General features: G+C 58.9%; 51 protein-coding genes and 1 tRNA gene. 31 read left to right on the forward strand and 21 right to left on the reverse strand.

Translation table 11 applies throughout. From position 1 onward, the window contains the following. The first annotated feature begins 197 nt into the window (after positions 1-197). Complete coding sequence (locus tag ABJN75_RS07525; protein ID WP_348438325.1) at positions 198-1,925, forward strand: hybrid sensor histidine kinase/response regulator; 1,728 nt, start codon at positions 198-200, stop codon at positions 1,923-1,925. Positions 1,926-1,944: 19 nt separating this feature from the next. Here the strand turns inward: ABJN75_RS07525 and ABJN75_RS07530 are convergent, their stop codons facing one another. After that, on the reverse strand, positions 1,945-2,553 hold the full coding sequence (locus ABJN75_RS07530) for a response regulator transcription factor (RefSeq protein WP_348438327.1): 609 nt from the start codon (positions 2,551-2,553) through the stop codon (positions 1,945-1,947). Positions 2,554-2,718: 165 nt separating this feature from the next. Here ABJN75_RS07530 and ABJN75_RS07535 point away from each other — a divergent pair, with 165 nt between their 5' ends. Continuing rightward, complete coding sequence (locus ABJN75_RS07535) at positions 2,719-2,970, forward strand: hypothetical protein (protein WP_348438329.1); 252 nt, start codon at positions 2,719-2,721, stop codon at positions 2,968-2,970. A 91-nt stretch (positions 2,971-3,061) separates the two neighbouring features. Here ABJN75_RS07535 and ABJN75_RS07540 read toward each other — a convergent pair whose 3' ends face one another. From ABJN75_RS07540 to ABJN75_RS07555, 4 genes are all read right to left on the reverse strand, one after another. Further along, positions 3,062-3,562, reverse strand: a complete 501-nt coding sequence (locus ABJN75_RS07540) for a hypothetical protein (RefSeq protein WP_348438331.1) — start codon at positions 3,560-3,562, stop codon at positions 3,062-3,064. A gap of 719 nt (positions 3,563-4,281) precedes the next feature. After that, the gene (locus ABJN75_RS07545; protein ID WP_348438333.1) at positions 4,282-5,142 is read right to left on the reverse strand and encodes an SDR family oxidoreductase; all 861 of its coding nucleotides are present in this window, start codon (positions 5,140-5,142) and stop codon (positions 4,282-4,284) included. 23 nt (positions 5,143-5,165) lie between these two features. Next, positions 5,166-5,777: a ferric reductase-like transmembrane domain-containing protein gene (locus ABJN75_RS07550; protein WP_348438335.1), complete on the reverse strand. Its 612-nt coding sequence runs from the start codon at positions 5,775-5,777 to the stop codon at positions 5,166-5,168. 46 nt (positions 5,778-5,823) lie between these two features. Continuing rightward, the gene (locus ABJN75_RS07555; RefSeq protein WP_348438336.1) at positions 5,824-6,108 is read right to left on the reverse strand and encodes a DUF2218 domain-containing protein; all 285 of its coding nucleotides are present in this window, start codon (positions 6,106-6,108) and stop codon (positions 5,824-5,826) included. Between the two features lie 102 nt (positions 6,109-6,210). On the opposite strand from ABJN75_RS07555, the gene ABJN75_RS07560 reads away from it, so the two are divergent. Further along, positions 6,211-7,092 carry a LysR family transcriptional regulator gene (locus tag ABJN75_RS07560; protein ID WP_348438338.1) on the forward strand — a complete coding sequence of 294 codons (882 nt, stop codon included), beginning with the start codon at positions 6,211-6,213 and terminating at the stop codon, positions 7,090-7,092. A 658-nt stretch (positions 7,093-7,750) separates the two neighbouring features. Here the strand turns inward: ABJN75_RS07560 and ABJN75_RS07565 are convergent. From ABJN75_RS07565 to ABJN75_RS07575, 3 genes are all read right to left on the reverse strand, one after another. Further along, positions 7,751-7,827, reverse strand: a tRNA-Arg gene (locus tag ABJN75_RS07565). Between the two features lie 326 nt (positions 7,828-8,153). Beyond that, a complete protein-coding gene (locus ABJN75_RS07570; protein ID WP_348438340.1) occupies positions 8,154-10,820 on the reverse strand; it encodes an EAL domain-containing protein in 2,667 nt (888 codons plus the stop codon). Between the two features lie 221 nt (positions 10,821-11,041). Further along, entirely contained in the window at positions 11,042-11,740 is a 699-nt protein-coding gene (locus ABJN75_RS07575; RefSeq protein ID WP_348438342.1) for an SDR family NAD(P)-dependent oxidoreductase, read from the reverse strand. Positions 11,741-12,044: 304 nt separating this feature from the next. On the opposite strand from ABJN75_RS07575, the gene ABJN75_RS07580 reads away from it, so the two are divergent. From ABJN75_RS07580 to ABJN75_RS07590, 3 genes are all read left to right on the forward strand, one after another. Continuing rightward, a complete protein-coding gene (locus tag ABJN75_RS07580) occupies positions 12,045-13,001 on the forward strand; it encodes a tripartite tricarboxylate transporter substrate binding protein (protein WP_348438344.1) in 957 nt (318 codons plus the stop codon). Between the two features lie 134 nt (positions 13,002-13,135). Then, entirely contained in the window at positions 13,136-14,650 is a 1,515-nt protein-coding gene (locus ABJN75_RS07585; protein ID WP_348438346.1) for a tripartite tricarboxylate transporter permease, read from the forward strand. Further along, a complete protein-coding gene (locus tag ABJN75_RS07590) occupies positions 14,643-15,101 on the forward strand; it encodes a tripartite tricarboxylate transporter TctB family protein (RefSeq protein WP_348438348.1) in 459 nt (152 codons plus the stop codon). The genes ABJN75_RS07585 and ABJN75_RS07590 overlap by 8 nt, the downstream gene beginning before the upstream one ends. A gap of 51 nt (positions 15,102-15,152) precedes the next feature. Here ABJN75_RS07590 and ABJN75_RS07595 read toward each other — a convergent pair whose 3' ends face one another. Further along, positions 15,153-16,037 (reverse strand): NAD(P)-dependent oxidoreductase, encoded by an 885-nt coding sequence (locus ABJN75_RS07595; RefSeq protein WP_348438350.1) that lies wholly within the window; start codon positions 16,035-16,037, stop codon positions 15,153-15,155. 48 nt (positions 16,038-16,085) lie between these two features. Continuing rightward, complete coding sequence (locus tag ABJN75_RS07600) at positions 16,086-17,276, reverse strand: NAD(P)/FAD-dependent oxidoreductase (RefSeq protein ID WP_348438352.1); 1,191 nt, start codon at positions 17,274-17,276, stop codon at positions 16,086-16,088. 174 nt (positions 17,277-17,450) lie between these two features. Here ABJN75_RS07600 and ABJN75_RS07605 point away from each other — a divergent pair, with 174 nt between their 5' ends. Further along, a complete protein-coding gene (locus ABJN75_RS07605) occupies positions 17,451-18,605 on the forward strand; it encodes a hypothetical protein (protein WP_348438354.1) in 1,155 nt (384 codons plus the stop codon). 113 nt (positions 18,606-18,718) lie between these two features. Here ABJN75_RS07605 and ABJN75_RS07610 read toward each other — a convergent pair whose 3' ends face one another. After that, the gene (locus tag ABJN75_RS07610) at positions 18,719-18,988 is read right to left on the reverse strand and encodes a hypothetical protein (RefSeq protein WP_348438356.1); all 270 of its coding nucleotides are present in this window, start codon (positions 18,986-18,988) and stop codon (positions 18,719-18,721) included. Between the two features lie 469 nt (positions 18,989-19,457). Here ABJN75_RS07610 and ABJN75_RS07615 point away from each other — a divergent pair, with 469 nt between their 5' ends. The 13 genes from ABJN75_RS07615 to ureG all read left to right on the forward strand — a co-directional run bounded on the left by ABJN75_RS07615 (position 19,458) and on the right by ureG (position 27,391). Beyond that, positions 19,458-20,339, forward strand: a complete 882-nt coding sequence (locus ABJN75_RS07615; protein WP_348438358.1) for an urease accessory protein UreD — start codon at positions 19,458-19,460, stop codon at positions 20,337-20,339. Positions 20,340-20,349: 10 nt separating this feature from the next. Continuing rightward, positions 20,350-20,652 carry an urease subunit gamma gene (locus ABJN75_RS07620; protein ID WP_305330016.1) on the forward strand — a complete coding sequence of 101 codons (303 nt, stop codon included), beginning with the start codon at positions 20,350-20,352 and terminating at the stop codon, positions 20,650-20,652. 138 nt (positions 20,653-20,790) lie between these two features. Beyond that, entirely contained in the window at positions 20,791-21,381 is a 591-nt protein-coding gene (locus ABJN75_RS07625) for a HupE/UreJ family protein (RefSeq protein WP_348438360.1), read from the forward strand. Positions 21,382-21,408: 27 nt separating this feature from the next. Beyond that, positions 21,409-21,714 (forward strand): urease subunit beta, encoded by a 306-nt coding sequence (locus ABJN75_RS07630; RefSeq protein ID WP_348438362.1) that lies wholly within the window; start codon positions 21,409-21,411, stop codon positions 21,712-21,714. Further along, positions 21,714-22,025 carry a hypothetical protein gene (locus tag ABJN75_RS07635; protein ID WP_348438364.1) on the forward strand — a complete coding sequence of 104 codons (312 nt, stop codon included), beginning with the start codon at positions 21,714-21,716 and terminating at the stop codon, positions 22,023-22,025. Before ABJN75_RS07630 ends, ABJN75_RS07635 begins: the two co-directional genes overlap by 1 nt. Positions 22,026-22,036: 11 nt before the next feature. Further along, positions 22,037-22,459: a lysozyme inhibitor LprI family protein gene (locus ABJN75_RS07640; protein WP_348438366.1), complete on the forward strand. Its 423-nt coding sequence runs from the start codon at positions 22,037-22,039 to the stop codon at positions 22,457-22,459. Positions 22,460-22,515: 56 nt separating this feature from the next. After that, a complete protein-coding gene (ureC, locus tag ABJN75_RS07645; RefSeq protein ID WP_348438368.1) occupies positions 22,516-24,228 on the forward strand; it encodes an urease subunit alpha in 1,713 nt (570 codons plus the stop codon). 309 nt (positions 24,229-24,537) lie between these two features. After that, entirely contained in the window at positions 24,538-24,705 is a 168-nt protein-coding gene (locus tag ABJN75_RS07650; RefSeq protein WP_348438370.1) for a hypothetical protein, read from the forward strand. A gap of 167 nt (positions 24,706-24,872) precedes the next feature. Continuing rightward, positions 24,873-25,322 carry a host attachment family protein gene (locus ABJN75_RS07655; RefSeq protein ID WP_348438372.1) on the forward strand — a complete coding sequence of 150 codons (450 nt, stop codon included), beginning with the start codon at positions 24,873-24,875 and terminating at the stop codon, positions 25,320-25,322. 66 nt (positions 25,323-25,388) lie between these two features. Next, positions 25,389-25,895, forward strand: coding sequence for an urease accessory protein UreE (locus ABJN75_RS07660; RefSeq protein WP_348438374.1), 507 nt, complete (start codon positions 25,389-25,391; stop codon positions 25,893-25,895). Further along, positions 25,888-26,106, forward strand: coding sequence for a DUF6434 domain-containing protein (locus ABJN75_RS07665; RefSeq protein ID WP_348438376.1), 219 nt, complete (start codon positions 25,888-25,890; stop codon positions 26,104-26,106). The genes ABJN75_RS07660 and ABJN75_RS07665 overlap by 8 nt, the downstream gene beginning before the upstream one ends. Beyond that, positions 26,103-26,762: an urease accessory protein UreF gene (locus ABJN75_RS07670; protein WP_348438378.1), complete on the forward strand. Its 660-nt coding sequence runs from the start codon at positions 26,103-26,105 to the stop codon at positions 26,760-26,762. Before ABJN75_RS07665 ends, ABJN75_RS07670 begins: the two co-directional genes overlap by 4 nt. Beyond that, a complete protein-coding gene (gene ureG, locus ABJN75_RS07675) occupies positions 26,759-27,391 on the forward strand; it encodes an urease accessory protein UreG (protein ID WP_348438380.1) in 633 nt (210 codons plus the stop codon). The genes ABJN75_RS07670 and ureG overlap by 4 nt, the downstream gene beginning before the upstream one ends. Before the next feature lie 3 nt (positions 27,392-27,394). On the opposite strand, the gene ABJN75_RS07680 is transcribed toward ureG, so the two are convergent. Genes ABJN75_RS07680 through ABJN75_RS07695 form a run of 4 tightly spaced genes read right to left on the reverse strand, consistent with a single transcriptional unit; the run spans position 27,395 to position 31,307 of the window. Continuing rightward, the gene (locus tag ABJN75_RS07680; protein WP_348438382.1) at positions 27,395-28,129 is read right to left on the reverse strand and encodes a proteasome-type protease; all 735 of its coding nucleotides are present in this window, start codon (positions 28,127-28,129) and stop codon (positions 27,395-27,397) included. Between the two features lie 37 nt (positions 28,130-28,166). Beyond that, positions 28,167-28,961, reverse strand: a complete 795-nt coding sequence (locus tag ABJN75_RS07685; RefSeq protein ID WP_348438384.1) for a transglutaminase family protein — start codon at positions 28,959-28,961, stop codon at positions 28,167-28,169. 4 nt (positions 28,962-28,965) lie between these two features. Next, positions 28,966-29,910, reverse strand: a complete 945-nt coding sequence (locus ABJN75_RS07690) for an alpha-E domain-containing protein (protein WP_348438386.1) — start codon at positions 29,908-29,910, stop codon at positions 28,966-28,968. Positions 29,911-29,912: 2 nt separating this feature from the next. Then, the gene (locus ABJN75_RS07695; protein WP_348438419.1) at positions 29,913-31,307 is read right to left on the reverse strand and encodes a circularly permuted type 2 ATP-grasp protein; all 1,395 of its coding nucleotides are present in this window, start codon (positions 31,305-31,307) and stop codon (positions 29,913-29,915) included. Between the two features lie 280 nt (positions 31,308-31,587). Between ABJN75_RS07695 and ABJN75_RS07700 the strand changes: the two genes are divergently transcribed. Then, complete coding sequence (locus tag ABJN75_RS07700) at positions 31,588-32,475, forward strand: DMT family transporter (protein ID WP_348438387.1); 888 nt, start codon at positions 31,588-31,590, stop codon at positions 32,473-32,475. On the opposite strand, the gene ABJN75_RS07705 is transcribed toward ABJN75_RS07700, so the two are convergent. Next, on the reverse strand, positions 32,476-34,074 hold the full coding sequence (locus tag ABJN75_RS07705) for a trimethylamine methyltransferase family protein (protein ID WP_348438389.1): 1,599 nt from the start codon (positions 34,072-34,074) through the stop codon (positions 32,476-32,478). A 367-nt stretch (positions 34,075-34,441) separates the two neighbouring features. Then, positions 34,442-34,924: a hypothetical protein gene (locus ABJN75_RS07710; RefSeq protein ID WP_348438391.1), complete on the reverse strand. Its 483-nt coding sequence runs from the start codon at positions 34,922-34,924 to the stop codon at positions 34,442-34,444. On the opposite strand from ABJN75_RS07710, the gene ABJN75_RS07715 reads away from it, so the two are divergent. Next, complete coding sequence (locus ABJN75_RS07715) at positions 34,910-38,356, forward strand: PAS-domain containing protein (RefSeq protein ID WP_348438393.1); 3,447 nt, start codon at positions 34,910-34,912, stop codon at positions 38,354-38,356. The two genes, ABJN75_RS07710 and ABJN75_RS07715, sit on opposite strands and share 15 nt — an antisense overlap. On the opposite strand, the gene mnmD is transcribed toward ABJN75_RS07715, so the two are convergent. Then, positions 38,343-39,095, reverse strand: coding sequence for a tRNA (5-methylaminomethyl-2-thiouridine)(34)-methyltransferase MnmD (gene mnmD, locus ABJN75_RS07720; protein WP_348438395.1), 753 nt, complete (start codon positions 39,093-39,095; stop codon positions 38,343-38,345). The two genes, ABJN75_RS07715 and mnmD, sit on opposite strands and share 14 nt — an antisense overlap. Here mnmD and ABJN75_RS07725 point away from each other — a divergent pair. The 5 genes from ABJN75_RS07725 (at position 39,094) to uraH (ending at position 42,686) form a co-directional block, all read left to right on the forward strand. Continuing rightward, positions 39,094-40,278: an FAD-dependent oxidoreductase gene (locus ABJN75_RS07725; protein WP_348438397.1), complete on the forward strand. Its 1,185-nt coding sequence runs from the start codon at positions 39,094-39,096 to the stop codon at positions 40,276-40,278. The genes mnmD and ABJN75_RS07725 overlap by 2 nt on opposite strands. 97 nt (positions 40,279-40,375) lie before the next feature. Continuing rightward, positions 40,376-41,299, forward strand: a complete 924-nt coding sequence (puuE, locus tag ABJN75_RS07730; protein WP_348438399.1) for an allantoinase PuuE — start codon at positions 40,376-40,378, stop codon at positions 41,297-41,299. Further along, positions 41,296-41,793, forward strand: a complete 498-nt coding sequence (uraD, locus tag ABJN75_RS07735; protein ID WP_348438401.1) for a 2-oxo-4-hydroxy-4-carboxy-5-ureidoimidazoline decarboxylase — start codon at positions 41,296-41,298, stop codon at positions 41,791-41,793. The genes puuE and uraD overlap by 4 nt, the downstream gene beginning before the upstream one ends. A gap of 6 nt (positions 41,794-41,799) precedes the next feature. After that, the gene (locus tag ABJN75_RS07740) at positions 41,800-42,297 is read left to right on the forward strand and encodes an ureidoglycolate lyase (protein WP_348438403.1); all 498 of its coding nucleotides are present in this window, start codon (positions 41,800-41,802) and stop codon (positions 42,295-42,297) included. 14 nt (positions 42,298-42,311) lie between these two features. After that, positions 42,312-42,686, forward strand: coding sequence for a hydroxyisourate hydrolase (gene uraH, locus ABJN75_RS07745; protein ID WP_348438405.1), 375 nt, complete (start codon positions 42,312-42,314; stop codon positions 42,684-42,686). Positions 42,687-43,005: 319 nt separating this feature from the next. Here uraH and guaD read toward each other — a convergent pair whose 3' ends face one another. Together guaD and ABJN75_RS07755 are read right to left on the reverse strand one after the other, a co-directional pair. After that, entirely contained in the window at positions 43,006-44,304 is a 1,299-nt protein-coding gene (guaD, locus tag ABJN75_RS07750) for a guanine deaminase (protein WP_348438407.1), read from the reverse strand. Beyond that, positions 44,301-45,539, reverse strand: a complete 1,239-nt coding sequence (locus ABJN75_RS07755; protein WP_348438409.1) for a urate hydroxylase PuuD — start codon at positions 45,537-45,539, stop codon at positions 44,301-44,303. Before ABJN75_RS07755 ends, guaD begins: the two co-directional genes overlap by 4 nt. 284 nt (positions 45,540-45,823) lie before the next feature. Here ABJN75_RS07755 and ugpB point away from each other — a divergent pair, with 284 nt between their 5' ends. The 4 genes from ugpB to ABJN75_RS07775 all read left to right on the forward strand — a co-directional run bounded on the left by ugpB (position 45,824) and on the right by ABJN75_RS07775 (position 49,951). Further along, positions 45,824-47,134 carry a sn-glycerol-3-phosphate ABC transporter substrate-binding protein UgpB gene (gene ugpB, locus ABJN75_RS07760; protein ID WP_348438411.1) on the forward strand — a complete coding sequence of 437 codons (1,311 nt, stop codon included), beginning with the start codon at positions 45,824-45,826 and terminating at the stop codon, positions 47,132-47,134. A gap of 61 nt (positions 47,135-47,195) precedes the next feature. Further along, on the forward strand, positions 47,196-48,077 hold the full coding sequence (ugpA, locus tag ABJN75_RS07765; protein ID WP_348438413.1) for a sn-glycerol-3-phosphate ABC transporter permease UgpA: 882 nt from the start codon (positions 47,196-47,198) through the stop codon (positions 48,075-48,077). Positions 48,078-48,085: 8 nt separating this feature from the next. Further along, positions 48,086-48,922 carry a sn-glycerol-3-phosphate ABC transporter permease UgpE gene (gene ugpE / locus ABJN75_RS07770; protein WP_348438421.1) on the forward strand — a complete coding sequence of 279 codons (837 nt, stop codon included), beginning with the start codon at positions 48,086-48,088 and terminating at the stop codon, positions 48,920-48,922. Positions 48,923-48,928: 6 nt separating this feature from the next. Beyond that, complete coding sequence (locus ABJN75_RS07775) at positions 48,929-49,951, forward strand: sn-glycerol-3-phosphate import ATP-binding protein UgpC (RefSeq protein ID WP_348438415.1); 1,023 nt, start codon at positions 48,929-48,931, stop codon at positions 49,949-49,951. A gap of 51 nt (positions 49,952-50,002) precedes the next feature. Here the strand turns inward: ABJN75_RS07775 and ABJN75_RS07780 are convergent. Next, positions 50,003-50,657 (reverse strand): MFS transporter (locus ABJN75_RS07780; protein WP_348438417.1); only part of this gene is annotated, 655 nt, incomplete at its 5' end.

The raw sequence follows: 50,657 nt of genomic DNA on the forward strand, positions 1-50,657 counted from the left end.
TGCCAAGGCACTGGGGCTCCATCAAAACCCACATGCGATCGGTAATGACAGTGCGATCGACGTCCATGAAAGTCTCCTCAAAAGGAAGCTTGAATCATAAATCGCGTGATTTGGGAATCCTGATACTCAACAAACCCTAGTGCGCCAGCTCTTCTGTCGAGCTAGGTTGGAATGTGCTTTTTTGGGATGGACGCCGTATGAAAACGCTGTTTCCCGGTATCACTGACTTCCAGGCTGACCGTGCCCGCTTGTTTTCGCGCGCGCCTGCCAAGATATTTCTTGGACACATGGCAGCAGCGAGCGTGCTCATCTATCTCGCATGGGATGTATTGGCGCTGCACTGGTTGCTGCTTTGGGGCGTTTGGGAAATCCTGGTAACGCCAACTCTTCTTTACGTCCTCGGCAAGCAAGCACAGGACCCGCTGAACACTGGGCTCGATCTGGACGAATGGCAGAACAGGCTCCACACCCTTTTTGCCGCTGTCGGATTGAGCTGGGGAACGTTTGTCTGTCTTGGACTGGACATACAAAATCCCGCGCATTTTTCCATGCAGATGGCCATTGTGGCTGGAGCTGCAGCTTCAGCAGCCCGCTCCCTTGGCATTTTCAAGTTCTCGTATTTTTTCTATGTGGTGCCCTTTACCGGACTCCTCGCCATTCGAATTTTCATGATGGGCGGTGACTTTGTTCTTCTGGGGGTTCTCGTCGTCGTCTTCACGGTCATGATGTGCGGATTGGCCAACGATACCAGCGATGAATTATCTGAATATCTGGCCACCAAACTGGAAAACCTCGATCTGGCAGAAAAATATCGCGCTGCAGCGAAGAAGGCAGATATAGCCAATGCCGCCAAAACACAGTTTCTGGCCCAGGCAAATCACGACTTGCGTCAACCGATACACGCAATCGGGCTCCTCACCGAGTGCTTGCGCGATCAAGAACTTGATGCCGATGGGCAAGACGTTTTGGATACCATTGATCTGTCGATCGACAATCTTTCCAATTTGTTCAAATCGCTTCTGAATGTCACCTCCTTGGATTCCGGTCGCTTGAAACCCGATCTGACAGTTTTTTCTCTCGATGAGGTGCTGCGCCAAACCGCGCGGCAAGCACTGCCTGAAGCCGAACGACATGGTGGTTCCATAAATCTGGTCGGAACGTCGATCTGTGTAGAGACCGATAAGGCGCTGCTGTCTTCGATACTTCAGAACCTGGTTTTCAATGCTGTCAAGTACGCGCCAGGTGCGAAGATACTTCTTGGTGCGAGGGTAAGGAATGGCACGGCAAGTGTTCATGTTCTCGATCAGGGAATTGGCGTGCCTGATCATCTCCAGGAAGATATTTTTCAGGAGTTTGTTCGCGGCAATCCGCAGGGTCCGGGGCGCACGGATGGGCTGGGGCTGGGGTTGCCGATTGTATCCCGCACAGCGCGGCTTCTGGATTTGAGCGTTGATTTCAGGTCAACAGAAGGCGTTGGTACGCATGTTGCCATTGATGGACTTCACGTTTCATCCCGACCAGTCCAGGCGCAGGCTGAAATCAATTCCCGCAGGGAATGTATAAAGCCGAACAAGACGGTCCTGATCATCGACGACAATCCGCAGGTGACAAAGGCAATGAAAAACCTTCTGTTGAACTGGGGCTATGACGTTAAGACCAGTACGCCAATGTCGGATATTCCGAGACGCTTTGACATGCTTCTCATGGACTATCACCTCAACATTTCGAAAAACGGCATCGACCTTGCAAAAGAGATAAATCAGAGATCGTCGGTGCCTACCGCAATTATCAGCGGTACGATCACCGCTCAAATCGGGGAGTTGGCGAAACAGCAGGGATTTTGGACGCTCCACAAGCCTGTGTCGCCCATGCAGCTGCGTTCTGTCCTGTTGGCAATGACCGCCGGTTACGCCAACGCGAGCTGATGCCGCAGAATTGCACCGGCTAAATCAACCCGTACAAAACCGCCTTTGCCGATGCGGCCGAGCGGGTGGATACCCCCATTGACTTAAACACCGCGGAAATATGTGCGCGAACGGTAAAGGGAGAAATGCCCAGTTCGCGCGCAATCTCCTTGTTTGTTTTTCCCTGGCCGATTCCGACAAGGACATCGATGTGCCGTTGTGAGAGGTTCGGGACAATACTCTGCCCGATGGCATCATCACCATCCAGACAGACAACAATTTCGCCCTCCACGATCTTGTTGATGGAAAGCAATATTTCGTCGGGGGAGACGGATTTCGAGATGAATCCGTTTGCACCCGCCGCGATCATTTCTTTCGCAACCTTGTTGTCGTCAGTCATTGAAATAACAACCAGTGCTGACCCAGGGTATGCTTGGCGCAAATCAGCTACAGTTTCCGCTCCCTTGAAACCGGGAAACACCAGATCAAGCAGCATCATGATGGGAGCTTCGTTCTTTCGCGCCTCTGACAGCAAGGAATCCGTGTCGGTCACCTCCACAATCGACGCCGTCATGACGCGCTGAATGATGCGTCGCAGACCTTCACGGAACAGCGGGTGGTCGTCAGCGATAATTATCCTGCCAACCATGTCCCCCCCAAGGTCGCCAAACTCCATTATCCAGCAATACGTTATAAAGGAATAGCGCTCAAGGGACCGAAACTTTCATGCTTTCAATGATCCGTCTACATTGAGCCGAGAGTTTCGCTCAATCCGGGCACCACTTGAAACGAGATGACCTCCGAGGGCTCAAACATGCTTCAGATCCTTTGCAATCTGGTTGTGCCGGGGCTTGGCACCCTGTTCATGCGAAAGCCAGTTGTCGGAACCATTCAGCTGCTGATGCTGGTTTGCGCCCTCGTGCTAGCCGCCACGGTGTTTCTTGTATTTTTCGGAATTGTTGTCTGGTTTATTGATTTGATATGGGCACTGGGGGTCGGTATTTTCTGGTATCGACGGAGGCGCCAAAATTCGCGCAAAGTTACAGCAAGCTCCGAGAGCCATTGATTGGATGGCGTGTCATGACGGCTGTGAATTCGGTGGCCACTGCGAAGGAATTGGGGAAATAGCCCAGCGCGCTTGGCGATGTGGGGATAGCTCAAAAATAGGTGAAATTGACATAGCCAATCAGCGCTGCACCGCCCAAAACGCAAAGTACGAAAATGAGTGGCGCGATCAAGCCGGAGAGGAAGCCAAGGTTCTCTATCCAGAGAATTGGCTTTTTCGCGATATGGGCATCCGCAGGGTCAACCGGCATTTGAACCGGCTCACCGTCCTTCAGCAGCGGGTTTTTAAGATGCGCCGCGAGCGGAGTAAGCGCAAACCAGAAAAAGAGGAGGCCGGCTGCGCCATATATCGATAAAGTCAGTAAATCGACCGGACCGCTGCCTCTGAACAGAATCCATCCCCAAAACCCGAGCGCCAGAATTCCAACCGTCGTCGCGACGCCGATGCTGGCGACGGGCGTGATGTCGATTTCAGCGGCACAATTTCCGCATTTGTAGTGAATTGTCGAATTGTACACCTGCATCTTGCGCGAGACCGGTATCAGCCTGGGTTCGTGGCACTGTGCACATTGTCTGATTTTGGACATTTCCACTCCCTCCGCTCCAGGCTTGCAGTGTTTGCGGATTGCGACCACTTCAATAGTCGTGCCCTTAGAACCCGAAAGTGTAGGCAAGCTCGCCAACCTGATTCAGGATATCCAGACGCCGCGACGCCGCTAAAGTCCCAAATTCGCTCTCACCATGGGTTTCATCATGGTTCTTAGCAAACTGTGACCTATTCACATGGAGAAACGCAATTTGGACAGATGTACTAATGCTCCGCCAAACACATGTCAGCTACGCTGACTACCTGGCACGGAACGGCGGGCCCATGAGCCGGGCTCTTCAAGTTTGGGCTCTCCTAAACCGATCGCCGTTCCTCTGGTCGTGATGCTGATCATACAAACCCCCAAAGCCATGTAGCCTGTGATCCGTCAGCTGCAAGTTCCACAGTCCGAGGGCACAAAGGAACTTGGCAAATGGGAAGCCTGTTGGAGGTGGTTACTGGCTTTGGGTGTCACTCTCGTAGTTTCATTTTATTGCAATAGGCCGTTGCCCCATCAATTCTGGCTTCAGATACGATCAACCCCGCAGGGAGCATTCCTGCGGGGCGTCTTGCGTTCGCACCAACGAAGCAACAGGCGTTGGCATGATCAAAAGGATCAGCCACTGCCCGTCCATCAACCGTCTATTGAGGCAAGATTGATGCCGGAAACGCACGTAACGTTGGAAAAATGGGAGCACGTCGAGGGGTCATGCCGCAGGAGCATCATCAGACTTTCGCGTTTGCCTGGATCTCCGAGAAGTAATCATCCCAGGATTGATGGGGGCGTCCGGCTGCTTGGGCGTAGTTGCTGGCGTTGTCGAAAGCGCCATCACGGATGCCCGAATATATGCCTGCGATGACCGTGCCGATGAATTCGCCAAGTTCGACAATGCGATTCTGCTTGTAAGCCTCGACGCTCATGGCGCGATACACCACAGAGGTTCCAAGAATCTGGCTCAGGTAATCGGCCAGCGCCGCCTGGGTCAGGCTCTCGCCGTGCAAATTGTAGGTTTGAGCGTTGTGGATTTCGCTGACCAGCAATTGTGCATAGGCGTAGGCCAATTCGTCCCGGGTCGTGTAGCCGCACTTTCCGTCTCTGGCACAGTTGGCAATCTCACCGGCAGCCCTGTAGGACTCGATATAGTCGATGTCGGGCTCGATATAGATGCCGTTGCGGCCGATGACCCAATCCAGCCCACTCTCGCGCACATCCTGCTCGGTCTGGCGGTTGCTTTGTACCACCGCCGAGAAGCTGGAACCTTCATCCGGCCCCTGCACGCTGGTATAGACAATCTTGCGCACCCCGGCGGTTTTAGCGGCTTCAATAACATTGCGGTGCTGGCCAATACGTTTGCCGGGTTCATCCATGCCGGAGACCAGCAGCACGACATCCACGCCGCAAAGAGAACGCTCGAGACCGGTACGATCGTCATAATCTCCCTTGCGGATCTCGACCCCGAGATCACAAGCTTTCTCCGGATTTCGGGCAAGGCCGATGACGGTATCGGCGCCGGCGCGTGCCGTGAGTGCCTTGACGATGGCTCGGCCAAGCTGGCCGCTGGCGGCAGTAACAGCGATTGTGGTCATGGTGGATTTTCCTCTGTTTCGTGTCATGACGCGATCTTGGCAGCGACAGCCAGCGAACGCTTGGCGCCTGCGGTTTTCCAGATGCGGTAGATTTCCAGGGCCGCCAGCGGCACAAAATGCACCAGAGCCGGACCAATATTGTCGTTAATGAATACCCAGTGCAGCAGAGTGGCGACGGCTGCCGGATAGACAAAGCGTTGCAGCGTCTTCCAGGTGCGGCGAAGCCGGCGGACGGAAGCATCATTGGACGTCAGCGCCAGCGGCACGAAGATGACGAATGCCACCCAGCCGGTCCAGATACCAAGCGTGGCGATATCCGCCGCAACGGCTGAGAGCGATCCAAGGTCTATCACATAATAGAGCGTATGCAGGGTTGCATAGAAGAAGGCGGCGACACCAAGGTAGCGGCGCCGGCGCAGCAGCCAGAGCACCGCGACGGATTTCGGCAACAACATCCGCAACGGCGTGAGCATCATGGCGATGATCATGAATCGGGCAGAGAATTCCCCGGTGGGGTGCAGCAGCGGCTCCAGATCTCCGCCAGACAATGCACCGTCGATCAGGGCGATGGAGGGCAGGGCAAGCAGCACCCAGAAAGCGTAGGGTGAGTTGAAAAGAGTTTTCAGGGTTTTCATAGTCTCGTCTCCGGGTGTCGTGATCTTGCCCAAGCGCATCAGGCAGTCATGGCTGGTTGATTGCGTCCCAAGTCACAGTGAGGGATTCACGAAAGGCGAAACGCTCAAGATGATTTCCGATCACCTGTTCGAGCTTGCCGATATCGTCACCCGCAACCGTCAGGACCAGTTTCTCGTCCCGGGCGAGTAGAACGCAGGTACCGAAAGGCAGGGTGATGGAACCGTTCAGGGCATCGAACTCAACCGGCACCTTGTGGCCAAAATGCTTGCAGAGCTGTTGCAGATACTGGCTCGCCTTCGGCGTTTGAACATGGCTGATGGATTGGCTCATAGTGATGACCTTTCAATTTTTCATAGAATAGGGATGTTCTCATCGTTTGACTTGATGGGGTAAATTTGAATTATTATCTCATTCAATCGAAGGATGTGATCAATGATCGACGATCTGCGTGCACTTGCCATCTTCGCCAAGGTTGCCGAAGCGGGCAGTTTCAGCGCCGCAGGCCGCGCGCTTCGGCTGTCGACATCGGTGGTCAGCCACCATGTGAAAGTGCTTGAGACCCGTCACGGCGTTACCCTGTTGCACCGCTCGACCCGGGCGCTGTCGCTGACGGGCGAGGGGCGCCGACTGCTGGAAGCCGCCAGGCGGATGGTCGAGGCGGCCGAGGAAGGCCTCGACGCCATTGCCGATATCAGCGCCGGGCCTGCCGGCGCCTTACGCTTGACGATGCCCGCATTCCTGACCAACAGCCCGCAGGAAAACGCGATCTGGCGGTTCGCCCGACGCTATCCCAATGTGGCCATCACCCTCCACGGCAGCGATGAACAGATCAATCTGATCGCGGAAGGCTACGACATGGCTATTCGCCTGGGGGCGATGCCTGAAAGCACTTTGATGGGCCGCAAGATAGGAACGTTCGAGCGCTTGCTTGTTGCAGCCCCGTCTTACCTGGAGACGATCGAGAAACCGGTGGTTCCACAGGATCTTGCCCGATGTGATTTTGTGCTGCTGGACATGCTGCCCGACAAATTCGTGCTCACGCGCGGAAAGGAAGAGGTCACTGTGCTACCCGAACAATCACGGGTTCTGGTCAACTCGATCAGCGGTGCCCGGTCCGCGGTTCTGGCCGGGCTCGGCCTGCAGAAGTTGCCGCTGAGCGAAATCAGAGAGGATCTCGCGACCGGACTGCTGGTGCGGGTGTTGCCGGACTGGTCGATGCCGACGCTCAATATCCACGCCGTTTGGCCTGGATCAAGCCGCCGCAGCAGTTTGGCCAGGTTGTTGTTGGAGTATCTCCTTAAGGTGCAGGGCTAAGCTCGACTTTGTACGATTTCTGGTCACGTCCAGGCCCAAAAGATACCCTCGTTGGCAATGAACTCGGGCGCATCCTCGAGAGGCATGACGACGCCGCCCATGTCGTCGACATCCTCCCACTTGCGACGGTGTGTGCGAGGAAGAGCAAAAGGGCATGAGTGACCTCTTTTGCTCTTGCTTCAACAGAATTTACTTTTCGATGAACTTTAGTCATGGAACCTCCTGTGAGGGAGGAGCGCAAGAATTGTGAGGAAGAAAAGTTACGACCTCGCCAGCTCACGCTCCTCGTAATGATAACGAGTGGTGATGAGCTGTTCCGATAGAAAACGTGCGCGGTCACAGACGTTATTTCACTATCGGCGGACCCTAAGGTCCTGCTTCCCGTTATGGGAGGTCGGTTTGCTCGATATAAAACCGCTGGCTTTTTCAAAGCCAAGACGTTTCAGAACAAATCTAAGTTCCGAGCCGCATTGCTATTATCGGGATCATTTGTACCCAAATCAAGTGCTGAATTGTGATTTCTTCTGAGTCCAATTGCTGAAACGCTTGTGCCCGCAAAGTCATTTAAGGGGCAAGTTGTTCACTTCATAGCGATTGCTATTTGATTGCTAGACGAACAATCAAATTTCGAGTAAACTGGCTAAATCATTGGAAGTATTGGCGCACCCGACAGGATTCGAACCTGTGACCTCTGCCTTCGGAGGGCAGCACTCTATCCAGCTGAGCTACGGGTGCATCCGTTGCGCCTGGCGGGGAGGAGGTCCAATCAGGATTTTGGCCTGAATCCAGCCCCGCGAAGCAGCTGACAAGCGGTCTTCTAGCTCATCACGCACGGCGCATCAATGCAATAATCATGGTGTTGACGATGCTTGTCGAATTGAGTGGCGCGGGTTTGAATTCAGCCGGAGGCGGCCGGTCGGAGGTGGAAACATTATGGCGGCAGGCAGTGTGATCCCCGGGCCGCGGTGCGTCCTGCCCACACATGGGCAGCCTGGCATGTCGGTGATGTCCGCTGCGGGGTCCGCAGGTAACCGCATCGAGGGCTTGGCTGCAATCGCGCCTCACGCCACCTGCCGCCAGGTCTCATTGACAATGAACTTCATCAGTTGGTTCGAGGACATCGGGCGGGCCAGCGCGTAGCCCTGAAGCGTATCGCAACCGAGATCACGAAGAATGACGGCGTGTTCCATGGTCTCGACGCCTTCGGCAATCACCTTGATGCCGAGGGATTGACCGATTTCGATAATGGAGGCGACGAGACGACGCTGGCTGTCCGAACCGACGATGGGCGATATCAGTTGACGATCAATCTTCAGCCGGTCGGGCCGAACCTGGATCAGGCTCACGATCGAAGCAAAGCCGGTGCCGAAATCGTCGATCTCGATTTCAATGCCCAACGCCTTGAGACGCGCGATATTGGCGACGATGGTGTCGTTCTTGTCGTCGAGAAAGATGGATTCGAGCAGTTCGAACGAAAGCGTGCCCCGTTCGATGGCGATGCCATCGAGGCTGTCGATAAGATCGGTCTCATACAGCCGGCCGGCGGACACATTGACCGACATTTTCGGGATCGAGATGCCGGCGGCTTTCCAGCGGGTCGATTGCCACAACGTCTGCTTGAGGATCGAGCGATCGATCAACGGCACGACGTTAAGCTCGCTCGCGGTCTTGAGAAAGACGTCGGGCGTCAGCACGCCCTCGGTCGGGTGTTCCCAGCGCGCCAATGCCTCGACACCGACCACATCCAGCGTCCTGGCGTCGAATTGCGGCTGGAAATAGGGCAGGAATTCGGTCCGCTCAAGCCCGTTGAGAATGTCATCGGCAACGCGTTTGTTGCGGATGATCTCGGCCTTGAGGGAGGCGGTGAAGAACTCGAAGCGATTGCGTCCGTTGCTCTTGGCCCGGTACAGTGCGATATCGGCGTCGATCAGCAGCCGCTTGCCGCAATTGTCCTCATCCGGATCGGCAATGGCAATCCCGATGCTGACCCCGAACCGGCACTCGTGGCTCTCGTAGGGAACCGGCTGACGCATTTGCACGATGATCCGGTTGGCAAGGGCAGACAGCTGCTCTTCGCTGGTCTTCGATGTCGTTGCGATGACAAATTCATCACCGCCGATCCGGGCGATGAAGTCGCCGGCGCGCGTGCTGGTCTTCAACACTGTCGCGGCATGGGCGAGCATCGCGTCTCCCGCGGCGTGCCCCAGCGTGTCATTGATCTGCTTGAACCGGTCAAGGTCGATATGCAGCAGCGCGGTTACCGTCTTTCCGGCATGACCATTCAGCAGCCTCTCGTCGAGAAACCGCCGGTTGGGCAGACCGGTGAGACTGTCATGCAACGAGTTGCGTTCCATCTGGGCGCGCGCGTCTTCCAGCTCGCGGTTCCTCAACTCGGCATTCTGCTTGGATGCAAGCAGTCTTGTCTTGAGTTCAATATCGGCGGAGACATCCCAGTTGACGCCGACAATATATCGCTGGCCACGCAAATCATGATGCACCGCGCCTATCGCACGGATCCAGCGCGGTGTTCCGTCACCGGTAAGCACGCGGAATTCGGAATTGTAGGTGCCGCCGGTGATGATTGCGTGATTGAATTCGTCTTCCGCCTGGGCCCTGTCGTCCGGATGGACCGCTGACGACCAGATATCGATGCGGAGCTTTTCAACACCGCCTGCAACACCATAGAGTTCGCGCATCCGCTCGTCCCAGGTCAGCATGCCGGTATCCAGATTGTATTCCCAGACCCCAATTTTTGACGTGTTGAGCGCCAGTTTGAGCCGGTGCGAGAGTTTTTCCACTTCGCTTTTGCGGCGATTGATTTCGCGTATGTTGACCCGGCGCTGGTCGTAAAGATGACCTGCGATGGAAATTGGCAAGATCACCAGCAGACCGCCAAGCAGAATAAACAGCCGGATCTGCCAGACATTGCCCGGCGTGGCGGACCAGCCGCCTTTGGGCATGGCGGCAAGCTGCCAGCTGCCGCTGGGCAACGTCACTTCGGTGATCACCGGATCGTTGGCAAAGGTTGTTGGCGATCCGAAAAACACTTCGCCTTCAGCGCCGGTCCCGCCTTTTCCTGCGATGGCAAGTTCGATCGGCAGGCCGGCTGCGAGAAGCCCGCTTTCCGCGTAGAGGCGTTCCACATCGATGACCGCAGCGACAAGGCCCCACAAATGTCTGGCGCCTGTGCCGTCATCGATGAAGACAGGGAAGCGGCCGACAAAACCCTGTCCTCCCTGGACCAGGTTTACCGGCCCCGCCAGCACCATTTCCTGCGATTCAACGGCCCGCATGGCCGCTTCACGCTGCATTTCATTGATGCGGTAGTCGAGCCCGATGGCCTTTTCGTTGCCGCGCAACGGATACATCAGGCTGACCACCAGGTTCGGAGCCCCGGCAATGTTGCGCAATTGCGAATGCGTGCCGACCAGTCCGGAGGCAATTTTGCTGAAGCTGAGTTGATCGATGTCAGGTTGCGTCTCGATGACCGCCACCAGTCCCCGCACCAGTTGAATGTTGCTGTTGATGTTGCCTTCGAGCTTTGCCCGCACCAGCCCCAGCTGTTCACTGACCTTGGCGCGCGCATTCTGATAGGAGAGGACGCGGTTCTGGTTTTCAGCGAACAAGCCCGCAGCCAAGGTTACCACGAGCGCTATCCCGGCGGCAAAGACACTGGGCCGCAGCAGGATACTGCAGTGATTGATGAGGCGTTTCAACTTCAAAGGCATGGCGATTCCTGCGAAATCGCGTTGCCTCCGACATGATTCTGATCGAGGCCGCGATTCCAATTCGACCTCAGTTTAGGTTGTAAAAGCAAAAAAAGGCTAAAGCCGCTTTAAGGCCGCTGGTGATGGTCAGGTGCCTGTGCCCGGAGCTCAACCGGTGGGCCAGGCAAAGGCTCAGACAGCCGGCAACAGCCGTGACCCCCTTGTCTGTTATCACTGCGCTTTCAGAATCGTTCCACCCAGGGTCTTAGTGTCAGTTCGTCTGTCCATGCGCTTCGGTTCTGGCGGATGAGCGCCAGATAGTTTCGCGCAATTTCATCCGGATCGAGCATCGATTGCGGTTTTTCGTCCGGTTCGCTCCGGCCCGGATTGCGAATTGCTCCATCGATATTGACCCAGGCGACGTGAATTCCCTGCGGGTGCAATTCGCGCGCCATCGATTGCGCCAGTCCGCGCTGTGCGAATTTTCCCATTGCGAAGGGCGCCGATTGCGCAAACCCCTTCACCCCAGCGGACGCGCCGGTAAACAGGATGGCGCCGCGCCCGGTCCCTTCATCGTTCTGCTCCAACATTCTTCGCGCCGCCGCCTGACCGACAAGAAAGGAGCCGAAAGCCGTCACCCGGATCGATCGCTCCACCTCGGCCGGATCGAGATCCACGAGCGGTCCGCGCTGGCGGTAGGACGGATTGTAAACGCAGATCCCGAGCGACCCTTCGATACAATCCATCATTTTCTGGACCTGGGCCGGATTGGAAGCGTCGCAAGCCACCACTTGTGCGCCGGTCTCTTGTCTCAACGCGCTGATCTTGCCGATGTCGCGTGCTGACAGCACCACCTCGTAGCCCTCGGCGTGAAACAGACGCGCCAGTGATGCGGACAGTCCGTCGCCGACGCCAACCACGAGTGCTTTCGAGTGAACCATTTTTCACCTCCAGTCCGGGATTTGTGATGACCGTCCGGGTGGTAGCGGTGAAGTCAGCGGTGGCCAAGCCGAATGATGCGGAGGGCAGCCACATGAGCGGAGCTTTCGGGACCGGAAGCCAGCAATACCGGCGCCTTGAAATCGAATGAAAGGTCATGACAAACCGGCTGACAGGTGTTTATATGATCGTGCTGTGTCGGCCGTTCTCGGGGAGAGGATATGAGATCGGGCGAGACGGCTTTTTAGGTATTATTGCGAGTCGGCATGTAAGCGCTTGCATTTCAAGAGTTTCTGGGAGGAAAGCATGTTCAATCTGAAAACCGCCAAGACATTGGTGATTGCGTCAGCGGTCTCGATCGCCGCGGCGACCGGCGCCATGGCGTTTCCGGACAAATCGGTCGAGTACGTCATTCCATTTGGACCGGGAGGCGAATCCGATATTTCCGCTCGCTTCCAGCAGCCGTTTTTCAAGGACAAGTTCGGTCAGGATCTTGTGGTCTCCTACAAGCCCGGCGGCGGCGGCGCGGTCGGCTGGTCCCAGCTCAACTCGATGACAGCCGATGGCTACACGATCATGGGCACAAACCTGCCGCATATCGTCATTCAACCGGCGCAGAAGGATGTCGGCTACACCACCGATGACATCAAGACCTTCTACATGTTCCATTACACGCCCGATGCGATCGTGGTGACCGCCGACAGCCCTTATCAGACGCTGGCCGATCTCATTGCCGACGCCAAGGCCAATCCCGGTTCGCTGACCATGTCGGGTTCAGGCAAGGCAACGGCCAACCATCTCGCGCAGATCCGCTTTGACAAGATGGCCGGCATCAAGTCCACCTATGTGCCGTTCAAGGGTACAGGCGCATCAACAACGGCAATGCTCGGCAAACAGGTGAAGGCGCAATGGGGCTACACGACAGTGGGCGCGGCACAAGGTGACGCGGTCCGGTTGCTGGCGGTAGCCATGGAGGAGCGGCATCCGCTTTTCCCCGATGTTCCGACCTTCAAGGAACTCGGCTTCGAGATGGTCGGTGGCGCCTATCGCGGCATGGCGGTTCCCAAGGATACCCCGGCTGAAACGGTCAAGGCCCTGTCGGACATGTTTGGCGAAATCAATGCTGACGAGGCATTCCGCAAGCAGATGCTCGATGGCGGCTTCGCGCTGCTCGACGTCGGCATCGATGGCATGGATGACTTCATGAAGGCCCGCAAGGCCGAATATATCGAGGCGGCGACCGAGGCAGGTCTGCTCAACTGATCCGGCGTCTTGCGTCCAGGCCCTTATGGCCTGGACGCCCCTCCCATGAAGTGTGAAGCACCGCAAGCCGAAGGCAGCATTCTCTTGCGCCCGGTTGGCCCGGCGTCACCCTCCATCTGACTGGACAAGTCCACATGGATTTCGAACATCTGGCAAATGCGCTGACGCTGACCAATCTGGCATTCGCGTTGTTCGGCGTTGTCGCCGGCACCATTATCGGATCGATCCCGGGTCTGTCGGCGACCATGGCGGTGGCCGTGCTTGTACCGATCACTTTCAGCATGGAGCCGGCTTCCGCGCTGATCCTGCTTGGCGCAATCTATACCGGCGCCATTTACGGCGGCGCCTATTCGGCCATTCTGCTCAACACGCCCGGCACCCCCTCGGCGATCGGCACCACCTTTGACGGCTATCCGATGGCCAAGCGCGGAGACGGTGATCTTGCCGTGGCGATTGCCTGCTATGCCAGCGTTTTCGGCGGGATGGTTGGAGCTCTGGCGCTGTTGCTGCTGGCCCCGCCGCTATCGTCGGTAGCACTGGCCTTCGGGCCGGTGGAATATCTGTGGCTCTCGATCTTCGGCCTGTCGTTGATCGCTTCCCTGTCAACCGGCAATGTGCTCAAGGGCCTGGCCGGCGGCGCCTTTGGGATGCTTCTCTCCTGCGTCGGGGTCGCGGAAATCTCGGCCGATATCCGCCTGACCTTCGGCAGCCCCACCATGATCGGGGGCATCGAAGTGGTCGGCGCGCTGATCGGGCTTTACTGCATCCCGGTTCTCATAGATCTGGTGGCAACGCCTGAGCGTCATCTCAAGGTAGAGCAGGGCGGTCGCGCCGTGCGTTTCCGCGAGGGCGCGGCAATCGCCTGGAAATCCCGGTTCAATCTGCTGCGCTCCTCGATCATCGGCACGGTGATCGGCATCCTGCCGGGGGCCGGCGGGTCGGTGGCAGGTCTGGTGGCCTATTCCGAGGCCAAGCGCACGGCCAGGCCGGGACAAAAGTTCGGCGAGGGCGAACCCGATGGCGTCATGGCGACAGAAGCCGCCAACAACGCCACCGTTGGCGGCGGTTTCATCCCGACATTGGTGCTGGGCATTCCCGGCACACCGCCCGATGCTGTCATTCTTGGCGCGCTCCTGGTGCAGGGGGTGAGAACAGGTCCGACGCTGTTTGATGGTGGCGGATCGATTGTCTACACCTTCATTTTCGGCCTGTTTATCGCGACGATCCTGATGTTGCCGACCGGCCTGCTGATTGGGCGCTATGCCTACAAGACCATCGTCACCATCCCCAAGACCATTCTGGTGCCTTCCGTCGGCTTCATGACCATCATCGGCACATTTGCCATTCGCAATTCGATCTCCGATGTCATGATCATGATCGTGCTCGGGACTGTCGGATGGGTGTTGTCGCGCTTCGGTTTTGCCGCTTCACCCATTGTGCTGGGGCTCATTCTCGGTCCGATCGCCGAGCAGGGCTTTGTCCAGGCCTGGATCATCGGGGATGCCACCGGCAATCTCGCCGGCATGTTCTTCGGAAGACCGATTTCGCTGGCGATTATCGCCTTCACCATCCTGTCGCTGGTTTACCCGGCCATTCAAAGCCGCCGGGCAAAGCGGACCCTCCAGATGCAGGCCGGCGCCAATGACTGAGACACCCTCCAAAACCGGGTCGAAAGACATCGGCACACTGGTCATCGCGAGCCTCTTCATCGGCGCAGGGGTGCTCACGCTTTACGATGTGACCACCTATTCGGACACGGATTCGGTAGTATTTCCGACCTTTGTCGCCTACGCGCTGATTTTCTGCTCAGCGCTGGTGATCATCTATTCCTGGCTGCGGCCGAACCCGGACAACGGATTTGGCAACGGCGACTGGTGGCGGCGTTTGCTGCTGGTCGCCAGCATGATCGGTTGCGGTCTTCTCATGCCGCTCGCAGGCTTCCTGCCGGCGACCGCGATTGCCTTTGCCGGCAGTTTGATCGCCGCCCGCCATGAGGGCTGGGACCTCAAGAACGCGCTCGTCTTTGCGGTGTCTGGCATTTTTATCATGGCCGGGTTTTACAGCCTGTTCCGGTTTGCGCTTGGCGTTCCGCTGCCTTGAAACAGAGCCCTCGCAGCCAATGCATGATGGCAACTTGTAAACCGGAAATACCTATTTCACATATTTGCGCCAGTTGTGTCCTTCGGAAAATCCGAGCATCTCGCGGATCTTGAGGTTGGAATAAAGCGCTTCATGCTCGCCCATCTCGCGGGTAAAGGGAACGCCGGGGAAGAACCGTTCTGCGATCTCGGCTGTCGGCATATCAACCGAATTGGTGTCATTGCCGGCGTTGAAGATCTGGAAGCCGAGCCCGTCGGTTTTCAGGCACCGGTCTACGATCTGACCCAGGTCGCGGGCGTCGATATAGCAGAAGATGTTGCGGCGGCGGACTTCGGGATGGGCGAAGAAGCCGGGAAACCGGTCATATTCATGCGGTTCCATCACATTTCCGATGCGAAGCGCGTAAATGTCAAAGCCGGAACGGCGCTGGAAACCGCGCGCGGTCCGCTCGTTGACGACCTTCGACATGCCGTAGGAATCCATCGGATTGACATCCATGTCTTCATCCACCGGCAGTGAGGCCGGATTGACTTCGCCATCGGCGAAACACACGCCATAGGTGGTTTCCGATGAGGCGATGATGATCTTGTTGATGCCAAGCTTTACCGCCGCCTCAATCACATTGTAGGTGCCCACAGTGTTGATCCGGAAGGTCTCGTTGTCCGGGCGGATCAGAATCCGCGGCACGGCGGCGAAATGCACCACGGCGTCGAACCTCGGCACGCCGGTCCCTGGCTCCAGCTCATCGAAATCGGCATAGCTGGTCATGACGTTGAACATTTGCCCCGAATCGGTGATGTCCGCCGTCAGGTTGTCGACCCCCGGATGGTCAAGCGGCGTCAGGTCGACATTGACCACGCGATGGCCATGCTCGATGAGGTAGGGAATGACATGTTTGCCGGCCTTGCCGGATCCGCCTGTGAACAAAATTCGCATTTTTGTCTCCTCCTGTTCTGCGCAGGGTCGGGTCTTCTGCATTATCCGTCAGACCGACCGCCCTGCCGCGACGCCGGAGGACCAGGCCCATTGAAAATTATGACCGCCGAGATGGCCTGTCACATCCACGACCTCACCGATGAAATGCAGCCCCGGAACCCGCCGGCTTTCCATGGTTTTCTGGTGGAGTCCGCCGGTTTCGACGCCGCCAAGCGTTACTTCCGCCGTGCGGTAGCCTTCCGTTCCGCCCGGCACGACTTCAAAGGCATGAATACCAGCCACGATCTGGTCGATCGCTGCATTGCTCAAATCCGCCAGTTTCGACGTGGCCGCCCCGGCCTCGTTGCCAAGCTGTTGAGCCAGGCGCTTGGGCAGCACATCAGCCAGAACGGTCCAGACCGAGGACTTCGGGCGTGCCGAGCGTTCAGATCTCAAATGTGACGACAAATCGATCTTCGGTGCCAGATTGATCATGACCGTATCACCTTCACGCCAGTAGGACGAGACCTGCAACATTGCCGGGCCCGACAATCCCCGATGGGTAAACAGCATCGCCTCGTCGAAGGCCGCACCCTTGCAGGATGCCTGGACCTCAAGCGAAACGCCAGATAACGCCCCCCAGCTTTCATGCATGTTGGAGGCCCAGGTGAACGGCACCAGCCCGGCACGGGTGTCGGTGATGTCATGTGCGAATTGGCGGGCGATGTCATAGCCAAGCCCGGTGGCGCCCATCTTGGGGATCGATTTGCCGCCGGTGGCCACAACCAGCCGCTCCGATTGCCACGTGCCGCTGCTGGTCCGGGTCTCAAAGCCGGACTCCACCTTTTCGACAGCTGTGATCCCGGTTGCCAGTTCCAGCCGCACCCCCGCCTCAGCCATGTCATCGGTGAGCATGGTGATGATCTCGCGCGCCGATCCGTCACAAAACAGCTGACCCAGCGTCTTTTCATGCCAGGCGATGCCACGGGCTTTGACGCGATCGATAAAGTCATGCTGTGTGAAGGATTTCAGCGCCGATATGGCGAAATGCGGGTTGCTTGACAGAAAATTGGCCGGCTTGCAGTGCAAGTTGGTGAAATTGCAACGGCCGCCGCCCGAGATGCGGATTTTCTCCCCCGGAGCGCGCGCATGATCGATAACCGTGACCGAGCGGCCGCGACGGCCGGCTTCAATGGCGCACATCATGCCCGCCGCTCCTGCGCCAAGCACAACCACATCGGTTTTGTTCAGTGTTGGCATTCCAACTCCGTCTCAGGGATCGCCGGATCATACCCGCAGTCCGGCTGGCCCTGCACGCACTATCAGATCGGGCGAGTGTAACAACCCCCGTGGGTGATCACTCATATCGGCTGCCGTTGTTGCCAGCTGCATGAAACAGCCTGTAGGTGAAACCGAACTTGTCCGGATTCGACCATGACCATTTATTCGATCGACCTCGATCCCGTCTCCCTGAAGCTTGATGCAAGCGTCGGCCATATCGCTGATCTGACGATCCGCGATGGCGAGCGCCTGCTCTCGCCGTTGCATCGCGCGCCATGGGTGGATGATCCGGCAGCCGAATTTCCGGCCGGAACCGCGCCGAATGTCAAGCGTCTGTCCGGCGATTTTCTCTGCGCGCCGTTCGGCCGCAACGATATCGAGAATGCTCCCTCGCATGGCTGGTCCGCCAACAGCGTGTGGGATCATGTCGAAACTCTGCGGCAGGATGATCGCCTGACCGTCGCCTTCCGGCTCCAACGGCGCGTCATGGGCGCCACCGTGGAAAAGCGGATCATGCTGGTTGCCGGCCACCCGTTTGTCTATCAGCAACACAGTTTTACCGGCGGCGCCGGTGCCATCTCCGCAGCCCACCATGTCATGGTGCATATGGAAAATGGCGGCGATCTGACGTTTTCGCCCAAACATGGTGCCCGGACGCCATCCGAAGCGCTGGAGATGGATCCCTCGCGCGGCCGGTCGATCCTGGCTTACCCGGCACAATCGACCGATCTGACAGAATTTCCGCTGGCCAACGGAGGCTTTGCGGATCTCACCCGATATCCGCCTGGCCAGAATCATGAGGATTTCCTCACTCTGGTGGAAGCCGCTGAGGTGAAGGATGCTCGCGTGAAAGATGTTGGGGTGGAAGACACCAGGTCCGAAGCGCCCGTGCATTCGTTGGGCTGGACCGTCGTCAGCCGCAAGGCGGAACAGGACCATGTGATTGTGCTCAAGCAACCAGGTGTGCTGCCGGTGACCATGCTGTGGATGAGCAATGGCGGGCGCAATTATGCGCCCTGGTCCGGGCGTCATGCCGGTGTGCTCGGCATCGAAGATGCGCGGGCGTCACCGCTTGGTCATGCTGATTCCTGTGGCGAAAACGAATTTACCCGGTCAGGTGTGCCAACCTGTTTCGACCTCGGGTCGGAGCGAAAAATCATCATCCGTCAGGTAATAGGCGCGTGCGCGGCCAGTCCGCGCGCAGGCAAGCTCATCGATGTGAGTGAACAGGACGGTATGCTGATCAAGCGGTTTGACACCGGGGAAACCCGATCGCTCAACTACGCCGCGGATTATCTCACGGGATAGGTTAAGAATGGTTACGGGGCATTGCTCGAAAACTTCAGCATGAAAACCCTGTCCCCTGTCTTGAAGCCAGGGGACAGGGTTTGTTCAACGCTGCCTTTGACAGCAACTGTTGATTAGCAGCGGGCCTCATAGATGCGGCCAGAAGCATCGCGGTAACGGCACATGCCCGGGGTGGTGGCCGCGCCGATCAGCGCGCCGGCGGCTCCGCCGATCAGGGCGCCGGTTGCAATACCGCTGCCTCGGCTACCGGTTGCGGCGGCGACAAGCGCGCCTGTACCGGCGCCCACAACTGCACCCGTGCCGGCGCGTTGTTCGGTTGTTGAGCAACCTGCAACAGCCAACATGGCAATTGCCGAAAGGGTGGAAAGGACGAGTCTGGTCATCTAGAGGCTCCATTTTGGTGCGGCGAAAAACGGACGCAAGCTCACTCGAACGAGGTCGGGTGCTTCCGGGCCAAGGTTTCATTATAGAGTATGACGATGGCCGATGCCATCATGGCGATGCTCATCGCAAGTGCAAGCATAGAAATCAACATGTTTAGCCCTTTCCGGTGATTGTAGCGTTTGGGTCCAGTGCGAGCGTGTCTGACTTGATAACGCAGCTGAGCCGATTTGGTTTCACTGCAAGCGCCGGAAATCGACGAGTCGTCTGCCGATTTTCTCGTCTGTCGATTTTTCGGGGGCATTGTCGCTTGCGTTGACTGGACAATTTCGCTCAATCCTTGGGCATATTGCCTGCCGTTTGATCACAGCTTCCGGTCAGGGGGGAATTCAACGGGGGTAGTGTCCGAAACACCCTTGCGTACGGGCAAGGCTTTTCCGATGATCGGGCCGGACAAATTGACAGGCGCTGATGACCTCCTTGTTTCCCCTTCCCCCAACGCAACCGGGCCCTGCCTTGCAGCGCACACGTGGCAGCGGGCGTCTGAGGGTCAAGCAGTCTGCCGGAGAGAGCCGGATCGACCGGCTGTTTCAGGAAGGCTCTGCGCGTATTCGAATTCCGCGTGTTCCGCGCGGATCTCCGCTCGAGGCGGTGCTGATCAACACCGCCGGCGGACTGACCGGCGGCGACCGCATGGGCTGGGCTTTCGAAGCAGGAGAGGGCGCGTCGATGACGCTCGCCACCCAGGCTTGTGAGAAGACCTACAAGGCGCATGGGACCAGCCAAGCGCAGGTATCTGTGCGGCTGACCCTCAATCCCGCAAGTTCGCTGGCCTGGCTGCCGCAGGAAACCATCCTGTTCGACCGGGCGCGGCTGAGCCGCCACATCGAGGTGGATATGGCGGCGGGATCCAGGTTGCTGATGGTGGAACCTGTGGTGTTCGGCCGCCTCGCCATGAAGGAATCCGTCATCGAAGGCCATTTCCGCGATCGCTGGCGCGTCCGTCTCGACGGGCGACTGCTGCATGCCGAGGACATGCGGCTTGGCCCGGACATCGCGGATGCCTTGGATCGCTCAGCGGTCGCCAATGGCGGACTGGCGATGGCAACCGTGCTGTTGGTTGCGCCCGAGGCCGAGGCCGAGGCAAGGCTGGCTGCAACGCGGGCCCTGATCGGCTCGTCCGGCGGCGCCAGCCATGTGTCACAGCGCAGGTCCGGAACCTCAGGCAACGAAACTGGCAAGCTTCTTGCGAGGATTGTCGCCAAAGACAGTTATGAACTGCGCAAGCTGCTTGTACCGCTGATCCGGCTGCTCAATCCAGCCGGCGGCGTGCCGAAAGTCTGGTCGATATGAAAGAGACACCATGAACCTGACACCAAGGGAAAAAGACAAACTGCTCATCGCTATGGCAGCCATTGTGGCGCGCAAGCGGCTTGAGCGGGGCGTCAAGCTCAACCATCCCGAAGCCATCGCCCTGATCACCGATTTCGTGGTCGAGGGCGCCCGCGACGGTCGTGCTGTGGCCGATCTGATGGAGGCAGGCGCCCATGTGATCACCCGCGATCAGGTGATGGAGGGCATTGCCGAGATGATCCACGACATCCAGGTCGAGGCCACGTTCCCCGACGGAACCAAGCTGGTCACCGTCCATGAGCCGATACGGTAGAAAGTGCATTGTGACTACGCTTTATCCCCTCGACATCGCGCATCGGGAAGGAGCACTATCGGGCCGCACGCTTCGTGCATTCATCCTGACGGCGCGACCAATTGAGGGCGCCGTGTTGACCAAAGAAGGACTTTCAAGATGATCAAACGCTTTTTCATTGCAACAGCAGCACTTGCCGCCGCCACGGCTCCGGCTTTCGCCCATCTCAATCCGGCGGAACATGGTTCGTTCGCAGCAGGGTTCTCTCATCCATTCTTCGGACTTGACCATGTTCTGGTAATGCTGGCGGTTGGTCTCTGGGCGGCGTCGCTTGGTGGACGCGCCATGCTGACAGTCCCGGCAGCCTTTGTCGGCGCCATGGGGTTTGGATTCGCCGCCGCTGTTGCAGGCATACCGCTTCCGTTCGTCGAGCCGGTGATTCTGGCCTCGATCATCTTCATCGGTCTGATGGTGGCATTGGCGTTTCCGTTCTCCGTTTCCGGCATGGCCGTCACGGTGGCATTTTTCGCCGTCTTCCATGGCCACGCCCATGGTGGCGAACTGGGTCAGGCCGGCGCTGCATACTTCGCCATCGGTTTCATGCTCGCCACCGCCGCACTGCATGCCACCGGCATCGCGCTTGGGCTGGGGTTGGCTCGCCGTCATGAGCCGCATGGAAAATCACGTTTGACCCGCTCTGCAGGTTGGGCTACCGCGGCAGCCGGGTTGGCGCTGGCATTTGCAGGCTGATTGAAACCGGACACGGAGAATACGCAGATGATCCCAGGTGAAATTCTTACGCCCGAAGGCGATATCGAACTCAACTCCGGCTCTGCGACGGTGACGCTGAAGGTGGCCAACACCGGCGACCGGCCGGTGCAGGTCGGCAGCCATTACCATTTCTTCGAAACCAATCCGTCTCTCTGCTTTGACCGCGACAGGGCGCGCGGTCAAAGGCTGGATATCGCTGCCGGCACCGCGGTGCGGTTCGAGCCCGGTCAGGAACGCGATGTAACCCTCGTGCCGCTGTCCGGCGGCCGGGAAGTCTATGGCTTTCGCCAGCAGATCATGGGCAAACTCTGATGGCGCGGCGCAAGCCGACCGCGTTCGATCTTTGGCGGACGAGCATCGATCTGGGAACCTTGGCGCTCGAGACCCAGGCGGTGGTCACCATGCGCATGATGGGCATGGCGGGCCTGTGGCCGGTGGCAAAATCCGAGAACAAGAAAATGGTGAAGGAAAAGCTGCCGGCTTTCGCCAAGGCGGCAACCTCTGCCGCCGGCACCGCAATGCGCGGTGGGCGTCCTGATGAAGCCGTCTCTGTTGCGGCAAAGTCGCTGACCAGAAAAGCCCGCGCCAATCGCAAGCGCCTCGTCCGCCGCGTGACCTCGTGAAGGAAAAGACCATGACCAAAGTCCGCCTCAGGTGGCTGCTGTGTTTGCTGTTGACGGGTGCCGGCCCGGCGCTCGCCGATGATCTGCCCGATTGCATTGATCCGCAGGACCAGTATTCGATGACCTATTGTGCAGGCGTCGACTATGACAACGCCGACGCGGATCTCAACGCGCTGTGGCCGGAGGCAGTGGCGGCGGCGAAGAGACAGGACGAATATATTGCCGAGGACGCCAGATCGAGAGGCGTGCCAACCGCATTTGAAGCACTGCGCACGGCCCAGCGCGCCTGGCTGAAGTTCCGCGACGCCGAGTGCGAGTATCAGTCCTATGCGTTTTTTGGCGGCACCGGCCAGTCCATGGTTGGCAGCGCCTGTCTGGCACAACTCACCCGTGACCGGATTGATCAACTGCGCGAAGGGCTCACTGATCGCTAATGGCCCGTTATTTGCATTCTGAATTTCTGAATGTTTGAACGAACCGAGGATCGCCCATGCCCGCCAGGATTTCCCGCGCCGCCTATGCCGCCATGTATGGCCCGACCGTGGGCGACAGGATACGGCTTGCCGACACCGAACTCTTTATCGAGGTCGAGAAGGACTTCACCACCTATGGCGAGGAGGTAAAGTTCGGGGGCGGCAAGGTGATCCGCGACGGCATGGGCCAGAGCCAGGTCACCCGCGCCGATGGCGCTGTCGATACTGTCATCACCAATGCGCTGGTGGTTGATCACACCGGCATCTTCAAGGCCGATATCGGACTGAAGGATGGCCGCATCGCCGCCATCGGCAAGGCCGGCAATCCGGATACCCAGCCCGGCGTCGACATCATTGTTGGGCCCGGCACCGAGGTGATCGCCGGCGAAGGCAAGATTCTCACCGCAGGCGGCTTTGACAGCCATATCCATTTCATCTGTCCGCAGCAGATCGAGGAAGCGCTGATGAGCGGGCTGACCACCATGCTTGGCGGAGGCACCGGCCCGGCGCACGGCACGCTGGCCACCACCTGCACGCCGGGACCATGGCACATCGGCCGCATGATCCAGGCCATGGATGCGTTTCCGATGAACATCGGCCTGTCAGGCAAGGGCAACGCCTCGATGCCTGCAGCGCTCGAGGAAATGATCCTCGGCGGGGCCTGCGCGCTCAAACTGCACGAGGACTGGGGCACCACGCCCGCGGCCATCGACAATTGCCTCTCCGTTGCCGACCGGTATGACGTCCAGGTGATGATCCACACCGACACGCTCAACGAGAGCGGCTTTGTCGAAAGCACCGTCGACGCCATCAACGGCCGAACTATTCACGCCTTCCACACCGAAGGCGCCGGCGGCGGCCATGCGCCCGACATCATCAAGGTCTGCGGCCTGAAGAACGTCATCCCGTCCTCGACCAATCCGACCCGTCCCTACACCGTCAACACCATCGCCGAGCATCTTGATATGCTGATGGTCTGCCATCATCTCGACAGTGCCATCCCCGAGGATATCGCTTTCGCTGAAAGCCGCATCCGCAAGGAAACCATTGCCGCCGAAGACATCCTGCACGACATCGGCGCTTTCTCGATCATCGCGTCCGACAGCCAGGCCATGGGCCGTGTCGGCGAAGTCATCATCCGCACATGGCAGACTGCCGACAAGATGAAGCGCCAGCGCGGGCGCCTGCCGCAGGAGACCGGCGAGAACGACAATTTCCGCGTCCGCCGCTACATCGCCAAATACACCATCAATCCGGCCATCGCGCAGGGGATATCGAGCCATATCGGCTCCATCGAAGTGGGCAAGCGCGCCGATCTGGTGATGTGGAATCCGGCCTTTTTTGGCGTCAAACCCGATATGGTGCTGCTCGGAGGCATGATCGCGGCCGCACCGATGGGCGACCCCAATGCCTCGATCCCGACGCCGCAACCGGTGCACTACCGGATGATGTTCGGCGCTTATGGCAAGGCCCGCACCGAATCCTCCGTCACCTTCGTCAGCCAGGCGGCGATCGAGGACGGCCTGGCGCACAAGCTTGGAACCGGTAAGCAGATGTGCGCTGTGGAGAACACCCGCGGCGGCATTTCCAAGACCTCCATGGTGCTCAACGACGCGCTGCCGCATATCGAGGTCGATCCCGAGACCTACGAGGTTCGCGCCGATGGCGAACTGCTGACTTGCGAGCCAGCCACGGTGCTGCCGATGGCGCAGCGGTATTTCATGTTCTAGTGGTGCGATCCTGACAGATGGTTCCCATCTGCCAGGACAAATCGCCCCACCAGACCACTAGATCCGGCGAATGGCATTTTCGGCTTGAATCCACCCGATTCCCTGGTGGATCGCGGGAGTGCTTCCACTCATCGTCACAATGACGCCGAACGGATGTCGGGCAGGGCTGCGCATCCGTTCTATTGGTTTTGATCCAGACACCTCTCCAGGGCCTCACTCATGCCGCCAGCGCATGGCTGGGTCAATCAATCGGCAATTTTCCGCAGTGCAATATGTGATATTGTTGCGCTGCAACCAAGGAGTTATCCCATGGCAATTGCCACACACAACCGTTTTCGCCGTTTCTTCAGTGCTGCCGCCCAGTCGATCAATTTTGCGTCCCAGGCGGACCGTCTTGCCAACACTCCCGAGAGTGTCTTTGTGGCTCGCGGCACGACACGTCAGCAGGCCATTCAGGATTTGCTCAACGGAATGTAAGCCGCAGTGGATGGCCGTAGGCAGCTGTCCTTCCCGTGACGTTCGAGTTCGCTAGGCCGCTTTGCTTGCGATCGCCGGATTCAGAATTGCAGGTGCTTGTTTCCCAAGTTGAATTGCCACAATTTGTGACTACTTCGAGTGTTCAGTCCATCAGATTGGAGGGTTCGATGTCTGGTATCAGATTGCGGCGCAACGGTTGGGTTCTGGTTGCCGATGGCGAAAAAGCGTTGTTCCTGGTCAACGCCGGTACGCCGGATCATCCGGCGCTGGAAGTCTTCAACGCGTTTGAGCAACCAAATCCGAGAACTGCAGCGCAGGGCACGGATCGCGCGGGACGCTTGTCCGATGGCATGGGCAATGCCCATCGCAGCGCGGTGCAGGAGACCGACTGGCACCGTCTGGCCAAACATGAATTCGCTCATGAGATAGCTTCATTGCTGAAGCAGAATGCCCTGGCGGACCGCTTCGAGCAGATTGTCATTGTCGCACCGGCGGTGATCATGGGCGAGTTGCGCAAGTCGTTGTCGGAGGCGGTCTCCAGCAGGATAATTGCCGAAGTTGCCAAGGATCTCACCAGGCACCCGGTGCCCCAGATCGAGAAAATACTGTTCGGATAGAAAAACAGCGGGTTCGCGACCTGCTTCTTCTGGCGGGATCGGAACGGTCTGGTATAGAGTTCGATCATGCTGACCGCGACCTCCGTTACCCGCCATTTCCACAATCCCACAGCAACCATCACGCTGGATGAAACCGCGCGCCATCGCCGCCGGATGCGCATGGTGTCCGACCGGCTGGAGAATGGGTCAACCATCGCCTTTCTGCTCGATCTTCCCGCCGCGCGGCTGTTGCGCCATGGCGACGGTCTGGTGCTTGATGACGGGCGCATTGTCGAGGTTCGCGCCGAACCCGAGGCGCTGATGGAGGTCAGGGGCAGGGACGCGGCGCATCTCCTGGCAATCGCCTGGCAGATCGGCAACCGGCATCTGGCCGCTGAAATTGCAGTTGAGACCATCCGCATCAGGCGCGATCACGTGATCCGCGACATGCTTTTGGGCCTTGGCGCTTCGGTCACAGATATCGAAGCGCCGTTTGATCCCGAAGGCGGCGCCTATGGCGGGGCACATGCCGCTCACCACCATCACGATCATGATGATCACGGGCACGGTGATCACGGACACCACCATGACTGAAAGCCGCGACTGGCATAGCGCCCCGATCTCTAGCGAGACCGTGATTGATGCGCATTACAAGAATACCCAGAACGTGCGCCGCTTTTTCAGGGCGCAGATCGGCGATCATTTCAAATTTGACCGGCCTTTCATGGCGTGGATGAAATCTCACACGGGATCGACGATGCGGGACGCGGTCAACGAATGGCTGCGGCGCGAGTCTGCCAAATGACCGATGCAACCGCGCTTCTGCGTTTGATGAGCTGGCTCTCGCCGGTGTTTCCCATCGGCGGTTTTGCCTATTCCGCCGGATTGGAGCAAGCCGTGCAAGCGGGCCACATCAACCAGCAGGCAGCGTTGGTGGACTGGATCACCGTTCAAAGCACCCAGGGTGCGCTGTGGAACGATTGCGTCATTCTGGTTCAGGCCCACCGCGGTGCAGAACAAGACCAGACGATTGTCGAACTGTCGCAGCTTTGCCTCGCCTTGTGCGTGGGGCAGGAGCGTCACGACGAGACCCTCAATCAGGGCACTTCGTTTTTCGAGGCGGTGTCGCACTGGATCGAACCAGCCCGCCTGCCGGGCCGGGGCGCGCCGCTGCCGGTGGTCGTCGGCGCCGCCGCCGGACTTGAGCGGATCGATCCGCATCTGGCGGCCGGAGCTTATCTGCACGCCTTCGTCTCCAATCAGCTGCAATGCGCCATAAGGCTGTCGGTTGTCGGTCAGGATGGAGCAGCCAAGGCCCTTGCCGGACTGGAGCCGGTCATTGAACGCACTGCGCGGCTCGCGGCTTGCACCACGCTGGACGATCTCGGCGGCGCGACCTTCATCGCCGATATTGCCTCGATGACCCATGAAACTCTCCAACCAAGGTTGTTCCTGTCATGACCTCACCCAACGGACCCCTGCGCATAGGCATTGGCGGACCTGTCGGCTCCGGCAAGACCGCGCTCACTGACAAGCTGTGCAAGGCGATGCGTGACGCGTGGTCCATCGGCGTCATCACCAATGACATCTACACCCGCGAGGATGCGGAGGCGCTTGTCAGGATGCAGGCCCTGCCGTCTGACAGGGTGATCGGCGTCGAGACCGGCGGCTGTCCGCACACGGCAATCCGCGAGGACGCCTCGCTCAATCTGCGTGCCATCGACACGCTCAACCAGCGTCACCCCGATCTCGATGTCATTTTCATCGAGTCAGGTGGCGACAATCTCGCGGCCACCTTCTCCCCCGATCTTGCCGATCTGACGATTTACGTGATTTCGGTCTGCCAGGGCGAGGAGATCCCGCGCAAGGGCGGGCCGGCCATCACACGGTCGGATCTGCTGGTGATCAACAAGATGGATCTCGCTCCCCATGTCGGCGCCGATCTTGCAGTCATGGAGCGTGACGCGGCGGCTGGCCGCAAGGGCCGCCCGCATCTGTTCACCGACATGCGCCGCGGCGCGGGCATTGAAGAGGTTGTTTCGTTCATCAAGGAATGTGGCGGGCTTCGTCCAGCCTCGGCGGCGCAGTAGCGCTCAGTCCTGTTTGAAATCCGGCAGGCTGTTGAAAGCCGAGCGCAGCGCATCCGACCAGCCATCGGATATCTTGCGGTAGTAGGGATCAGTGGCCTGGACACGCTTCTCAAAGCCCTTGGTCAGGCTGTCGCGCTCGTAAAACTGCAGATCCAGTGGCAACCCCACCGACAGATTGGATTTCAGCGTCGAATCAAACGAGACATAGAGCAGCTTCGTTGCCATCTCAAAGCTCATTTCCGGATCGTAGGCCCGGACCAGGATCGGCTTGCCATATTTGTGCTCGCCGATCTGGAAGAACGGATTGTCCTCGGTGGCTTCGATGAAATTGCCTTCCGGGTAGATCAGGAACATCCGCATCGCGCCGCCTGCGACCTGGCCTCCGAGAATGAAGGTGGCGCTGAAGGTGGATTCGCTCTGATGACCGCCGTCCGATGCAGTCTTGATCACTTCGCGAACAGTTTCGCCCACCATCCGGGCAACTTCGAACATCGACGGCGCGTCCATGATACCGGGATTCCGCTCGCCGGCGGCTTTCGTATGCTCCTCGAGCATGCTGACCACGGTTTGCGTGGTGGCCAGATTGCCCGCCGAGAGCAGTGTAATCAGCCGGTCGCCGGGCTCGCACCAGCTGTACATCTTGCGAAAGGTTGAAATGTTGTCGACACCCGCATTCGTCCGGGTATCGGACATGAAGACCAGGCCCCTGTTGAGGCGAAGCCCGACGCAATAAGTCATGATATGCGAATCCGCCCTTGAAAGTGCCGCCGGATTCTTATTGCTCAACTGTTATGCGGACTGCAAGCTGTTCTTCGCCGGTTCCGGTACGAATGCCGGAAATAGGTGCGGCGTCCTTGTAATCGAGGCCGTAGGCTATGTGAACATAACGGTCATCGGGCGAGATATCGTTGGCAGGGTCGAACCCAACCCAGCCCAGCCCGGCGACATGGGCTTCGGCCCAGGCATGGCTTGCGGCCTGATCCGGCGTTTCTTCCATCATCAGATATCCCGAGACATAGCGCGCTGGAAATCCCATCACCCGGGCAGCGGCCGCAAACGCCTGGGCGTGATCCTGGCAGACGCCTTTTCCCGCCGCCAGCGCATCTTCTGCCAGGGTCTGTGTCTGGGTTGCGCCCGGGACATAGGCCATGGCCTGATGCAGCGAGCTCATCAGGCCATGGAGTTGCTCAAGCGGTTCACCCTTTGCAACACCTCGCGCCAGTTCCCGGACCATCTTGCCGGGTCTGGTCAGCGCCGATTCCCGTTGATACAGCCACAGCGGCATGTATCCGCGATGCGGACCGGACACGCCGATCTTGTCAAAGGTTTCAACCACACCGGTCGCCACCACCCGGATGGCTTCGGTGTCGCGGCTTGCGCTGACCAGTTCGACCACATTGCCGAAATGGTCGAGATATTGCGCTTCGACAGCTCCACCCTCGACCTGCATCGACCAGGAATTGACCGTCTGCAGCGGGCTGTTCTGCGGTGTCAGTCTCAGCCGCTGCAAAGCGTAGCGAACCGGTTGCGCATAGGCATATTCAGTCACATGGGAGATTTTAAGCTGCATGGGATCAGTCCTGGTAGAACCGGTAGGCTTCGGCGATCTCGGCAGCAACCCGGCTGTTCTGGCTGATGAAATCCTGGAGAAACTCGTGCAGGCCCGTATCCATTATTTCCTTGATTTCGCGCTCCCGCAACATTCCCTGGGTCGCAGCTGCGGTCTCGTGGCAGGACGTCCGTTTGCCGTATTGCCTTTCGAGGTAAGACAGGTTTGCGTTGATCTTGTCGTAGCAGTACGCCAGCGATCGCGGCATACGACCATTCAGGATCAGAAAGTCGGCAATATTTGAAGGCTTGTAATCGTCATCATAGACCCAGCCATAGGAGCGGTGGGCTGACACCGATCTGAGGATCGATTCCCATTGCACATTGTCGAGTGACGAGCCGACATATGAACTCGCGGGCAGAAGCACATAATATTTCACGTCGAGGATGCGCGAGGTGTTGTCGGCGCGCTCGATGAAGGTTCCGATGCGCGAAAAATTATAGCGTTCGGTTCGCAGCATGGTTCCGTGAAAGGCGCCGCGGATCAGGCCGGTGCGTTGTTTGATGGTATCAATAATCGCAGGCATGTCGGCGTTCGACACCCGCCGCGAGAGCTTCGCCTTGATGTCGAGATAGCATTCATTGGTTGCTTCCCAGGCCTCGCGTGTCAACGCTGTGCGCACCATCCGGCCATTGTTGCGGGCGGATTCGATGGCCGAGAGAACACTGGACGGGTTTGACTTGTCGCGCAGTAGATAATTCACCGCGTCGGCGCTGGTGACTTCCTCGTTGGCGGCGCTGTAGCCGCTAAACACGCCGGAGCTGCGCAGCACCGATTCCCAGTCTTCATCTTGCCCATCCATACGGGTCAGCGACATTCTCAGACCTGCGTCAATCAGGCGTGCGGTATTTTCCGCGCGCTCGATATAGCGAAACATCCAGAACAGGCCGTTTGCGGTTCTTCCCAGCATGTTCAATCCTCCAGCACCCAGGTATCCTTGGTGCCGCCTCCCTGGCTGGAATTGACGACCAGCGAGCCTTCTTTGAGCGCCACCCGGGTCAAGCCGCCGGGAATGATTTGGACCTTGTTCGACACCAGAACATAGGGGCGCAGATCCACATGCCGTGGTGCCAAACCTTTTTTGGTCAGAATCGGCACGGTTGAAAGCGACAGCGTCGGCTGGGCGATGTAATTGCTTGGTTTTGATTTGAGTTTGGCTGCGAATTCGCTCAGTTCGCGCTTGCTCGCAGCCGGTCCCACCAACATGCCATAACCGCCCGATCCATGGACTTCCTTGACCACCAGTTCAGCCAGGTTCTCCAGCACATATTTCAGTGTGTCGGGTTCGGAACAGCGGTAGGTCGGTACATTTTCCAGGAGCGGTTTGCGACCGGTATAGAACTCGACAATTTCCGGCATGTAGGAATAGATCGCCTTGTCGTCAGCAATCCCGGTGCCCGGCGCATTTGCGATCGTAATGTTGCCCGCGCGATAGACATCCATGATGCCGGGGACGCCAAGTGTGGAGTCCGGCCGGAACGTCAGCGGGTCCAGGTAATCATCATCGACCCGGCGGTAGAGAACATCGATTGCCTCATAGCCCTGCACGGTTCGCATCGCCACCTTGCCGTTGACCACCCGCAGATCCGAGCCCTCAACCAGTTCGGCGCCCATCTGGTCGGCGAGGTATGCATGCTCATAATAAGCCGAATTGAAGATGCCCGGTGTCAAGACCGCGATCCGCGGCTTGCCGGTGCAGCCGGGAGGGGCCAGGGCCGCCAGGCTCTGGCGCAGAAGCTTCGAGTAGTTCTCGACCGGCCGCACCTTGTTGAGATGAAACAGTTCAGGAAACATCTGCATCATGGTTTCGCGGTTTTCGAGCATGTAGGAAACGCCCGACGGTGTCCGCGCATTGTCTTCCAGAACATAGAACTGGCCTTCGCCGGTGCGCACGATGTCGGTTCCGATGATGTGGGTATAGACGCCGCCGGGAGGACGCATCCCGATCATTTCGGGCAGGAACGCATCATTCTGTTCGATCAGCGCCCGGGGAACCCGACCGGCCTTGATGATTTCCTGCTTGTGATAGATGTCATCGAGAAAGGCATTGAGCGCCATCACCCGTTGCTCGATCCCCTGCGCCAGCTTGCGCCATTCCGAACCGGAGATGATGCGCGGCACGATGTCAAACGGAATGAGCCGTTCTGCCGAGTCCTCCTTGCCGTAAACAGCAAAGGTGATCCCGGTCTTGCGGAAGATGTTTTCCGCGTCCCGGGACTTCTTGATCAGTTCCGAGGGTTTTTGCTCTGAATGCCATTTGAAGTACCCCTCATAGGGTGCTCGCGGAAGGTTGTCCGAAGTCAGCATTTCATCGAAAGGCACGTGTTTGGCGCTCCCCTTTTGACCACATAAGATCGTATCGGGATTCAGAAAGCAAGAAGCGTGCAGGAATTCTCCGCTCTGCGGCAAATGCGTGATTATTTCCGTCAATGTTGCCAATGGGTCGCAATCACGGGACGCTCGAGCCGTTGTTCTTGTTGTCTCAGGGGCAAGAGACTTGCACAACATGCGGGCCACGACTAACCCTCCGAAGCGACGGATTCACCCAAGGGATAGTCCTGACGCTCTGGAAACAAGGCCCGAATTGATGACGCTTGACCGTATCGCGCCAGCCCTGTTCGTCGTGCTCTGGTCGACGGGATGGATCGTAGCGAAATATGCCAGCCCTTATGCCGATCCGCTGACCTTTCTTTGCGTCCGGTTCACCCTTGCGGCGGCACTGTTTGGCGTCATCGCGATTGCCAGCCGGGTTGCCTGGCCCAGCACCCGCGCCGGCTGGAGACACGCCATTCTGTCCGGCGTGTTCTTGCATGGCATCTATCTTGGCGGAGTTTGGTGGGCCATCGAGCAGGGCGTACCGACGCCGGTTTCAGGCCTGATCGCCGCGTTGCAACCGTTGCTGACAGCAACCGCGGCGCCGTATCTCGTGGGAGAACGTTTGAGCTTCGCGCAGAAACTCGGCGTGGGTCTTGGCTTCGCCGGCCTGACGGTGGCCATTCTGCCGCGTCTTCTGGCGCTTGATGCGGCAATGCTGCAGGTGGCGTTGATCCCTCTGCTGATCAACGTTGTTGCCATGGCGTCAGTGGCTTTTGGCACCATTTACCAGAAGCGGTATCTGCAGGAAGGCGATCTGCGCGCGATCGCGGCATTGCAATATGTCGGCGGTCTGCTGGTGGTGCTGCCGTTGGCGTTGGTGTTCGAGCCTCTGAGAATAGTGTGGAGCCTTGAATTCGCCTTGGCCATGGGCTGGTCTGTACTCGGCCTGTCCCTGGTCTCGATCATGCTGCTTCTGTATCTGATCCGGCGCGGTCAGGTGTCCCGCGCCGCATCGCTGACCTATCTGGTGCCGCCGGCGGTGGCGGTCGAAAGCTGGTTCCTCTTTGGCGAGACCCTGACCCTGCCGATGATCCTCGGGACCCTGATCGCCGTTGTCGGCGTCTGGCTCACCAACCGCAAAATCCGGATGATAGCCTGATCAGAAGTCGGTCGGCACGCCGCCCTCTTGCTTGCGCCGCGCGACGAAAGCATCGAGTTCTTCTGAAATTGCTTCATCCAGCGGCGGCGCCTCGTAATTGGCGAGAGTTTCCTTCCAGAGGCGATTGGCATGATCGTAGGTGGTCGGTTGTCCGGCCAGGCTCCAGCTTTCGAAATTCCTCCAGTCAGACAGGATTGGCGAGTAGAACGCGGTTTCATAGCGCGACAGTGTGTGCGCGGTTCCAAAATAGTGACCGCCAGGGCCGACTTCCTGTATCGCATCCATGGCCAGCGCTTCGGGGCTGGTATCCAGAGGCGCCAGGAATTCGGCCACCATCTGCAGCATGTCGACATCGAGGATGAATTTCTCGAACGACGCCGTCAGGCCACCTTCCATCCACCCGGCCGCATGCATGATGAAGTTGCCGCCGCCCTGAACAACGCCCCACAGCGACATCATCGATTCATAGGCCGACTGGGCATCCAGCGTGTTGGCTGCACAGGTGTTGGACGTGCGGTAAGGGATCCCGTAACGCCGCGCCAGCTGCCCGCCGGCCATCACCGCTTTCATGTATTCCGGTGTGCCGAAGGCCGGTGCGCCCGACTTCATGTCGACATTGGAGGTAAACCCGCCATAAACCACCGGAGCGCCGGGGCGGACCATCTGCGTAAAGGCAATGCCGGCGAGGGCTTCGGCGTTTTGCTGCACCAGGGCGCCGGCGATGGTCACCGGCGCCATCGCGCCGGCCAGCGTGAACGGTGTAATCACCACTACCTGGTTGCGCGCTGACATTTCGATGATGCCTTGCAGCATCGGCGCATCGTAGCGAAGCGGCGATGAGGCGTTGATGATTGTAAACAAAGAGGGTTCGGCTTCGAGCTGTTCCGCACTGATTCCGCGACCGATGCGCGCGATCTCGAGTGCATCAAGATTGCGCTCCCTGCCCAGCGAATAGGCATGGAAGGGCTTATCCGTGAGCTTGACCAGATCGGACAGGCAATCGATATGGCGCACTGAGGCGTGCAGATCGGTGGGCTCCACCGGGTAGCCGCCGGTCATGTGAATGATGTCGAAGGATTGTGCCAGCTTGATCAGGTTGCGGAAGTCTTCCTGGGTTCCGGTTCTGCGACCATTGTCGCGATCCGCGCAGTACGGCGCCGAGGCAACCTGGGCAAATGCAATGTTGCGGCCGCCGATGGCGATATTGCGTTCGGGGTTGCGGGCATGCAGCGTGAATGGTCCCGGCGCCTTTCCGACCATGTCCATAATCAGGCTGCGATCAAGCCGCACCCGCTCGGAGCCGGCCACGACAGTCGCCCCGGCGGCCTTCAGCCGGTCGCGGGCTTCGGCCAGCATGAAGTCCATGCCGATGTGTTCGAGCACGGTCAGCGAGGCTTCGTGAATCGCCTCGAGTCCTTCCTCGGACAGCAACAGGGAAGGATCCTGGGTGTTGAGAATAGACCGGTAGCGCAAGGTGGCCGGGCCTTTTCTGCCTTTGCCCCGGTCTCCGCCGCGTCCGCCGCCCGCACGTCTGCGCCGCTCGGGTGCGCCTGCGGTGTTTTCAATGGCTGCGGGTACAATATCGTCAAGCTTGCTCATTTGAACCTGGTCCCGTCGCGTTCCGGTTTTGCACGCCGCTTCGGAATCGCCCGGTCGCGGCCCAACTGGTGCGAGACGCTATGCTGGACCACTCTTTCCTGCAAGCCGTGCCGGAGTGCATATTCTCGCTTTGCCCCTTCACGTGCAGCGCAGACAAGTCTCGCGTAAGCAGTCCAGTCTATTGTGTAACTCATGGTTAACGTTTTCTTCAAAGCCGGTATGCAATGTGACAGGCTGCGAGACGGGCCAAGACGTGCATCAGTGGGGTTGCCGGATGGGTGAGGTGGAAAGTACGGAAGGCGATAACGAGCTTGCGGATGCATGCGCGCGGATCGAAAACGATCCGAATCCGGCATTTGTCAAGGATTCAGAGCTTAGATATGTTGCCGTGAATGCGGCTTACGCAAGAATGTGGGATTGCCTGCCTGGCTTGCTCATTGGTCAGCAAAGTCATCAGCATTTTGATTCGGTCGAGCAGAATGACCGCGATGAGAAAGAGCGCCGCAGCCTTGTTTTTGGAAAAGACCAGGTTGCCCTGTTTGCGCATCCCTTGAAAGGCGGGCGCTACCGCGTTCGCATTCACAGAAAGCGTCAATCCACCGGAAAAACCTTCATCATCGGGCATTTCGAACCAATTGCGGGTGTCCGTTTCGAGACCGGGCCGCTGCACAAGGCTGAGCCGGATGCCGCGCGGTCCGAAATCCAGAATCCGGTTCTCCCGGACGTCAGTAATCCGAGCTCGGAGACGGCGGTGCGCGGAGACCACAAGCTTCTTCAGGCTGCCATAGAAGCGGCAGCTCAGCCAGTGGCGGTGATTGACGGAAGCGGAAGGATCGTGGCGGAAAGTCATTCTCATAAATCCGCGACCGGTCCCTGGCGCGAGACTCCGCTGCCTGACGGCGGGATGATGCGCTGGGTCGCCCCGGACAAGGCCAGTCAGCACCAGGACCATTCCGAGCCGCAAAGTGCTGCTTCTGATATCTCCATGCTGAACAGGTTCAATGAAATCTTCGACCGCATGGATGTCGGCATCGTGCTTTATGATCCGGACGATGTTTTGCTCTACGTCAATCCGGCGATGGATGCGATCACTGCGCCGGATTATAGGCTTGAAGTCGGGCAGACATTACGGTCGATCCTCGAAATCACCTGCAGCATCGACGCCGAGAAAGATCCCGACGCCCGCAGTGCCTGGATCGAGAAACGGATTTTCGAGCACCGCGAAATTGGCAAGCCAACAGTCGAGCAGCTCAAGAACGGCCGTTGGCTTCGCATTGTCAACAGGTCACTCAACGATGGCTGCACACTGGGTTTGCGGATCGATGTCACCAATCTCAAGGAGCGCGAAACCGCTCTGGAAAGCAAGGTGGCGGAAAACGAGATGTTCCGCGCTATCCTCGACGAAATGCCGGTCTCGAGCTTCGTCAAGGATGAGGCGTACCGCTATACATACGTTAACCGCGCCCATGGTCAGTTAACCGGTATTCCCCGCGAAGACATGATTGGCCGAGACGATTATTCGATGTTCGGCGACCATGGCCAGGCATTGCGCGATGTCGATATCAAGGTGATGAATGGAAATGAAGTCATTGAGAGCGAGGCGGATATCACCAACGCCAAGGGCGAGCAGCTCAAACTGATTGACCGGAAAGTCTGCTTCACCGATCCCGGCGGCCGCCGGTATCTCCTGGGAACGACCATCGATGTAAGTGAAATGAAACGCCGCGAAGAAGAAATCTTCGATGCGCGCCGGCTTGCCGAGATCAACCGCTCCGACCTCGAAAGCGTTATCGATGCCATGCACATGGGCGTGGTGGTGGTTGACAGTGAACACCATGTTGAACTGATCAACGATGCTTTCTTCCGGATCTGGAAAATCCAGCCCGAAGACGCCTATATCGGAGCACCCTTCCGGCGGCTCATAGACGTTAATCGGCATAACGGGATCTATCAGGTTGCCGAAGAGAATTTTGAGAAATACGTCGAGGCCCGGCTCGAGGAAATTCGTGAAGGGTATGTCGAACCACGGGAGTTTGCCCGCGCCGACGACAGGACGATGATCTATTCGGTTCGGGCTCTTTCCGAGGGCAAGCGGATGATCTCGTATTTTGATGTAACCGAACTGAAGCAGCGCGAAAAGGAACTGGTTCTTGCCCGCGCCGAGACCGAGCGCGCCGGCGATTTGCTCAGCGGCGCTGCCGGAGCCATGGCGCAAGGTTTGCTTGTCACCAGTCAGGAGAAAATCCAGTTCTCCAATGATGCGTTCATGGAAATGCTCGAAGTGCCGGCGGAAGTGGTGGCTCCGGGCAACACGCTCGATGGATATTTCGCCTACTGCCAGGAACGTGGTGATTATGGCGATGAGGAAAATGCCAAAGCAACCCGGGCGATGATCCTGAAAAACCATCGGGAGGGAATAGCCCACTCGCTCGAACGCCAGGCTGTTAACGGGCGGTGGCTCAGGATTGACGCAAAACCGACAGCCAATCAAATGATGATCGTTACCTATACCGACATCACTGAAGCCAAGACGCGCGAAGACGAACTGAAGGAACTGCTCGGCAAGGCCGAGATCGCCGATCGCGCCAAGTCCGAGTTCCTCGCCAACATGAGCCACGAAATACGCACTCCCATGAACGGCGTTCTGGGGATGGCGGAGCTGTTGTCCCGGACCGAAATGGATACGCGCCAGCGCACCTTCACCGACATTATCGTCAAGTCCGGCAATGCGCTATTGACCATCATCAACGATATTCTGGACTTCTCGAAAATCGACGCCGGGCAAATGGTTCTCGATGAGGCCACGTTCGACATCCGCGAGGCGATCGAGGATGTCGCGACCCTGGTCTCCAGCCGTGCCGCGGAAAAGGACATCGAGCTTATTGTCCGCATTGATCCTGAAATTCCGGCCCGCGTAATCGGCGACATGGGGCGGATGCGCCAGATCATTACCAATCTGGCCGGCAATGCCATCAAGTTCACCGAAGCCGGCCATGTTCTGATCGAACTGACCGGAACCGTGAACGCGGACCACGCGCTTGAAATGAAGCTCCGGGTGCAGGATACCGGAATCGGAATACCGAAAGACAAGCTCCAGGCGGTCTTCGAGCAGTTCTCCCAGGTCGACAACTCCTCCACACGCCGACATGAAGGTACCGGGCTCGGGTTGGCAATCACCTCGCGGCTGGTGAGTCTGATGAATGGCCGGATCAGCGTCGACAGTGTTGATGGCGAAGGCTCCGTGTTCACTGTCGAAATTGCACTTCCGGTTGACGCCAATGCCGCACCGGTCCGGATTGCACCAATCGACGTGACGGGCTCCAGGGTCCTTGTCATCGATGACAATGCGGTCAACCGTGCCATTTTGAACGAACAATTGACCGCCTGGGGATTTGATGCCTGTGCCGCCGTTTCCGGGCAGGAGGGCATCGAGGTGCTCAAGGCTGCCGCGGAATTTGCGGTGCCTGTCGACGCGATCATTCTTGATTACCACATGCCGGACATGGACGGAGTGATGACCGCACGCCTCATCAGGCAGAATTTCGGTGCTGATTACCCGCCGATCATCATGCTGACGTCGATGGACATCAAATCTTCCGACACCGACATCAGGTCAAGTATCGTGCAGGCCACGCTGATGAAGCCGGCGCGCTCGTCGCTGCTTCTCGAAACCATTGTCGAGGTGCTGCAGGTCACTGCCCAATCGCAGGGCAAGGTGGCGCCACGCGCTGCGGCTGGATTGAAGACTGCAGGCGGCGGTATTCCCGCTCTGGCGCAGTCGGCCCCGGCGCAGGCTTCAGAACAAAGGCCGGATCAATCCCGCCTCCGGGATCAGGGAAAGCCAGCACCGGTGCGGAACGAGGCTTCGCCTCACAGCCATCTTGATGTACTCGTGGCGGAGGACAACGAGGTCAACCAGATTGTATTCACGCAGATCCTCGAGGAGTTTGGTGTGCGTTACCAGATTGCCGACAATGGCGGCAGCGCCTTTGAGCTCTGGAAGAGTCACCGCCCGTCAATGGTGTTGATGGATGTTTCCATGCCGGTGATGAACGGACATCAGGCGACCCAGGCGATCCGCAAGGCCGAAGCCGAGGATTCCCGACTTGGCCGGACGCCGGTCGTTGGCGTCACCGCCCACGCCCTGACCGGTGACAAGGAGCGGTGCCTGGAAGCCGGTATGGATGACTATCTGTCCAAGCCGATCAGCCCGGAAAAGCTCGAAGCGAAGATACGGGAATGGTTACCCGCCGAAATTTCGGCCCGGATCAATCAGGGCTGATATCGCGTGCACCAAGAACGCCGGCGCTCATGTCGCGTTTGTCCGCATGGCCGGGGCGTTTTTCCACTGTGAACCCGGCTGCCTGCAGGTTGCGCCGCACCCAGCCGGCTGCGGAGTAGGTGGCAAACGTCCCGCCCTGGACGCTCCGCTCCGCGACCAGGCGCATCAACTCCGGCGACCACATGTCCGGATTGCGCGCAGGCGCGAAGCCGTCAAGATACCAGGCGTCTGAAGCAAATCGCGCTGTACCGAGCGCTTCGAGTGCCATCCCGGTGTAAATATACAGTCTGAGCGACTTTCCGGCGCTCTGAAAATCAATCCTGATGTCACCCGATGGCTCATCGGGCCATGCCGCGGCCAGTTGCGAGGTCTTGTCGGCCAGATCCGGCCATGTGGTCAGGGCGCGCGCCATTTCGCTGCGTTTGAGCGGGTGCAGTTCGAAGGAATGAAACTCCAGCAACGCCCCGTCCGGGGCCGCAGCTTCCCAGACCGACCAGGTCTCAATGAAATTGAGCCCGGTGCCGAAGCCAAGTTCACCGATGACAAAGCGTTGCCGTCCGGCAAACCGCCCGGGCAGGCCGTTGCCGCACAGAAACACATGCCGGCATTCGTCCCGGCCATCGGCGCGGGAATAATAGAAGTCGCCAAATTCCTCCGAATAGGGCATATCGCCTTCGTGCCAGGACAGCTGTTTGGGCTGCAGGCTTGCGTCGTCATCGGTGTCAGGAGGATCGATCATGGGTGTTGCCGATAACGGCGTGGTGCGCGGCGGTCAAGCTGTTCCCGATCTCCTGGTCGCCGGCGCGGGTGTTGCGGGCCTGTGGCTTACCCTGAAAGCGGCTCGCGCCGGCCTGTCGGTCATGCTGGTCGATCCCGGCACTCCCGGCTGTGGCGCCAGCGGCGGGTTTCTGGGCGCGTTGATGCCGCATAGCCCCGAACGCTGGAACGGCAAGAAGGACTTCCAGTTCCGCGCCCTGGTCGATCTCGAAGATGAAGTGGCGCGGCTGGAATCGGAAACCGGAACCAGGTGCGGTTACCGTCGCGTTGGCCGCATTCTGCCCTTGACCTCAGAGCGCGGGCGAAGCGCTGCCATCGATCAGATTGCCGAGGCCCGCACCAATTGGGGCGCGGGCTTCAGCCAGGAAGTCAGCCACGCGCCCGTCAGGTCCGGATGGCCGGACATGCTGCGCGCTCCGCACGGCGTGGTTCATGAAACGCTTTCGGCCAGACTGTCGCCGCCGGGTTTGCTCGGGGCGCTCCTGGCAAGCCTTGCGGTGATGCCCAATGTTGATCTGCGTGTCGGCACTGCGGTGATGGATGTCACGCCGGGGGAGCACAAGGCCCGACTGTCCGACGGATCGGTGGTCACCTACGGGCACATCGCGCTCGCCAGCGGTGTTGGTGCATTTCCATTGATCGCGCGTGCGGCAGGTCTTCCCGCCGGGGCTCTGGGCGGCGGAGTGAAAGGGCAGGCGGCGCTGCTCGATGCCGAGGCATCCCCCGATTTGCCGCTGGTCTACCATGACGGGGTCTATGTGCTTGTCCACGACAATGGTCATGTCGCGGTGGGTTCGACCAGCGAACGGGATTATGACGACCCGGTCAGCACCGATACCCAACTCGACGAAATTGTCGCAAGGGCGCGCAAGCTCTGCCCGGTCCTCAAGCACGCGCCGGTATTACGGCGCTGGGCCGGTGTCCGGCCCCGCGCAATTGGTCGCGATCCGATGCTGGGTCCGGTTCCCGGCGCGCCCGGCGTGCTGGCCATGGCCGGCGGATTCAAGATCAGCTTCGGCATAGCTCATCGCATGGCCGATTGCGTTGTTGCAGAAGTGACCGGGACAAAGGGTCCCGAGATGCCCCACAGCTTTTCGGTCGAATACCATGCCGCCAAGGCTGCCGGTAAAACTGTGACCGGCTGAAATCGCTGCAACAGCTTGCGGTTTTTCTTCAAAGTCGAGGTCTCGACATTTGAGGCGGTGCTGGTACCGTTCGCCGCAAACCTAAATGGACGGATTCATGAGCAAGACACCCTATCCCCGTGACATGATCGGCTATGGCCGCACACCGCCGGACCCGCAATGGCCGGGCGGCGCGCATTGCGCGGTCCAGTTTGTCGTCAACTATGAGGAAGGTGGCGAAAGCTGCATTCTCGACGGCGACCCGTCGTCGGAAAACCTGCTGTCGGAAATCGTTGGCGCACAACCATGGCCGGGGCAGCGCAACACCAATATGGAATCGCTTTACGAGTACGGTTCCCGCGCGGGCTTCTGGCGGCTCTGGCGCATGTTCACCGAGCGCAACATGCCGGTTACGGTGTATGGCGTTGCTCTCGCCATGCAGCGCAACCCGGAAGCTGTTGCTGCGATGAAGGAAGCCGGCTGGGAGATTGCCAGCCACGGGCTTCGATGGCTCGAATACAAGGATTTCACCGAAGCCGAAGAACGCCGGCACATTGCCGAATGTGTCCGCATCCACACCGAAGTGACCGGGTCCCGGCCGCTGGGCATCTATCAGGGCAAGCCTTCGGTCAATACCTTGCAGCTCGTCATGGAGGAGGGCGGTTTCGTTTATTCAGCCGATTCCTACGCCGATGACCTGCCCTACTGGGTCGGCGGACCGAAGGGCCCGCATCTGATCGTGCCCTATACGCTCGATGCCAACGACATGCGCTTCGCCACCCCGCAGGGCTTCAATTCCGGCGACCAGTTTTTCACCTATCTCAAGGACACTTTCGATGTGCTGATGGCCGAAGGCGCTGCCGGCAGTCCGAAAATGATGTCGATCGGGCTGCATTGCCGCCTTGTCGGCCGGCCCGGGCGCGCCGCGGCACTGGCGCGGTTCCTCGATTATGTCGCGTCTCATGACAAGGCCTGGATCACCCGCCGCATTGATATCGCCAATCACTGGCATGCCCATCACCATCCGGAGACACAGCGATGAATGCCCGCACTGACTTTGTCGACCGGTTTGGCGGTGTCTTCGAGCACTCGCCCTGGATTGCCGAGCGGGCTTACGATCATGGCCGCATTGCTGAACCGCTGCAGGCAAACGCAGTTCATCAGGCGCTATGCGCCGAGTTTCGTGCCGCCAGTCATGCCGAGCGGATGGACGTGTTGCGCGCCCATCCCGATCTGGCCGGAAAGCTGGCGATCTCTGGTGATCTCACGCAGGAATCGAAATCCGAGCAGGCCGGCGCCGGCCTTGACCGGCTGAGTGCGGCCGAGCATGCCCGCTTCACCGAGCTCAACACCCGCTACATGAGCGGTTTCGGGTTTCCCTTCATCATTGCCGTCAAGGGGCACGACAAGGACAGCATTCTGTCAGCCTTCGAGACCCGGATCGGCAATGATCAGGCAACCGAGTTCGAAACCGCCTGCGCGCAGGTCGAAAAGATCGCCGGGTTTCGCATAACCTCTCTTCTGGCGGAAATGTGAGCATCCATGCAAAAGCTTGACCTCGAACCTCTGACCGCGGAAGCGTTCGCGCCGTTCGGCACGGTGATGGATATCGACGCTGCCGAAAAGCGGATGATCAATGGCGGCACCACCGAGCGGTTTCATGCGCTGGCCATGGCCGATACCGAAGCCGAAGGCGGGCGCACGATCCTGTCGCTGTTTCGCGGCCAGCCGCGCGCGTTTCCCTATCCGGTCGACATGATGGAGCGCCATCCGCTGGGCAGCCAGGCTTTCTTTCCGCTCACACGCCGGCCCTGGATCGCGGTCGTCGCCCTCGATGCCGATGGCAAACCGGGGCAGCCGCGCGCATTCCTGGTTCCGGGCCATGTTGGCGTGCAGTACGCCGCCAATGTCTGGCATCACCCGCTGATCGCGGTGGGGCAACCAGCCGATTTTCTGGTGATGGATCGGGCAGGCGGCGGCTCCAATCTCGAAGAAGCCGGCTACGATGCGCCCTATTTGATCGCCACAGAACCGAATTGACCAAGGAGACGCCGATGTCCGCCATGCCGCTTCCAACCGGACGCCTGACCACCCATGTGCTGGACACGGCCCGCGGCTGCCCCGCCGCCGGAATGGTGGTCGAGTTGATGCGGGTCGAAGGACTTGAACATCATCTGCTCAAGACCGTCCAAACCAATGATGATGGCCGCGTCGATGCGCCGCTTCTGACCGGTGTTGACCTTGCCAAGGGGGTTTATGAACTGCGGTTTCACGCCGGAGACTATCTGCGCTCGACCGGCACGACGCTGCCAGATCCGGCGTTTCTGGACGTGATCCCGATCCGCTTCGGCATTGCCGACACCAGCGCGCATTACCATGTGCCGCTGCTGATCTCCGCCTACAGCTATTCAACCTATCGCGGCAGCTGACAGGCGCGCCCCGGCCCGTGTGTCGCCCGGAGGCGGAGGTTTTTGGGTGCTCTAAGGAAAAACCGGCGGGCCGGAAAAAGCGAAAGCCGCGTGGCAGTACATCCGTGCTCACGCGACTTATAAGCAACCCTCGTAAGGACTGCTGCTGACAAACAGCTTGCATGAAAAGAGTTAACCAAAAGTTAAGACGAAATTATGACAGCGCCGAATCTCATGCCTGCCGCGCAAAAAATGCAGCGGATTTGCGGTTCCGACATGCAAGAACAAGGAACTGACGCGCGGCATCTCAAGGCGTTTGAATGCGACGCGCGTCAGGTATCTATACTGGACGGACAGCCTCTCCGGCGACATAGACCTGGCTGACGGACCGGTCATCCCCCAGCGTTTGCAGAACGAACAGTTCCTCTTCCAGGGTCTGCACGGTCTCCATGCGGATCCGCATCGCCGGTGTGGCGCTTGTGTCGAGCGCTATGATGTCGGCGTCGGTTCCAGGCTCCAGCGTTCCGATACGGTCCACAAGCCCCAGAGCTTCGGCATTGCCGCGTGTGGCCTGCCAGAAATTCTCGATCGGGGGCAGCCGGTGATTGCGCAATTGCTGGATCTTGTAGGCCTCATCCAGGGTCCGCAGCATCGAATAGCTCGATCCGCCGCCGATATCGGTGGCAATAGCGGTGCGCACGCCGTGTTCCCTGATGCGCTTGAGATCAAACAGCCCGGAGCCGAGAAACAGGTTGGAAGTGGGGCAATGCACCGCGACAGACCCGGCATCCGCAATGGCGTCCATCTCCCGGTCCGACAGGTGGATGGCGTGGCCCAGCAACATCTTGCGGGTCAACAGGCCGTAACGCGCATAGACATCGGTGTAGTCCTTTGCCTCCGGATAGAGTTCCAGTGTGTAGGCGATCTCGGCGTTGTTTTCAGACAGGTGGGTTTGTATCAGCAGGTCCGGATGCTCGCGCACCAGCGTTCCGGCGGCTTCCAGTTGCGCCGGGCTCGATGTGATGGCGAAGCGCGGCGTAATCGCCACATGATTGCGGCCCTTGCCGTGCCAGGCCTCGATCAACGCCCTGGTGTCGTCATAGCTCGATTGAGCGGTGTCGGTCAGCGCGTCCGGCGCGTTCCGGTCCATCATCACCTTGCCGCCGACCATCAACAGGTTGCGCCGCGCGGCCTCGGCGAAATAGGCGTCGGCAGAGCCCTTGTGCACCGAGCAATAGGCTGCCGCCGTGGTGGTGCCCTGACGCAGCAATTCGTCAAAAAAAAGCCTGGCGAAGCGGGCCGCATGATCCGCATCGGCGAATTTCTGCTCCTCGACGAAGGTGTAGGTGTTGAGCCATTCCAGCAGGTTTGCCGCATAGCTGGCCGTGACCTGCATCTGCGGAAAGTGAATGTGTGGGTCAATGAAGCCGGCCATCAGAATGAGTGGCCGGTGATCGATCACCTCGATACCCGACGGCGATCGGAGCCTGATCTCGTCATAGGCGCCGCAAGCCGCAATCCGTCCGTTTTCGACGAGTAACGCGCCGTCCTCCACGAACAGGTAGCTGCCATGATCGTCACGGGCCTGCGGGCGCGATTTGAAACTGAGCACCCGTCCGCGCAGAAGTTTCACGCTCATTTACCGCTATCGCCCGCGATGGTGGATTCGTACCAGGCGACGATCAAAGCCCGTTCTTCCGGTTCGACGAAGGTGATATTGCCCGGCGGCATGGCGTGGCTGCGCCCCGCCTGAATGTAGATTTCCCGCGCATGGCGAGCGATGTCGGCATCGGTTTCAAGCCTCACATCCTTGGGCGCACGCGCGATCCCGTCCCAGAACGGCTCTGCCGCATGGCACATCGAGCAGCGGCCCATAATGGTTTCACTGACAGCCTCGAAATGGGCATTGGCGACAAATCGCTCATGCACCGGCGCCAGTGAGGCTTCTTCGATCACTTCGTCGGTACGCGGCAGGCTCGACAGCCAGATGATGGCGATGAACAGGGCGACGGTCGCGGCCCAGGTCCAGTGCGGCTTGCCCTTGCGCGCATGCACGGTGTTGAACCAGTGCCGGATGGTCACGCCCATCAGGAACACAAGTGCTGCGATCAGCCAGTTCCACTGGGTGGCGAACGCCAGCGGATAGTGGTTGGACAGCATCAGGAAGATCACCGGCAGGGTAAGGTAGTTGTTGTGCAGCGAGCGTTGCTTGGCAATGCGGCCATATTTCGGATCGGGCGTGCGGCCCGCCTTCAGGTCAGCCACGACGATCTTCTGGTTGGGGATGATGATCATCGCCACATTGGCGGTCATGATGGTGGCGGTGAACGCGCCCAGGTGCAACAACGCGGCCCGGCCGGTAAACACCTGGGTATACCCCCAGGCCATCGCCACCAGCACGCCGAACAACACCACCATCAGCCCGGCCGTGCTTTGGCCGATCGGCGATTTGCACAGCAGATCATAGATGATCCACCCAAGCACGATCGAGATGAGCGAAATTGCGATTGCCACCGGCGCGGTGACATCCAGCACGTTGGCGTCGATCAGATAAAGCTCGGCCCCGGCATAATAGACCACGCCCAGCATGGCGACGCCCGAGAGCCATGTCGCATAGCTCTCCCATTTGAACCAGGTCAGGTGTTCGGGCAGGTTCGGCGGCGCCACCAGGTATTTCTGGATGTGATAAAACCCGCCACCATGGACCTGCCACTCTTCGCCATAGGCGCCTTCGGGTAGGCCGGGACGCTGCACCAGGCCAAGATCGAGCGCGATGAAATAAAACGACGATCCGATCCATGCGATGGCCGTGATCACATGCAGCCAGCGTGTGGCCAGGCTGAGCCATTCCCAAAGGAGAGCATAATCATACATGAGGGCCCCTCGCACATTTGTGTCGGTTGGTTTTTGCAGCGCACATGATGCGCAATGCGGTGTGGAATGGAAAGCCCGGCCCGGCCTTTTGGTGGAAAAATAAGTTTATGGATTTTCCTGATAATCGAGCTGATTGCCTGTTGAAATTAAGAGGGTTGGTTGGACGTTATCCACAACCGTTGTCACACAGCTGTTTTCGTTTGCACGGTAAATCTGCCGGGGTTACGTTTCCCTTTCGGGTTACGTTCGTTTTCACGCGTTTCCCAGCACGGGAGGAAGTTCAAATGAAAAAATTCATCGCCGCCGGCGTTGTCGCCGCACTCATGTCGGGCGTCGCGCCAGCCAGCGCCGCCACTCAGGTTGATTTCTGGCATGCAATGACCGGACGCCTTGGAGAGTTGCTTGATGAGCAGGTCGCCAAGTTCAATGCGTCCCAGACAGACTACGTCGTGGTTGCCACCAACAAGGGCAATTATTCTGAAACGCTGAATGCCGGCATTGCCGCGTTCCGGGCTGGTGAACAGCCGGACATTCTTCAGGTTTTCGAAGTCGGCACCGCCACCATGATGGCCGCCAAGGGCGCCATCAAGCCGGTCTATGAGGTGATGGCAGAATCCGGGTTGCCGTTTGACCAGTCGGTCTATCTTGCCGCTGTTGCAGGATATTACACCACCACCGACGGTCAGATGCTGTCACTGCCATACAATTCCTCGACACCGGTCCTCTACGTCAACAAGGACGCGCTGAAGGCCGCCGGTCTTGATCCGGAAATGGATCTGTCGACCTGGGACAAGGTCGGGACCGCTCTTGATGCGCTCAAGGAATCGGGCAACAAATGCCCGCTCACGACCGCTTGGCAGAGCTGGGTTCATCTCGAGAACCTCTCCGCCTACCACAATGTTCCTTTTGCTTCGAAAGAGAACGGGTTCGCAGGCGTTGATACCGAGCTGAGCTTGAATGGCGACGTTCAGGTCAAGCATATCGAGGCCATGGGCCAGTGGGCCAAAGATGGCAAGTTCATCTATTCGGGCCGTCGCAACGAAGGCGGTGCACCATTCCGCGCTGGCGAATGTGCGCTGTACACCGAATCCTCGGCCGGTTACGCAGGTGTGAAGAAGGAAGCAACTTTCGACTTCGCCATCCGCCCGCTGCCTTATTGGAGCGAAGTGGAAGGTGCGCCGCAGAACACCATTATTGGTGGCGCATCCCTGTGGGCCATGCAGGGCCAGACACCGGAAGAATACAACGGCGTGGCCGCGTTCTTCAACTTCCTTTCAAGCTCCGATATCCAGGCCAAATGGCACCAGGACACCGGATACCTGCCGATCACCATGGAAGCTTACGAAGCAACCAAGGCTTCCGGGTATTATGACGAAAACCCCGGCACCGACATTGCCATCATCCAGATGACCGGCAAGGCTCCGACCGCCAATTCCAAGGGGTTGCGTCTGGGTAATTTCGACCAGATCCGCGGCATCATCGATGAAGAACTCGAAGGTGTGTGGAACGGGTCCAAGTCCGCAAAGGATGCGCTGGATTCGGCCAACGACCGTGGCAACGAACTGCTTCGCCGTTTCGAGCAGGCCAACCGCTAACACAATTGATCCGGCGGGGCCTCAATGGCTCCGCCGGGCTTCTCTTTAGCGCCGGTGATCCATGGAAAAACGCGTCGTATTTGACAACCGTTGGCTGCCCTATCTGCTGGTCGCCCCGCAGTTGCTTGTCACCTTCGTGTTTTTCTTCTGGCCGGCAGGGCAGGCGGTTTACCAGTCCGCCTTCATTCCGGACCCGTTCGGACTCAAGACCCAGTTCGTAGGTCTTGGAAACTTCGAATATCTCTTCAGCAACCGGTATTACCGGGAATCCTTTTTCACCACCGCAATCTTCTCCGTGCTGGTCACCGTCTCGGCGATGTCGTTCGCACTGTGGCTGGCTGTGCTGGCTGATCGCGTCATCAAGGGATCAAGCGCTTACCGTACGCTGCTGATCTGGCCCTATGCCGTGGCTCCCGCGATTGCCGGGGTGCTGTGGCTGTTCATGTTCAATCCGTTCACCGGCATCATCGCCTGGATGCTGTCCGAGCTCGGCTATGCCTGGAACCACAATCTCGATGGCGGTCAGGCCATGGCGCTGGTGGTGGCGGCCTCGGCCTGGAAGCAGATCAGTTACAATTTCCTGTTCTTCATTGCCGGTCTGCAGGCGATTCCGAAAAGCGTCCTCGAGGCCGCCGCGATCGACGGCGCCAGCTTCTGGCGCAGATTCTGGACCATCGTCTTTCCGCTGCTGTCTCCAACCACGTTTTTCCTGCTTGTGGTCAACATCATCTATGCATTCTTTGACACCTTTGGCGTGATCCACACCATCACCCAGGGCGGACCGCAGCAATCCACAACCATTCTTGTCTACAAGGTTTTCGCCGATGGTTTTGTTGGTCAGGACTTGGGCTCATCGGCAGCCCAGTCGGTGGTGCTTCTGGCGCTTGTCGGCGTGCTGACCGTGGTTCAGTTCCGTTTCATTGAACGACGGGTGCATTACTGATGAGCGGCATGGTCGAAAAACGTGGGCTTGGCACCTGGCTCACCCATGCCGGACTGATCTTCGGTATCGCGGTGATCTGTTTCCCGATCTGGATCGCCTTCGTTGCCTCGACGGTGACCCAGGACGAACTGATCCGGCCACCGATGCCGCTGCTGCCGGGGCCGCATTTCTTCGACAACTATCTTGAGGCGCTGCTGACCGGTGGCGTGGCGCCGGTGTGGCAGATGCTGGTCAACTCGCTGGTCATGGCGCTTGGCATCACCATCGGCAAGATCATCATCTCGCTGCTTTCGGCCTACGCCATCGTCTATTTCAAGTTCCGGTTCCGGATGCTGTTCTTCTGGCTGATCTTCATGACGCTGATGCTGCCGGTCGAGGTGCGCATCGTGCCCACCTACGAGGTCGTGGCCAGTCTCGGGCTGCTCAACAGCTACACCGGTCTGATCCTGCCGCTGATCGCCTCGGCAACGGCCACGTTCCTGTTCAGGCAATTGTTCATGACCATCCCCGATGAACTGACCGAAGCCGCGCGCGTGGATGGTGCCGGCCCTGTCCGCTTCTTCATCGATATCCTGCTGCCGATGTCGCGCACCAACATCGCGGCCCTCTTCGTCATTCTGTTCATCTATGGCTGGAACCAGTATCTCTGGCCATTGCTGATCACCACCGATCCTTCCATGAACACCGTGATCATGGGCATCAAGCAGATGTTGCCGACCGGCGACCAGACCGTGGAATGGCCGGTGATCATGGCGACAGCCATGCTGGCCATGCTGCCACCGGTGCTGGTGGTGGTCGGCATGCAAAGGCTCTTTGTCAAGGGCTTGGTCGAAAGCGAGAAATGAATTCCCATGGCTGAAATCAAACTTGAAGCGATCAGGAAAAGTTACGGCCGCACCGAAGTCATTCACGGCATCGACGCGGAAATTGCCGATGGCGAGTTCATTGTCATCGTCGGACCGTCCGGCTGCGGCAAGTCAACGCTGCTGCGCATGGTCGCGGGCCTCGAAACCATCACTTCTGGTGATGTCCACATTGGCGACCGCGTGGTCAACACGCTTGAGCCGCGCGAACGCGATATCGCCATGGTGTTCCAGAACTACGCGCTCTATCCGCACATGAGCGTCTACGACAACATGGCCTATGGCCTCAAGATCGCCAATGTCCCCAAGCCCGAGATCCTGTCGCGGGTCACGGAAGCGGCTCGGATGCTTGAGCTGGAACCTTATCTCGATCGCAAGCCGCGGCAACTCTCCGGCGGTCAGCGCCAGCGTGTCGCCATGGGGCGCGCGATCGTGCGCAAACCGGCGGTGTTCCTGTTTGACGAACCTCTTTCCAACCTCGACGCCAAGCTTCGGGTGCAGATGCGACTCGAGATCAAGGCGCTGCAGCGCAAACTTGGCGTCACGGCGCTGTATGTGACCCATGATCAGGTCGAGGCGATGACGCTGGCCGACAGGATGATCGTGATGAACGCCGGCATTGCCGAACAGATCGGGGCGCCGCTTGAAGTCTACGCAAATCCGGCGACATTGTTTGTCGCGGGCTTCATCGGTTCGCCGCCGATGAATGTTCTCAGCCACGAGATCCGTTCAGGCAAAGCAGCACTGGCGCCCGGAGCCGTCATCGGCGTAAGGCCGGAACATATCGAACTCGTTGCCGCGGGCGCAGGCCTGATCGATTTCGATATCGCGTTCTGTGAGCCGCTGGGCGCGGAAACCCTCGTGCATGGCGTGACCGCGGCAGGCGACAAGATGGTTGCGCGCATTGATGGCGAGATGCGACCGCCGGCTGAGGGCACCCGCATCGGACTGGCGATTGATCCGGCGCGTATTCTCGCCTTCGACGCTTCGGGCCGTCGCACCGGGAGCTGATCGCTGCATTCGGGCCTGTGCCCGGATGCGGGTGTCAGATCTTCCCTTGCCTCAGTCCAGATGGGCCGCTGCAGGCGCCGCGGTGGCCGCCGAGGCCCTCGGCTTGCGCAGCATCAGCGCCAGCGGAACCGCGAACAGCGTCACCAGCATCATCAGCTTGAAATCATTGTTGTACGAAATCATCAGTGATTGCTGGTTGACCAGTCCGTCAAGCACTTCCAGCATCGCCGGATCGGTCGCCGATCCGGGCAACAGGCCCTTCAAGACTGGATTGAACGGGTTGATGAAGGCGCCAAGTTCCTGATGATTGATCTGCACAGAGCGGGACAGGAGCAATGTCACCACCGAAATGCCGATTGACGAACCGATATTGCGGACCAGGCTGAACAGGCTGGCGGCGTCGGTGCGGAACCGGACATCGAGCGTCGCAAACGCCACGGTCGAAAGCGGCACGAAGACCAGACCGAGGCCAAGGCCCTGGATGACACCGGTCCAGATGACCGGTGCGCTGTCCATCTGCGGCGAGAAGCCGGTCATCATGTAAAGCGACAGTGCTGTCAGCAGCAACCCGGTTATCACCAGATATCGTGGATCCACCAGGCGCACCAGTCGGCCGACCAGAATCATCGATACCATGGTGCCCATGCCGCGCGGCGCCATCACCAGTCCGGTCGTGATCGTCGAGTAGCCGAACACATGCGACAAC

Origin of the sequence: Hoeflea sp., assembly GCF_039975035.1 — a bacterium.
GTDB lineage: Bacteria > Pseudomonadota > Alphaproteobacteria > Rhizobiales > Rhizobiaceae > Hoeflea.

Coding starts and splice junctions, on each gene's coding strand:
- ABJN75_RS07525 (WP_348438325.1), top strand. CDS start 198: ATGAAAACGCTGTTTCCCGGTATCACTGACTTCCAGGCTGACCGTGCC.
- ABJN75_RS07530 (WP_348438327.1), bottom strand. CDS start 2,553: ATGGTTGGCAGGATAATTATCGCTGACGACCACCCGCTGTTCCGTGAA.
- ABJN75_RS07535 (WP_348438329.1), top strand. CDS start 2,719: ATGCTTCAGATCCTTTGCAATCTGGTTGTGCCGGGGCTTGGCACCCTG.
- ABJN75_RS07545 (WP_348438333.1), bottom strand. CDS start 5,142: ATGACCACAATCGCTGTTACTGCCGCCAGCGGCCAGCTTGGCCGAGCC.
- ABJN75_RS07550 (WP_348438335.1), bottom strand. CDS start 5,777: ATGAAAACCCTGAAAACTCTTTTCAACTCACCCTACGCTTTCTGGGTG.
- ABJN75_RS07555 (WP_348438336.1), bottom strand. CDS start 6,108: ATGAGCCAATCCATCAGCCATGTTCAAACGCCGAAGGCGAGCCAGTAT.
- ABJN75_RS07560 (WP_348438338.1), top strand. CDS start 6,211: ATGATCGACGATCTGCGTGCACTTGCCATCTTCGCCAAGGTTGCCGAA.
- ABJN75_RS07570 (WP_348438340.1), bottom strand. CDS start 10,820: ATGCCTTTGAAGTTGAAACGCCTCATCAATCACTGCAGTATCCTGCTG.
- ABJN75_RS07575 (WP_348438342.1), bottom strand. CDS start 11,740: ATGGTTCACTCGAAAGCACTCGTGGTTGGCGTCGGCGACGGACTGTCC.
- ABJN75_RS07580 (WP_348438344.1), top strand. CDS start 12,045: ATGTTCAATCTGAAAACCGCCAAGACATTGGTGATTGCGTCAGCGGTC.
- ABJN75_RS07585 (WP_348438346.1), top strand. CDS start 13,136: ATGGATTTCGAACATCTGGCAAATGCGCTGACGCTGACCAATCTGGCA.
- ABJN75_RS07590 (WP_348438348.1), top strand. CDS start 14,643: ATGACTGAGACACCCTCCAAAACCGGGTCGAAAGACATCGGCACACTG.
- ABJN75_RS07595 (WP_348438350.1), bottom strand. CDS start 16,037: ATGCGAATTTTGTTCACAGGCGGATCCGGCAAGGCCGGCAAACATGTC.
- ABJN75_RS07600 (WP_348438352.1), bottom strand. CDS start 17,276: ATGCCAACACTGAACAAAACCGATGTGGTTGTGCTTGGCGCAGGAGCG.
- ABJN75_RS07605 (WP_348438354.1), top strand. CDS start 17,451: ATGACCATTTATTCGATCGACCTCGATCCCGTCTCCCTGAAGCTTGAT.
- ABJN75_RS07610 (WP_348438356.1), bottom strand. CDS start 18,988: ATGACCAGACTCGTCCTTTCCACCCTTTCGGCAATTGCCATGTTGGCT.
- ABJN75_RS07615 (WP_348438358.1), top strand. CDS start 19,458: ATGACCTCCTTGTTTCCCCTTCCCCCAACGCAACCGGGCCCTGCCTTG.
- ABJN75_RS07620 (WP_305330016.1), top strand. CDS start 20,350: ATGAACCTGACACCAAGGGAAAAAGACAAACTGCTCATCGCTATGGCA.
- ABJN75_RS07625 (WP_348438360.1), top strand. CDS start 20,791: ATGATCAAACGCTTTTTCATTGCAACAGCAGCACTTGCCGCCGCCACG.
- ABJN75_RS07630 (WP_348438362.1), top strand. CDS start 21,409: ATGATCCCAGGTGAAATTCTTACGCCCGAAGGCGATATCGAACTCAAC.
- ABJN75_RS07635 (WP_348438364.1), top strand. CDS start 21,714: ATGGCGCGGCGCAAGCCGACCGCGTTCGATCTTTGGCGGACGAGCATC.
- ABJN75_RS07640 (WP_348438366.1), top strand. CDS start 22,037: ATGACCAAAGTCCGCCTCAGGTGGCTGCTGTGTTTGCTGTTGACGGGT.
- ureC (WP_348438368.1), top strand. CDS start 22,516: ATGCCCGCCAGGATTTCCCGCGCCGCCTATGCCGCCATGTATGGCCCG.
- ABJN75_RS07650 (WP_348438370.1), top strand. CDS start 24,538: ATGGCAATTGCCACACACAACCGTTTTCGCCGTTTCTTCAGTGCTGCC.
- ABJN75_RS07655 (WP_348438372.1), top strand. CDS start 24,873: ATGTCTGGTATCAGATTGCGGCGCAACGGTTGGGTTCTGGTTGCCGAT.
- ABJN75_RS07660 (WP_348438374.1), top strand. CDS start 25,389: ATGCTGACCGCGACCTCCGTTACCCGCCATTTCCACAATCCCACAGCA.
- ABJN75_RS07665 (WP_348438376.1), top strand. CDS start 25,888: ATGACTGAAAGCCGCGACTGGCATAGCGCCCCGATCTCTAGCGAGACC.
- ABJN75_RS07670 (WP_348438378.1), top strand. CDS start 26,103: ATGACCGATGCAACCGCGCTTCTGCGTTTGATGAGCTGGCTCTCGCCG.
- ureG (WP_348438380.1), top strand. CDS start 26,759: ATGACCTCACCCAACGGACCCCTGCGCATAGGCATTGGCGGACCTGTC.
- ABJN75_RS07680 (WP_348438382.1), bottom strand. CDS start 28,129: ATGACTTATTGCGTCGGGCTTCGCCTCAACAGGGGCCTGGTCTTCATG.
- ABJN75_RS07685 (WP_348438384.1), bottom strand. CDS start 28,961: ATGCAGCTTAAAATCTCCCATGTGACTGAATATGCCTATGCGCAACCG.
- ABJN75_RS07690 (WP_348438386.1), bottom strand. CDS start 29,910: ATGCTGGGAAGAACCGCAAACGGCCTGTTCTGGATGTTTCGCTATATC.
- ABJN75_RS07695 (WP_348438419.1), bottom strand. CDS start 31,307: ATGCTGACTTCGGACAACCTTCCGCGAGCACCCTATGAGGGGTACTTC.
- ABJN75_RS07700 (WP_348438387.1), top strand. CDS start 31,588: ATGACGCTTGACCGTATCGCGCCAGCCCTGTTCGTCGTGCTCTGGTCG.
- ABJN75_RS07705 (WP_348438389.1), bottom strand. CDS start 34,074: ATGAGCAAGCTTGACGATATTGTACCCGCAGCCATTGAAAACACCGCA.
- ABJN75_RS07710 (WP_348438391.1), bottom strand. CDS start 34,924: ATGACTTTCCGCCACGATCCTTCCGCTTCCGTCAATCACCGCCACTGG.
- ABJN75_RS07725 (WP_348438397.1), top strand. CDS start 39,094: ATGGGTGTTGCCGATAACGGCGTGGTGCGCGGCGGTCAAGCTGTTCCC.
- mnmD (WP_348438395.1), bottom strand. CDS start 39,095: ATGATCGATCCTCCTGACACCGATGACGACGCAAGCCTGCAGCCCAAA.
- puuE (WP_348438399.1), top strand. CDS start 40,376: ATGAGCAAGACACCCTATCCCCGTGACATGATCGGCTATGGCCGCACA.
- uraD (WP_348438401.1), top strand. CDS start 41,296: ATGAATGCCCGCACTGACTTTGTCGACCGGTTTGGCGGTGTCTTCGAG.
- ABJN75_RS07740 (WP_348438403.1), top strand. CDS start 41,800: ATGCAAAAGCTTGACCTCGAACCTCTGACCGCGGAAGCGTTCGCGCCG.
- uraH (WP_348438405.1), top strand. CDS start 42,312: ATGTCCGCCATGCCGCTTCCAACCGGACGCCTGACCACCCATGTGCTG.
- guaD (WP_348438407.1), bottom strand. CDS start 44,304: ATGAGCGTGAAACTTCTGCGCGGACGGGTGCTCAGTTTCAAATCGCGC.
- ABJN75_RS07755 (WP_348438409.1), bottom strand. CDS start 45,539: ATGTATGATTATGCTCTCCTTTGGGAATGGCTCAGCCTGGCCACACGC.
- ugpB (WP_348438411.1), top strand. CDS start 45,824: ATGAAAAAATTCATCGCCGCCGGCGTTGTCGCCGCACTCATGTCGGGC.
- ugpA (WP_348438413.1), top strand. CDS start 47,196: ATGGAAAAACGCGTCGTATTTGACAACCGTTGGCTGCCCTATCTGCTG.
- ugpE (WP_348438421.1), top strand. CDS start 48,086: ATGGTCGAAAAACGTGGGCTTGGCACCTGGCTCACCCATGCCGGACTG.
- ABJN75_RS07775 (WP_348438415.1), top strand. CDS start 48,929: ATGGCTGAAATCAAACTTGAAGCGATCAGGAAAAGTTACGGCCGCACC.